We start from the raw sequence: 57,671 nt of genomic DNA, 5'->3' as shown, positions 1-57,671 counted from the left end.
CAAAAAGGGGTGGTAGGCAGGTTTTTATTTATTTTAAGTGCTTTTTATAGAACGCATAAAAAAGAGTTTAGTGCTGTGCTTGATATAAAAGGGCGCGACCGCGTTTACTTTGCAACCAGCAAAGAAGACTTAGTTAATAGCGGCAGTAGTATGAACCCTAAAAATATTACCGACAGTGAGTACTGGGTAATGACAAATTCAAACACGACACGTAAAAAAATGATGCTACACGAGGTTGCGCTGTGCTTAGGTTATTCAGCAGAGCAAGCAGAAGAAATTCGCGATTACTTGTAAGGAAATAAACATGGCTATTCATTCAGGTGCTGGGAAAACTGCGCCACATTCAACTTTAGTTAACGTACCAAAACTGGTATCGGCTTATTACTTAAATGAGCCAGACTTAGAGCAAAACCCAGAGCATTGTGTTGCTTTTGGTACGTCGGGTCACCGTGGTTGCTCTTACGATGTTAAGTTTAACGAATCTCATATTTTAGCCATTACACAAGCTATTTGTGACTACAGAAAGCAAAACGACATTTTTGGTCCGCTTTTTTTAGGTAAAGATACCCATGCATTAAGTGAAGCTGCTTTTAACTCTGCCATAGAAGTATTAGTGGCTAATGAGGTGCAAGTAATCACCCAGCAAAATCACGATTACACGCCAACCCCTGTCATTAGCCATGCTATTGTTTGCCATAACAAATTAAATCCTAACGAATTAGCCGATGGTATTGTGGTAACGCCTTCACATAACCCGCCAGAAGACGGTGGCTTTAAATACAATCCACCTAACGGCGGCCCAGCAGATACCGACGTAACTAAATGGATTGAAGACAGAGCAAATCAATTACTATTAGAAGATTTAGTAGAAGTTGAGCTGTTTCCATTTGCTAAAGCATCGCGTTCAGGGTTTATTAAATACGAAGACCTAATGACGCCATACATTAACGACTTAGAAAATATCGTTAATTTAAAAGCCGTTAGCGATGCGGGTATTAAAGTAGGTATTGACCCGCTTGGTGGCTCTGGTATTAACTTTTGGCCATTAATAGCGCAAAAATATAATTTAGATTTAACCGTAGTAAACGACAGTGTTGATCCGCGTTTTGCATTTATGCCACTTGATAAAGATGGCAAAATCCGTATGGATTGTTCATCACCTTACTCAATGGCTAATTTAATTAAATTAAAAGACGACTTTGATATTGCTATTGGCAACGACCCAGATTACGACCGCCACGGTATTGTTACCGCAGATGGATTAATGAATCCTAATCACTTTTTAGCGGTAGCGATTGATTATTTATTAAAACACCGCGACTGGGACAGCAGTGTAGAAATTGGCAAAACGCTGGTTTCTAGCTCAATGATTGACCGCGTAGTAGCTCGTAATGAGCGTAAAGTTAAAGAAGTGCCGGTTGGCTTTAAGTGGTTTGTCGATGGCTTAAACAAAGGTAAGCTTGCCTTTGGTGGCGAAGAAAGTGCGGGTGCTGCGTTTTTACGATTTGATGGCAGCGTATGGTGTACCGACAAAGACGGCTTTATTATGGGGTTACTTGCAGCTGAAATACTCGCAGTAACAGGTAAAACACCATCAGCGCTTTATAAAGAGCTAGAGCAAGAATTTGGCTCTCCACTATATAAGCGTTTAGATGCCCCTGCTAGCAGTGCGCAAAAGTCACGTTTAAAAGCACTTAGTGCAAGCGATGTTAAAGCCGATACATTAGCAGGTGAACCTATTTTACAAAAACTGACTCATGCCCCTGGCAATGATGCGGCCATTGGCGGCTTAAAAGTAGTGACAGAAAACGGCTGGTTTGCTGCGCGTCCTTCTGGTACTGAAGATATTTATAAAATTTATCTTGAGTCTTTCAAAGGTGAAGAGCATTTAGCACTACTAGAAAAAGAAGCGAAGCAATTAGTTGATTCTGTGATCAGCTAACACGGCTTACACTATTTAAAAACGGCTGATTTATTCAGCCGTTTTTGTTTGTATCTCTCACACTATAAAAGGGCTTATCATGTTAGCCAAACCAGATTATTTAAATGAACTAATAAATAGCGGCGATTTTTTAACACTCAGTCGCGACAATGAATGGCATTTAGAGGCAAGTGAATTTGCTTTAGAAAATGGCACGCACGTAACCGTTCACGATACAGGTGTTATTGAATTTCAACCACAGGGCACAACAACAAAAGATGTTGTGCTTTCAAGCGCTGTACACGGTAACGAAACCGCACCTATAGAAATATGTGACGAGCTAATAAAAACCATAATAAAAGGGGAGCTTGCATTAAATCAGCGTGTGCTCTTTATATTTGGTAATCCAAAATCAATAAATATTGGCCTGCGCTTTGTAGAAGAAAACCTAAACCGTTTGTTTAATGGCCACCACACTGTTGAGGGTGTGCCAATGAATGATGAGCGTAAACGCGCAGCAAAACTAGAAGAGTATGTAACTGACTTTTTTACACGGGGCGAGCAAGGCAGTACACGTTATCATTATGATTTACATACTGCTATACGTGGCTCAAAAAATGAAAAATTTGCTGTGTATCCTTATCTTCATGGTAAACCATGGAAAAAATCGCAGTTACAATTTTTACTTAGCTGCGGTGTAAATACCGTATTGATGATGAAATCACCGGCAACCACATTCAGTTACTATTCTTCGTTTGTTCATGGCGCTGATTCATTTACCGTTGAACTGGGTCAAGTTAAACCGTTTGGTGAAAACGACATGGCTCGCTTTGCAAAAACCAAGCAAACGCTAACTGCATTAATTAGCCAAAAAGAAGTGCAATACCCTCAATTTAATGCAAGTGACTTTGAGCTGTTTGCCGTGCATCGCACAATTAATAGAACGCAGCAGGACTTTAGCTTTCCGTTTTCTGATGATGCAGAAAATTTCACAGGGTTTGCTAAAGGTGAGTTGCTAGCAACAGACGGCGATACCCCTTATTATGCCGATGTGGAAGGGGAAGCTATTATTTTTCCAAATGCGCACGTTGCGCTTGGGCAAAGGGCACTGCTTACCGTTATTCCTATGCAAGTAGATAGTAATTTCGTCTAATAAAACTCATCAGACCACTCGCCTTAAATATTTAACTGTATGTTTTTATTGGTTTAATAAATGCGTACAGTTAACTTTCCATCTTTTTAATCGTATTTTACTTTTGTTTCGTCTTACACTTGTTGAATAACATCTTACGTTAACGTAAGGTGGTGGCAGCTTTAATTAAATACAGCGCAGATGCTGCAAAGTTTATTCGCAAGCCTCACCCATAATAAAAACTTAAAAGGGGCGCTGTATCACAGACAACAAGAGAAGGTAGGTTATGAGTAATCCAAATAACGTATCGCTGAATATTAACCACGACCTCGAGTTTATAGACGGTCATGCGCTAACTATTCCAACCCTTAGTATTTTAACTGAGGACGGCGACATTCATCCTAGTGCTACCGCACCGACTATTTCTAAACACACAGCGATTAAACTATACGAAACAATGCGTTTTATTCGCCTACTCGATGAGCGGATGCAAGGGGCGCAGCGCCAAGGCCGCGTAAGCTTTTATATGCAATGTTTAGGTGAAGAAGCCGCTGTTACTGCCTCTGCTGCCGCACTTGATCAAGATGACATGATTATGGCGCAATACCGCGAGCAAGCCGCTTTGCATTACCGCGGATTTACGCTTGACCAATTTATGAATCAAATGTTTTCTAATGAGTTAGATTTAGGAAAAGGCCGCCAAATGCCGATTCATTATGGTTCAAAAGAATTAAATTATATGACCATATCATCGCCCCTCGGTACGCAAATTCCTCAAGCTACAGGGTATGCCTACGGGCAAAAAGTAAAACACATTGACGCAAAAACCGGCGAACTTGCAAGCACCATAGATAATGTGACTATTTGTTACTTTGGTGAGGGCGCAGCATCTGAAGGTGACTTTCATGCGGGTTTAAATATGGCTGCGGTACACAAAGCCCCTGTTATATTTTTTGCACGTAATAACGGGTATGCAATATCAACACCTGCAGATGAGCAATTTAAAGGCGATGGTATAGCATCGCGAGGCGTAGGGTATGGCATTAAAACCATACGTGTTGATGGCTCAGATGCATTAGCCGTGTTTGCAGCAACACAAAAGGCCCGCGAACTTGCAGCAACGCAGGGCGAGCCGGTATTAATTGAGTCAATAGCGTACAGATTAGGTGCTCACTCAACCTCAGATGATCCAAGTGGTTACCGCTCAAAAGATGAAGAGGCCACGCATAAAGTTTGCCCAATTGATAAATTTAAAAAATGGTTGATCAAGCAAGAGTGGTTAAACGAAGAGGACGATGCTAAAGCGAAAGACACTATTCGTGAAGATATTTTAGCCGCCCTTAAACGTGCTGAAAAAGTGCAAAAGCCAGCGCTTGAAGAGCTAATATCAGATGTTTACGATACGCCAATTCCCTCACTTGAGCGCCAATATAACGATTTAAAAGCACATATAAAGCAGCACCCAGATGCGTACCCAATAACAGCAGGGAGAATTAAGTAATGGCTAAAATGAACATGCTACACGCAATTAATTCTGCGCTCGATATCACCATGAATGAGCACCCTCAGGCGTGTATTTTTGGTGAAGATGTTGGCTATTTTGGTGGTGTTTTTAGGGCGACCTCAGGTTTGCAAGAAAAGTACGGTAAACACCGCGTATTTAACACACCGCTTACAGAGCAAGGTATTTTAGGTTTTGCCAATGGCTTAGCCGCGTTTGGCGCGCCTGCACTTGCTGAAATACAATTTGCTGATTATATTTTCCCGGCATTTGACCAAATAGTTAATGAGTCTGCCAAGTTTAGATACCGCAGTGGTAATGAATTTAACGTGGGCAATTTAACGATTCGCACACCGTATGGTGGCGGTATTGCGGGGGGCTTATATCACTCACAATCGCCAGAGGCATACTTTGCCCATACGCCAGGGCTAAAAATAGTGGTACCGCGTAACCCGTACCAAGCAAAAGGGTTATTACGAGCAAGTATTAAAGACGATAACCCCGTTATTTTCTTCGAGCCTAAACGTTTATACCGCGCTTCTACCGGCGAAGTACCAGAGGATGATTACAGCATTGAGCTGGGTAAAGCAGAAGTAGTACAAGAAGGTACAGATATCACTGTACTTGCGTGGGGCGCGCAAATGGAAATTGTTGAAAACGCAGCAAAACAAGCCAATGAACAAGGCATTAGTTGTGAGGTGATTGACCTTAGAAGCATATTACCTTGGGATGTTGAGACAATTGCTAAGTCGGTCACTAAAACAGGACGTTTAGTGATAAGCCACGAAGCGCCTATTACCAATGGCTTTGGTGCCGAAATTGCGGCGACTATTCAGCAAGAGTGCTTTTTACACCTTGAGTCACCTATTATGCGAGTATGTGGGTTAGATACACCTTACCCATTAGCACTTGAAAAAGAATATGTGCCTGATGCGCTAAAAGTAATGGCCGCAATTAAACAATCAATGGATTTTTAGGGGATACCATGGCTAAAGATTTTATATTACCCGATATTGGTGAAGGCATTGTTGAATGCGAAGTGGTTGAATGGCTAATACAAGAGGGTGACACAGTAAAAGAAGATCAACCCATTTGTGACGTGATGACCGATAAAGCCCTAGTGCAAATACCGGCTGTGCATGATGGCGTAATCACTAAATTGTATTATCAAAAAGGGGAGATAGCGCAGGTTCATGCACCCTTGTTTGCTATGAATGTAGCCGATGAGCAAAGCCAAAGCGATGAAACACGCACAGAACAAGTGCAAAATACACAAAGCGACAACGCATCGTCAGAGCATTTAGAAGATTTTATTCTTCCGGATATTGGAGAGGGGATTGTTGAGTGTGAAATTGTTGATTGGCTAGTGGCCGAAGGCGATGAAATACAAGAAGATCAGGCTGTGTGTGATGTAATGACTGACAAAGCGCTGGTACAAATTCCGGCTAAATACACAGGTACAGTGCAAAAACTTTACTATCAAAAAGGTGAGATTGCCCAAGTACACAGCCCGTTATTTCAAATGAGCATAGCCGGCAGTACAGCAAAACCAAATGTAGATGTAAACGAAGCCGTTGTAAAAGCACAAAGTAAAGCGGCAGATAAATCTGTAGCAACGCAGCAGACAACAGCAAACAAAGTTGTTAATAAAAAAGCGGTTGCCTCACCAGCTGTAAGGCGCAAAGCCCGAGAGCTTGATGTTGATTTAACGTGCGTACCGGGCAGCGGTAAAAATGGCCGCATATATAAACAAGACATAGAAGAATTTATTAAAGGTGAGGTACCTAACACAATAGATACATCACCACTTAGCAGTGCTACTACTAAAAGCAGTGTCACTCAAAATAAAGAGCCACAATCGCCACAAACACAAAGCGGTGGTATGCGTGCAGAGCCAATTAAAGGCATTAAAGCGGCTATGGCAAAGCAAATGATGGCCTCGGTCTCTACAATCCCTCACTTTACCTTTAGTGACGAGATAGACTTAACGCAATTAATTGCCCTGCGAGCGAGTTTAAAAGAGCAGTATAAAGCGCAAGGTGTAAAGCTCACTATGATGCCATTTTTTATCAAAGCGTTATCGCTTGCGATGAAAGAGTACCCAGTGCTTAATTCTAAAGTAAATGATGATTGCACTGAGCTTACCTACTTTGACGATCATAATATTGGGGTAGCAGTGGATTCAAAAGTGGGTTTGCTAGTGCCTAATATTAAATCCTGCCAATCTAAGAGTATTGTTGAAGTTGCAAACAGTTTAACAAGCTTAACTGATGCAGCACGCGAGGGGCGCGTAGCACCAGATGACTTAAAAGGGGGCACCATTAGCATTTCAAATATTGGGGCAATTGGCGGCACTATTGCGACCCCGATTATTAATAAGCCAGAAGTTGCTATTGTAGCATTAGGGAAGTTACAACACTTACCGCGCTTTGATGAAAGCGGCCAAGTTGTGAGTAAAGCTATTATGCAAGTGAGTTGGTCAGGCGATCACCGTGTTATTGATGGCGGTACAATTGCTCGCTTTAATAACTTGTGGAAATCGTACCTAGAAAGTCCATCGGCAATGATGATGGCTATGATTTAAAAATTAAACTTATAAAAAAACCAGCAATTTGCTGGTTTTTTGTTTTAAAGCGCGGTGTTTTTAATTAAGATACAAATGTTACTAAAAGGTAATAAAATTAACCCGCTAGGGAATATAAAAACTAACACTAAGGAATTGTAATGGAACATTATATGAACGCGCTGCGTAGCTACGCAGATTTTTCAGGACGTAATCGCCGTAAAGCATTTTGGATGTTTTACTTAATAAATTTATTAATCAGCATAGTACTAGGTGTTGTTGATGAGCTAATGGGTGTAGCTGTAATTGGTACTATCTATAGCTTGGCACTGTTAATTCCTCAATTGAGCGCTGGCGCACGCCGTTTACACGATACTGGCCGTTCTGGCTGGTGGCAGCTACTTTGGTTAGTGCCAATCATTGGCTGGATTGTTATAATTGTATTCCTTGCGCAAGACTCACATGAAGGTGAGAACGATTATGGCCCAAATCCAAAAGAGTTAGCGGCTGAACCTGTTTCGGTATAAATAATACGCTAAAATTAAAAAAGCTCAGCAATTGCTGAGCTTTTTTGTACTTATGATTTTTTAAACTGTTAACTTAAAAAGTAAAGCCCGTAACCAACAACTAAAGCAGGTATAGAGGTATACAAGGTAGCAATTACAGCCGCTTTTGGCGCCATTGCAATGGCAGGAAACAACGCATCGCCATCATTTGAAATCGCATTAGCAGCTAATGCACTAAAAGGAATAATGCCCTGTATATAAAGCGTGGTTACAATTATTTGTGGCCCACAGCCAGGTAAAAAACCAATGACGACTGCAATTAACGGTGCTAAATAGGCGTAGTGCATAAACCAGGTTTTTAAATCAAGCCCTACCACACTGACTAATATTTCAAACAGCATGAACGAAGCCACCACCCATGCAGTAACAAAATGGGTATCTTGTAATACTTTTATAAGCTTTGTAGGCGGATTACATTCATCGTCTTCAGAGGTTACTTCTTTATAGGTTTCGCCTTTAGAAGAATACGCCCATATAGTTACAGTAAATAACGCCATTGCAGCACCAAAAATACTAATACTTGTACCTGTGTATTTTCCAAATTGATCAAAGTCGACATTAAAGGCAATTAAAAACGCAATGATTAAACTTGGAATAATGGCAAACATCCACACAGGTTTGCTTATTTTTATTATTTTAGTGGGCAAAACTTTTACTTGGTGTTTTTGCTCTTGTGCGCTGGGACGTAAAAAATCAGGTTTGTGAATTGCATTAACTATTAATCCACACAGTGTGCCTACCACTAAACCTATAGCCATTATTGTTAAACCTTCAGTGGGACGCGTAGCAAGCAGTAAAAAAGCAGCATCACCCATCGTGGCGGTAAGTACAGCAACAATAGCCCCAAAGCTTGCTTGGCCTTTAGTGTATTGAGTAACCACAATAATTGCACCACCACAGCCGGGTAAAGCGCCAAGAACGGATGCAAACAGCACTTCAAGTGACTTAGATTTAGCGCTTAAGTAGCTCATTTCTAATTGAGGGATATGTTCTATTGCGTAGTAGTAAATAAGTAACGTAGCCGCTACAAATACACTAACCTGAAAAAACGCATCACTGAGAGCAGTAATGGTTATTTCGAGAAGACTAGGAACAGCTAAACATACCAATAAAAAAAGTGGTAGGAGTAAGCGTTTATTTTGGCTAACAAACCGTTTGGAAGCTGGCGTAATAAATCCTATTTGAGAGAGTAAAATCATAAGTGTGCCCCAGTTTTATTTTAACTAGGACACACTGTATACATTTTGCAAATGATAATCAATATCATTTGAATCTATTTAAATCGATAGCTCAGTTTGAGTTTTTCGATGGTAAATAACCTACGTTTAGGCGAAATACATTATTTGCGTTGAAACTCTGAGTTTTCGTACCATGCAGGCCATTGTGCTTGCTCAGAAATATCAAAGCCTACTTTATAAAACAATTGTAAGTCTTGAACCGCACCCGATAAATCCCACTCATCGCGGTATCTGTCACAGGGTTGATGGTAGCAACCACGTAGCACTAAGCTCATACGTTTACGATAATTTGCTGTATCCTCATCAGCGGCAACAGTTCCGCCGCCTGCATACATAGCCGGAATGCCCATGTTTGCAAATGCAAAATGATCAGAGCGGTAATAACCACCTGATGATGGTTTAGGGTCGCCCGCTATTGTTCTACCTTGCGCTTTTGCTGCTTTGGCTAGTAGGTCGTCCATTTGCGACTTACCTAAACCTACTACGTTCATGTCTTTTACTTTACCTAATAAGTTTAGGCTATCCATGTTTATATTGGCGACTGTTTTATCAGCAGCAATAACCGGGTTAGCAGCGTAGTATTTAGATCCAAGTAAGCCTTGCTCTTCAGCCGTAACAGCTAAAAATGTCATTGAGCGAGTAGGGTGCTTTGGCAGCTTAGTAAATGCCTCTGCAACCTCAATTAGCCCCGCAGTGCCTGTGGCGTTATCGTGCGCACCATTATAAATTTGGTCGCCCTTACGGGTTGTATCTGTACCTAGGTGATCCCAATGCGCTGAATAAATAATATGTTCATCCGCTTTTTCGCTACCCGGCAACGTGGCAATAAAGTTATACGACACCGATTTTTTAATTGTATTTTTAACATTAACCGATGCAGTTAAATCGCCCATGTCAACGTTATACGCACCTTTAGCTGCATTGGTTTTTGCAGTCTCAAAATCCAGACCCGCTTTAGCAAATAACTCTTTTGCTACATCAGTGGTCACCCAGCCTTCAACCGCAACGCGGTCCATATTGTTGTTCTCTTTTTGAAAACCAAACTGCTCACCGCTCCATGAGTTTTCAACCACTGACCACGGGTATGATGCAGGGGCTGTTTCGTGAATGATGATAGCACCGGCTGCACCTTGACGACTCGCTTCTTCATATTTATAAGTCCAGCGGCCATAGTAGGTCATTGCATCGCCGGTAAATAACGCAGGATCTTTTGTAGCAAAACCCGGATCGTTAACAAGCATAACAACAGTTTTGCCTTTTACGTCTAGGCCTTCGTAATCGTTCCAGTTATATTCAGGGGCATTTACACCGTAACCTACGAAGACAAGCTCTGAATTTTCAATCCCTTCTTGTGCGCTAATGCGGCTACTGCCCATAACCATGTCTTTTTTGTATTGATAATCTTTGCCACCAATACTTAATACCATATTTGAATCAGCTTCTAATGAAACAAGCGGCACTTCTTGTAAAAAGCTATCACCATTACCGGGTTCAAACCCTAATGCTTTAAATTGAGTGGTCAGATAATCAAGCGTTAACTTTTCACCTTCAGATGAAGGCGCTCTACCGCCAAATTCATCAGAGGCAAGCACTTTAATGTGCGCTGCAAGTTCATCTGCTTTAATACTGTTGTATCCATTTGTTACATCGGTAGGTGTAATACTTGTTGTTGCACAGCCAGCTAATACAGCGCCAGCAATCAGTGTGAGAGAGAAATATCGTTTCATAGTAGCTCTATTCTTGTTCTAAGATGTGATTAGTATATTAACTTCTATTAATTAGAACCAGTTTTTGCGGTAAACTGCCCGCAAATTAACAGCATAAATTGTTAAAGGTATAAATGAAGCGCTTTACTCCGCCCGAGCAATGGCAAGTTAGTAGTTTGAAAAGCGGTGCGTTTGAGCACTTACGAACACTGTTTAATATTGATAAACAAACTGATTGGCCAAGCCCCGATTGGTTCACTGTGTATTTGAATGCCATTAATGCTAATAACCTGCCAATAACGTTTGAAGACGATGCAAACGTTGATTTTGGTGAGCGCTATTATGAGCAAGTCATTTTTGAAACTGGCGTAGTGCCTACACGCAGTAAAAATTGGCACGACTTATTTGGTGGCTTTATTTGGTGTTTGTTTCCAAAAACCAAGGCGCTTATTAATCAGCGCCACGTACAAGAAATAGCGCAACATGGCTTAAAGCAACGTACTAAACATCGTAATGCACTCACATTATTTGACGAGTGCGGCGTGGTGCTTGCCATTAGTGATACTAAGTGGCAAACGCTTTTAACAGACCACCAATGGAAAACTGCATTTATAACTCACCGAGAAGAGTGGGGCAAAACAATACAACCTTTTATGTTTGGCCACGCTAATTATGAAATGCTCACAAAACCCTATATTGGTTTAACGGGTAAAGCGTTATTTGTAAGTGTACCGGATGAAATATTTTGTAAAGATTTAGTTACTCAATATCAGTACCTAGACCAAGTACTTTATGAGAAGATAAAAATAGAGCATTGCTTAGCCGATAACAAACAGCTTTCTCCATTGCCATTATTAGGTGTACCAGGGTGGCATGACGCAAATGAGAATGAATCGTTCTATGATAATACCGACTACTTTAGAGCTAAACGAAGGATACGAAAATGATAGAAGTCGCAGGGCTTAAAAAAAAGTTTAAGTTAACCAAGGATCATAAAAAAAATAAAGTTGATGATATAGACCCGCGTGAAGATAAAGATTTTTTTCATTCAGTAAGAGATGTCAGCTTTCAATGTGCAAAAGGCGAAGTGTTAGGGTTACTTGGCCCTAATGGCGCAGGTAAAACTACTACATTGCGTATGCTCTCAACTGCACTTAAGCCCGATGAAGGCACAATAACTATCGCCGGCAACGACATAATTAAAAAGCCGTTAGTAGGGCGCAAGTCTATTGGTTTTTTATCCGGTTCAACTGGTTTGTATGGTCGTCTGACCGTTAAAGAAAATATTGAATACTTTGCAAAGCTTCATGGAATGAACAAAGAGCAAATAGCGGCTCGTTGTGAAGAGCTTTTTACTTTGCTCGACATGCATAAATTTATTGATAAACGTGCAGAAAACTTATCTACCGGCATGAAGCAAAAAGCCAATATTGCCCGTGCTGTGGTACATCACCCAGAAGTGGTGGTACTCGATGAGCCAACCACAGGCCTTGATATCATGACCACACAAACAGTGATCAACTTTATAAAAGGCTTAAAGGCGCAAGGCACGCCTGTTATTTTTTCAACGCACCATTTAGATGAAGTCGCCCTTTTATGTGACCGTGTTGCGGTAATTAATGAAGGCGTAAGCTGCTTTGATGGCACACTTGCTGAATTCAAACAGGCAGGTAATAGTGAAGAGCTAAACCAAGCGTTTATGAACATATTAACGGAGAAACACGATGTTTGAAGTTTTTAAAAAGGAATTAACAGAACTCCTACGCGATAAAAAAACATTGTTGTTTGTAGTCGCTCTACCCGTTGCGGTGTTTCCCTTATTATTTGCCGTTATGGCGTTTATTAGCTCTCAAGCGGCACTCGACGCTGAACAAAAGGTACATACCTACGCCATTATTAATGGCGACTACGCGCCAGAGTTTACCGAAAAAGTGTTTTATCATAAAAGCTTTGAACTTTATAAAGGTGCTAAAACCTTTAATAACATTGAAGAGCTAAAAGAAGGGGTAATCGCAGGTGATATAGACATGGGTATATATTTACCCACTAACGCTAAACAAGCCTTAAATGATGCCCAGCAAAGTAAGTGGGAAGTGGTATTTAATGATGCTAAATCTATCAACTTTTTATTTCAGCGTGTAAAAGAGCTCGCCAAAGAATATAGCGATGCATTACAAACAGAAAAATTAATCAGTTTTGGTATTGAAAAAGAAGCCCATTTAGCACTTTTAACCCCTATTGAAGTAGTAAAGGTTGATACCGCCGATAAACGTGAAAACTTAGGTGAAAAACTAGGTGGCTTTTTGCCCTACCTACTTATTCCTATAGTTCTTATGGGCGCTACGTACCCAGCAATAGATTTAGGTGCAGGTGAAAAAGAGCGCGGTACATTAGAAACCTTATTGCTTACACCTATTACGCGTACAGAGCTGGTACTAGGCAAATTTATAACCTTACTGACAACCTCAATTGCATCAACAACTATAACTGTACTCAGTATGGGCGGGTGGATAGCGGTAGCCCTTGCATTTGCAGACCTAGAAGTAATTAAAACAGCATTTAGCTCATTAGCGGTAAGCGATTTATTAATGATTTTTGTATTGTTACTACCTATTGCCGCGATATTCTCAGCATTGGCGTTAGCAATATCTATTTATGCTCGTACATTTAAAGAGGCCCAAAATTACATGGCACCTTTGAGTATGGGGGTGTTTTTTCCCATCATTGTATCCATTATGCCTAATGTAGAGCTAACAGCTAAAACTGCTTTTATTCCTGTTACTAATGTAGCGCTCGCAATTAAAGAAATTGTTAAAGGCACGGTAGATTACACCTTGGTTGGCTTAATATTTTTGGCTACGGCACTTATTGCCGGCGCGTTACTTGCCTTTTGTGTTAAGTGGTTTAACCGCGAAGACGTATTATTTAGATAGTTTAAGGTTTTATAAACGGGCAGGGTATTGTCTTGCTCGTTTACCTTTTCTACCCATTAATTGTTATCGCTTATAATTTTTTATTTGCCGTCTATATTAATTTGTATGTTTTTTAGAGTGGTATTCATCTTAAATTAACACTGCTTTTTAATAGTAATACTAAGTGATTGGTTTAGAGTATTTGTTCAAACTTTAATTACACTTTTTTAAGTAACTAATTATTTTTACTTCTATTTTTTATCAAATAATCCTCTATAATCTAACCTAGAAAATAGTGAGGAGTGAGGGTTCAATGCTAAAAAGGAATGTATTTATAACAGCAGCAAAAGGTAATAAATTATTACTGGTTGCCATTATTGTTTTTTTAGTTATTGCATTGCCTTCGGTGTATGTGTTTGAAAAAAAAGTGCGCGCAGAGATATATAACGATGCTCGTAGTGAACTCAATCGTGAGCTTGAAACAAAAGCCGCGTCTTTAAAAAATCATTTAAACGACAGTATTACCGCTATTCGCTTTTTAAACGCCACTCCACCTATTCAAGGTATATCTAGAGCGACCGATAACCAATTAATCGACCCACTATTACAAACCCCAATTGCTGTATGGCAAGACCGCCTTGCTGATATTTTTAGCGGGTTTATGCAAACCGACGATTCTATTTTGCAAGCACGTTACATTATGCTTGCTGAAAATGGCCAAGAGATAGTACGTGTAGACCGCTTTTTAGGTGACATAATTAGGCTACAGGGCGCACAACTGCAAAAAAAAGGCGGGCGAGACTACGTACTTAAAGCCAGCATGCTTGATGAAAAAAGTGTGTATATATCGCCTATTAACTTCAACCGCGAAAACGGTGAAATACAAAAACCCTTTGTTAGTACATACCGCGTAGCTAAGCCGGTTTTCGATCATTTAAAGCAAGTGTTTGCAATTTTAGTGACAAACTACTCCGCAGATAAGTTATTTGAAAGTTTAACGTTTGAACTTCCACCTGGGATTAATATTTATTTGCTTAATAATGAAAGCGAATTTTTATACCACCCAAACCCTGATTTACGGTTTGGTTTTGAATTTAACCAAGCCAAAACCTGGAGTGATGAATTTAGCCCCACACAAAACATGAATTCTCACGAAACCTTGTTAATAGGTGATGCACCAAAACAGTACTTTTTAAATAAACGGGTAAGTTTTGAAGGCGATATTGCCATGCTGCCGTTAGAGATGGCCGTTTCTATTGATTCTGAAACCTTATTGGAACGCGTTGCAAAAAGGCGCGAAAGTTTTATCGCCATCACCGCCACATTTTTTACCATATTTATAATTATTACGCTGTTATATCAGCGTTATATTAATCGCAAGCTGCTTATACATTCTTTAACAGAGCAAAATAATAAAGTGATTGAAAATTCACTCGACGCTATTTTTACCATAGACAGTGATGAAACTATTATTCACTGTAATCAAACGGCTAAAAAAGTTTTTGCAAGTAGGCTAGGTAATGACAACACCCGCTTTAGTAACTTATTTACCCTTGCAGATGAAGATAAAAACTGCATTAGTGAAACCATAGAGCATGGCTCTAAAATGCCATTTGAAGCGGTTTATACTGGTAATGATGGCAATAAAGAATACTATTCAATCACGCTGACCAGCGTATTTGATGTATTTAGCAATCGTTATCAGGTTGCTGCTGTTTTACGTAATATTAGCTCGTTAAAGCAAACTCAATCACAGTTACAGGGTTTAAATAGCACGTTAGAGTTAAAGGTATCTCAGCGTACTGTTGAACTTGAGCGAGCGATTGACCAAGCCCTTGCCGCAAGCCAAGCAAAAAGTGACTTTGTAGCCAATATTTCCCACGAAATACGCACACCCATGAACGGTGTTTTAGGCATGCTTGAAATGCTTAAAGAAGACAGCCTCACAGAGCAACAGCAACATTATTTAAAATTAGCTAATAGCAGTGCGCACTCGTTAATGAATTTAATTAACGATATTTTAGATTTTTCTAAAATTGAAGCGGGCAAGCTAGATATTGATAATCACTCGTTTGATGTTATCTCTGTCTGTAGCGATATGATTAATTCAATTGCGCTGCAGGGCCAACGTAAAGGGCTAGAGGTCTTTTTAAATACCCAAAACGTGGTTGATAGAATGGTTATTGGTGATAGTCATCGCCTTAAGCAAATTTTAATTAATTTAATAAATAATGCGTTTAAGTTCACGCATAAAGGCGAAGTAAGTTTAACCTTAAACTCTAAATACATTACCGACAGTAAAATTTTAATGAGCTTTATAATTAAAGACACCGGTATTGGTATTGCCCCTGAAAATATCGATAAACTGTTCGATGTGTTTACCCAAGAAGATCCAAGCACAACGCGCCATTTTGGTGGCACCGGTTTAGGGTTATCTATATGTAAAAAACTGGCGCAATTAATGGGCGGTAATATTACCGTTAGCAGTGAAAAGGGCGTAGGCAGCACCTTTGTTGCCACGGTAGAGCTACATGTGGCGCAACAGCAAAAACTTAATACCGGCATTGAGCTTTCAAAAGAGGTCAGTGTGGCGGCGCTTATTGCCCGCGATAATGTATTTAAAAATGTACGCGGATTATTAACTCAAACCTGTAAAATTCAGACAAGCCATATTACAAGGCTCGACTACTTTAGTGAACACAGCGAATTTGATGCCGATTTACTGATTATTGATGACGAACACCCGCAAGTTAATGCGCTAATAAGCTACTGCGAAAAGGCAGATAAAAAATACGTGCTTATATTGCGAGACATGGTAGTTAATAAGCAATCTAAAAAGGTGTTTCCTGAGCATAGCCACATTTTGCACAAACCACTTACGCAAGATCAATTTACCTATAAGCTAGGCAGTATTTTTGGTGCTAATAATGAGTTTGTTTTAACCGCGCCTAAACAAGCAAACGACATAGAGCCAGAGCCTGAGTTGTCTAAGTATCATGTATTATTGGTAGACGACAACATGATTAACATTGAGGTAGCGAAAGCTATTTTAAAACGCACAGGGATAAAAATTACCTGTGCAAGTGATGGCATAGAAGCACTCTCTGCCCTTAAATTTAATCAAGAGCAACCGTTTGACTTAATTTTAATGGATTGCCAAATGCCTAACCTAGATGGCTACGATACCACCAGCGAGATAAGAAATGCTAAAGCTGGGGTTGAGTATATTAGCATTCCAATTATTGCCATGACCGCAAGTGCAATGGAAGGCGATAGAGAGCGTTGCATTACCGCCGGCATGAATGATTATATTACCAAGCCAATAAAGCCTAAAACGCTTAAAAATAGGCTACTAACTTGGTTAAACTAAATGAGCAAAGTCAGCAGTTACGCTGCTGACTTACTTGGTTTGGTATCAGTTTGAATAGGTTTAACTAAGCTGGTTACATCGGCTGTATCAAGTACTTTTTGCGTATCAGACCAATGCAACAGCTCTATTTTACCGTTTGGTTGCTCAACTAATGCGGTACAGCTTTCAATCCAATCACCATCATTACAATACACTATGCCATCTACTACTTTAATTTTAGGGTGATGGATGTGTCCGCAAATAATGCCATCGACCTTTTGCTTTTTTGCCTCATGAATAGCGGCATCTTCAAAAGCCGCAATGGCTTCACGGGCTTTATGTACGCGTGCTTTTATCCATGCAGCAAGCGAATAGTAGTTACCGCCAAACACTTTACGAACTCGGTTAGTCCAACGATTTAAAAATAGCAGTAAGTCGTAACCTGCATCGCCTGCAATACTTATGAGCTTGTTGTAGCGGGTTGCCGAGTCAAAGTCATCACCGTGGAGCAGTAAAAAGCGTTTATTGGCTTTTGTGGTATGAATAAACTGCTGGTGGACTTCTACACCAAATAAAGTTTGATTTATGTAGTGACGAAAGGTTTCGTCGTGGTTACCAGGTATGTATATTACACGGGTGCCATCAAGGGCTTTTTGTTGTATACAACTAAGCACTTGGTAATGAGATGGGTGCCAATAAAAACTGCGCTTCATCGACCACAAATCAACTATATCGCCCACTAAATAAAGCGTATCGCATTCAATTGAGTTTAAAAAATCTAATAAGTAGTCAGCTCTACAGTCTTTATACCCTAAGTGCACATCCGAAATCCAAACGGCTGGATAATGTTGTTTTTTACGCTGTTGATTGTTTGTCATGCCCGTCATCCATAGTGTAATAATTAAACACTGTAGATAAATCTAATGACACTTATGAGACACTTTAGCGAAGCCTCCATTACAATTTATATCAAGCCAGCTAATTAAAAGTTTATGGTTATGGAAAGGAGATTAGGTGAGCGGTTTTTACATACATTACTATTAAACGCGCATAAAAAAGGCCGCATGTTTAAATGCGGCCTTATAGTTTGTTTTAAGCGAAGGTGTTATTAACCTTTAACAGCCGCTTTAATAGTCTCTATTGCGGTGTCTAAATCAACCATTAACTTTTCACCGGTACGGCGATTTTTAAGCTCAACCTTGTTTTCATCAAGGTTACGCTCACCAATCACTAAAGTATAAGGTACACCCATTAATTCCATGTCGTTAAACATAACGCCAGGGCGCTCTTTACGGTCATCAAATAAAACATCTAGGCCTGCATCTTTTAAACCTTGATATAGATTATTAGCAATATCAGGAATACGATGCGACTTATGCATGTTCATTGGCACAATAGCTAAATCAAATGGGGCAATAGATTGCGGCCAAATAATACCGTAATCATCATTATTTTGCTCAATAGCCGCTGCCACAATGCGCGAAACACCAATACCGTAACAACCCATAGTCATTACTTGGTTTTTACCCGACTCGCTCAGTACGCCTGCTTTCATGGCTTCTGAGTACTTAGTACCAAGTTGGAAAATATGACCAACTTCAATACCGCGTTTAATTTGTAAAGTACCTTGTCCACACGGGCTTGGATCGCCTTCAACAATGTTACGAATATCAGCAACTTGATATTCTTTAACATCGCGATCCCAGTTAATTCCGCTAAAGTGCTCGTCATCTTTATTAGCACCGGCAACAAAATCTGCCATTACATTAGCGGTTCTGTCTACAATAATTGGCATTGTTAAACCCACAGGGCCAAGTGAACCTGGCTTTGCACCAATAGCCGCAACTATGTCAGCCTCAGTGGCCATTTCAAGTGGAGAGTCTACAAGTGGGTGCTTTTCAGCCTTTAATTCGTTTAACTCGTGATCGCCACGTAGTACAAGTGCAACTAAACCACGTTGTTCATTTTCATCTGGCGTACCGTACACAATTAATGTTTTAACGCCGCGGTGTGGTTTAACGCCGTAGTGCTTTTTAAGCTCGCTAATTGTTTTAGCATCCGGTGTAGGAAACGCTTTAAGCTCTTTAGATGGCTCAGGGCGGCTCTGTGTTGGAGCTAACGCTTCTGCTTTTTCGATGTTAGCTGCATAATCGCTTGCATCACTAAAGGCAATCGCGTCTTCACCTGATTCAGCAAGTACATGAAACTCATGTGATAAGCTACCACCAATAGAGCCTGTGTCAGCAAGCACAGGGCGGTATTCAAGGTTTAAACGTTCAAAAATATTACAATATGCTTTGTGCATTGCTTGATAAGTAGCATCTAAACACGCTTCACTTAAGTGGAATGAATACGCATCTTTCATCGTAAATTCACGTGCGCGCATTACGCCAAAGCGAGGGCGTCTTTCATCGCGCACTTTAGTTTGCACTTGGTACAAAGTAATAGGTAATTGTTTATAGCTGCTAATTTCTTTACGAACAAAATCCGTAATCACTTCTTCATGGGTAGGGCCAAGCGCAAACTCACGATTATGACGGTCGTTAAAGCGAACAAGTTCAGGACCAAATTGCTCCCAACGACCAGACTCTTGCCATAAATCAGCAGGTTGAATAACTGGCATCAACATTTCTATTGCGCCTGCTTTGTCCATTTCTTCACGAACAATATTTTCTACTTTACGAAGCACGCGTAAACCAGAGGGTAACCATGTATATAAACCCGAAGCGACGCGACGGATCATACCGGCTCTAAGCATTAATTGATGCGAAACAATTTCAGCATCTGATGGCGTTTCTTTAAGTGTTGCGAGTATATATTGACTGGTACGCATGATTTTTCCGAAATAAAGTAATATGTTCTTTTTAATAGGGCGCTAAGTTTACCAGCGCTTGCTTTTACACTAAAGCGCTAACTGCACTTTTTAGCTATTTTCTATACTTGTTACTAAGTTATGCTCGCCGTTAACCTGCCAGCGTATATTATAATTATACAGTGTCATACCATAACTTTGCTCGCCTTGTTTTTGTTTTTTATAGGCAGGGCGTGGGTCTTGTTTTAGTACATTAGCAATAAAATCTTCAAGCTCTGGGTAGTGTGTTTGCTTGGCAATAAAGTCAATTGCCTCGGGTGAAAACGCGACGCTCATTTGTGTTTTTGGGCGCGTATCGGCAAAGCCTGCACTGGCGTCATGCATTGCATCTGAATAAGGTAAGTAAGGTTTTATATCGACAATAGGTGTGCCATCGAGCAAATCAATGCCAGCAAGCAGTAAACTAAGTTGGCTGTTTTTATACTCAACGCCTTCAAGTTTTACTGCGCTCATCCCAATGGCGTTGGGTCTAAATGTGGCACGCGTTGCAAAAACGCCTTTGCGCTCATTGCCGCCTAAACGTGGTGGGCGCACCATAGCTGAATAGCCTTTATCGGCGGTTTCATGAAACCTAAACAATAGCCAAATATGGCTAAATTCTTCAATGCCTCGAACAAATTCTTCACGATTAAACTCAGCAGTAAAAATAAGTTTGGCTTTAGCTTGCGGCACTAAACGTGGTTGCCTAGGTATTGCAAACTTTTGTTTATAAGGGGATTGAATGTGGCCAACAGCCGAAATGCTATAATCGCTCATAATGCTCAGTTAACTAAAAAATAGGGCGCTATTCTACCTCTATTTAGTATTTATAGCAGTACAGTTAATGCGTTATATTTTAGACTGGCTGGTTTAATCGAGTATTAGACTAATCGATTTTAAATATAGTAATTAGTGTTTATACCAATTTGTTTTATTAAGTGGAGCTATTTTGAGGCTTAAGCGACACGTTTAGCCCCGCAATATAATTAGCCATTATTACGGATGGATATTATTTATAAGCAACAAAAAGGTGAGCACATGGCTCACCCTTAAGTGGTTTAAATGCTAATTAAAACATGTATTGAATTGATACTGATGCAACATCCATTTCTGGGTCAATTTCATCATCTAGTTCGTAGCGTTCGTACTCTAAGCGCATTTGAACATTGCTAGAAAACGCGTATTGAATACCCGCGCCGTAAAACACGTCGCCGCCGTCTTGTGATGCTGAAATGCTACCAACAGGAAGCTCTTGCTCTACATCTGCATCCCATTCAAACCAACCACCTTTAGCATATACTGAAAAGCTTTCAGAAAGCGGAGCCGCTAAAATAGCTGCTAATGACACACCATCAACTTCTGCTTTGCTGTCGATGTCGCTCACTTCATCAAAGTTTTGATAAGCTAACTCAACGCTAAAGTGTTCGTTAAATTGTGTACCAATGTAACCTTTTAGCATTTGTGCATCGTCATCAAATTCAGTGTCGTTTTCGCTGTCTTCAAATTCAAATGAGTATTGGCCATAACCAACACCTGTATAAATGCGAGGAGAATCAAAATCCGTAATGTCAGCGTGTGCTGCAGAGTTAAAACCCAGTGTTGCTAAAGCAATTGCAGAAAGAGAAAGTGTTTTAATCATTGTATAGCTCCTTTAAAAAAATAATAAATGTTTGATTTAACTTATCAAACGACAATTAGTTATTTGCAGTGAGCATGCCAATAATAGGATGTGGTTACAAAATAGCCGTAAAAACGGCTTATACGGCATTTTTACGGCTATTTTGTATTTTTTATAAGCAGAGTGAACTTTTTTAGTTTTTTGTTTTCTAATTAAAGGTTGTACCTTTTACACGGTCTATGTGAATTTTACATTGTACTTTTATACTTTATGAAGCAAGTTTTCTGTCTCAATTGCAATTTGTTTCATTTTAATTGCATAGTTTTCCAATTTAATATCTTCTTCTGTTTGTGCTTTAAAAGCAGGAACCTCTACCGGATAACCTGTTTCGTCCATTGCTACAAAGCTAATAACACAGTGGTTTGTTTCTACCATGTTTTGAGTTTTAGGATCGCCACATCGTACCTGAATAAATATTTGCATACTTGTTGAGCCTGTGTGCGCAATTTTTGCTTCAACTTCGACAATTTGCCCAACCAAAATAGGGCGTCTAAATTTAACCCCAGCAACAGAAACAGTCACACAATAATGACCACTCCATCCGGCAGCACAGGCATAGCCCGCTTGGTCAATCCACTTCATGACCACACCACCATGAACCTTCCCACCAAAATTTACATCGGTAGGCTCTGCTAAAAAACGAAATACAACATTTGACGACGGCATATTAAATACTCACTTTATTAAACTTACCTATGAGCATACCGTAAAAAAGGGGCCGAAGCCCCTGCAATTTAGGATAGGTTTATAATTTATATGTAAAAGATAGGTTTTTAATGCACCTTTGTGCATAAAATAGTTACATATTAGGGTAGTTTGGCCCGCCAGCACCTTCGGGGGTTACCCACGTAATGTTTTGGCTTGGGTCTTTTATGTCGCAAGTTTTACAATGCACACAATTTTGAGCATTAATCACAAACTGATCTTCACCCTCAACTTGTTGCACTTCGTATACCCCTGCAGGGCAATAGCGCTGTGCGGGTTCGTCAAACTTTACTAAATTAACCGCAATAGGAATGGCGGGATCTTTAAGCTTTAAATGGCAAGGCTGCGACTCTTCATGGTTAGTATTAGATAAAAACACGCTAGAGAGCTTATCAAAGCTAAGTAGGCCATCAGGCTTAGGGTAGTCAATGTGAGGGCTGTTAGCTGCATCTTTTAGCATGTCGTAATCGGGCGTGTTGTCTTTAAAGGTAAAAGGCAGTGCACCATTGAAGATGTTTTGATCAAGGGTATTATACGCACCCCCAGCAAACTTACCTAAAGTGTGCATGGCAGGGCCAAAGTTACGCGATTGGTAAAGCTCTTTATAAGCCCAAGAATTTTCAAACGCGTTTTTATAATCAGCTAAATCAGTATTAGCTTGGCCACTTTGGAGCGCTTTAAAAATAACGTCTGCCGCCACCATGCCCGATTTCATTGCGGTATGGTTACCTTTAATTTTGGCAAAATTGAGCGTACCGGCATCGCAACCTATTAATAAGCCACCAGCAAAATGCATTTTAGGCAACGAGTGAAGGCCGCCTTTTGCAATTGCACGGGCACCATAGGCAATGCGTTCACCCCCTTCAAGGGTTTGCTTAAAAACAGGGTGGTGTTTCATTCGTTGAAACTCATCAAACGGGCTTAAATGCGGGTTAGAATAATTTAAATCAACAATTAACCCTACAACCACTTGATTGTTATCGCAGTGATACATAAAAGAGCCGCCATTGGTATCGCCACTTAGCGGCCAGCCCGTACCATGCACTACTTTACCTTGCTGGTGCTTACTGGCATCTATTTGCCAAATCTCTTTAAAGCCTAAGCCATAGTGCTGTGGTGACACATCTTTATCAAGCGCAAACTCGTTGATAAGCTGTTTACCTAAATGCCCGCGACACCCCTCAGCAAATACAGTGTATTTAGCGCGAAGTTCCATACCTGGCATATAACCATCTTTTTCATTGCCGTCTTTATCAACGCCCATATCTCCTGTAATAATGCCTTTAACGGTGTCTTGCTCAATAATTAAAGAGTGAGCGCTAAAGCCTGGGAATATTTCAACGCCTAAATTTTCAGCTTGCTCGGCAAGCCATCGGCACACATTGCCCATAGAAACAATGTAATTACCTTCATTATGAAATGTTTTAGGGGTAGCAAAGCGAGGAAGAGTAGTGGCTTTTTCGCTGTTATTAAACCAATAAATTTCATCCTGTGTCACTTGTGTAGTGACGGGAGCGCCTAGCTCTTGCCAGTTAGGCAAAAGCTCATCTAAGGCTTTGGTTTCAAATACCGCACCTGAAAGAATATGCGCGCCTACCTCGGAGCCTTTTTCTACTACACAGATAGTTTGTTCTTGTTGTTTTTCTTGCGCTAGCTGTGCGAGCTTAATAGCACTTGTAAGGCCTGCTGGGCCCGCACCTACAATAACTACATCAAATTCCATGGTTTCACGTTCGACCATAATAACCTCTTAATCAATGACGGGCTTAGCTAAATTAGATAAGCAATGCAGCCTTTTTAATACTTGCACATTAAATGTTACAGGCTGTGAATACTTTAAGGTTATTTTAGGTTGACGTTTACGTCAACAGGAAGTAGTCTGAATTCATAAAATAAATAGGTTGACGTACACGTTAGCTTGTAGGTTTAAATATAGATGGAGTTCCTATGAAAGTTCTCGTTCCAATAAAAAGAGTGATCGATTACAACGTTAAAGCACGCGTAAAGGCTGACAACAGCGACGTTGACTTAGCAAATGTAAAAATGGCAATGAACCCATTTTGTGAAATTGCGATAGAAGAAGCCATTCGATTAAAAGAAGCGGGCACAGCAACAGAGGTTATAGCGGTAACAATTGGTGCAAAAGCAGCGCAAGAGCAGCTACGCACCGCACTTGCATTAGGTGCAGATAAAGCCATTCACATCGAAACCGATGAAAAACTAGAATCGCTGCACATTGCTAAATTATTAGCAAAATTAGTTGAGCAAGAAGCCCCAGAACTGGTTATTTTAGGCAAACAATCTATTGACTCAGACAACAACCAAACAGGCCAAATGCTGGCGGCTTTAACTAAGCGCGGCCAAGGTACGTTTGCCTCTAAGGTGGATGTAAACGGTAACACAGTGAATGTAACCCGTGAGGTAGATGGTGGCTTGCAAACTGTTGCACTAAAACTGCCCGCTATTGTAACTACCGATTTACGCTTAAATGAGCCTCGCTATGCATCACTGCCAAATATAATGAAAGCAAAGCGTAAACCACTTGATGTAATAGCAGCAGATTCGTTAGGTGTTGTTTTAACACCCCGCGTACAGTTAATAAAAGTAGAAGAGCCGGCTAAGCGCAGTGGCGGTATTATTGTTGAAGATGTAGCCCAGCTGGTAGAGAAACTTAAAACAGAGGCAAAGGTGATTTAAATGAAAACACTTGTAATTGCAGAGCACGATAACGGTGCACTAAAACCAGAAACCTCAAAAACAATTAATGCGGCAAGTAAATTAGGCTTTGATATAGATGTACTTATTGCGGGTTTAAATGTAGGCGCAATGAGCGAACAGGTTGCCAGTATTGAAGGTGTAACAACTGTACTCACCGCCGATAATGCACTTTATCAGCATCAGTTAGCTGAAAATATGGCTGAGCTTGTTTTAACTATTGCAGATAATTATACACATATTGTTGCCAGTGCAACCACCACAGGTAAAAACTTTATGCCTCGCGTTGCAGCGCTTTTAGATGTAGCGCAAGTGTCAGAAATAATAGAAGTAATAGATAGTGATACATTTAGACGCCCCATTTACGCCGGTAACGCAATTGCCACAGTTAAATCGCTTGATAGTAAAAAAGTGATCACCGTACGAGCGAGTAGTTTTGACTTACAAAGCCAACAATCACCTGCCAGCATAAATGCATTAGATACACTAAGTGATACTCAATTAAGTGACTTTGTAAGTGTTAAACAAACCGAGTCAGAGCGTCCTGAGCTAACTGCAGCAGAGGTAGTTATATCGGGTGGTCGTGGCATGCAAAATGGTGAAAACTTTGCTTTATTAAACGGTATTGCTGACAAGTTAGGCGCTGCAATTGGTGCGTCTCGTGCTGCCGTTGATGCAGGTTTTGTACCTAACGATATGCAAGTAGGGCAAACGGGTAAAATAGTGGCGCCTAATCTGTATATTGCCGTGGGCATAAGTGGTGCTATTCAACATTTAGCAGGTATGAAAGACTCAAAAGTTATTGTGGCGATTAATAAAGACCCTGACGCACCTATATTTCAGGTGGCAGATTACGGCCTGGTTGCTGATTTATTTGAGGTATTACCGCAGCTTGAAAACGCGCTATAAACATATTCTGGTTGTAAAGCCGCGGTGAACTTAGGTTCCTGCGGCTTTTTTTATTCCACCTCAAGCATAGAATAGTGATGGGCTGACAAAGTATCTAAAACACGCTTATCTTTTAATAAATTGAGCAGCAGCTCTGCTTGTTCTACAGAGCGGCTAGATTGGCTATTTACCAATAAAATTAGGGGGCGAACAAACGTATATTCACCATTTTTAATAGTTTCATCTGAAACGTTAACGCCATTGATACCGAGTAAATTTATTTTATTTATTTTTTTAGAGCCCTGCAGCTGCGAGACTGCGCCGTAAGAGTCAAAAGCAATGGCATTGGGCATGCGTTGTACTATGCCAAGGGCTTGGTTAAATTCGTCATACATCTGCACTTCCATTTTAGGAAATAACCCGTGGTTACCTGCCTGCTTTAGTTTAATTGTATTACCATTTGGAACCCGCATAAAAGATAGGTTTAAAAACTCTAATAAAATATCAAATGTGCCATGGTTATAGGCCTTACTAAACAGGAGAATTTTATTATCTCTTTGTGTCTCTGGTTTATAATTTGGGTTAACTTCTTGCCACGTTTTATATTTGCCCGCATAAATGTCGCTGAGCTGCTCTACGCTTAGCGAATCAATGTTATTTTTTTTGTTAGTAAAAAATACCAGCGCATCTTGCGCAATAACAATTTGACGTACATGAGGGTATTGCTCTTGCTCTTCATTGGTTAAATAGCGCGATGAAGCACCAATATCAATAATGTTTTGTGCTATGGCTTTAATGCCTTTAGTACTGCCCATAGAGCGGACTTGCATGGCCGTATTAGTTTGCTCTTCATAGTTGGGCTTTAATAAATGCAATAGGTGCGAGACCGAAGAAGAGCCGCCAATAAGTAAAGGCTTGTGATCGGGGGCAATATCAGAAACTGATGTTGCAATGTTAGAGGAAGAAAGCAGTACGGTGGCTGCTAAAATAAGGTTTTTTATCATGCTATTAGCCAAATAACGAATACGTTATAAAACTATAGTTCAAAATTTATAAATCTCTAATTTATAAACAGTATTTAACAAAGCCATAATTAAAAACAACAGGCATTAAAAAGCCAGCAAAAAAGCTGGCTTTTAAAATCAATTAATTTGATTAGTACGTTGCGCTGCCTTTAGTACGAGGGAAGGCAATTACATCACGTACGTTGCCCATACCAGTAACATAAGCAACTAGGCGTTCAAAACCTAGACCAAAGCCAGAGTGTGGCACGCTACCGTATTTACGTAAATCGCGGTACCAGCTGTAATCTTCTTTGTTTAAGCCCATTTCATCTAAACGCGCATCAAGCACATCAAGGCGCTCTTCACGTTGTGAACCACCAATAATTTCACCAATGCCTGGTGCTACAACGTCCATAGCAGCAACGGTTTTACCGTCTTCGTTTTGGCGCATGTAAAACGCTTTAATATCGCGCGGGTAGTTTTTAATAACAACCGGTGCTTTAAAGTGCTCTTCAGCTAAGTAGCGCTCGTGCTCAGATTGTAAATCTACACCCCATTCAACGGCGTACTCAAACTTTTTACCACATGATTTAAGTATTTCTACGGCGTCAGTGTAATCAACTTGGGCAAAGTCTTTTTCTACAAACTCTTCTAAACGGCTAATCGCTGTTTTTTCGATACGTTGTGCAAAAAATTCCATATCGTCACGGCGCTCTTCAAGTACCGCTTTAAATACGTACTTAAGCATGTTTTCAGCAAGTTTTGCAATATCTTCTAAATCAGCAAATGCTACTTCAGGTTCAACCATCCAAAACTCAGCCAAGTGACGAGACGTGTTTGAGTTTTCTGCACGGAATGTTGGGCCAAAGGTGTAAATTTTTGACATAGCCGATGCGTATGTTTCACCATTTAACTGGCCAGATACCGTTAAAAAGGCTTCTTTACCAAAAAAGTCTTCGCTGTAATCAACGTCGCCTTTATCAGTGCGTGGCAAGTTTTGCATATCAAGTGTTGATACGCGGAACATTTCACCTGCGCCTTCACAGTCACTGGCTGTGATGATTGGGGTGCTGATCCAGTAAAAGCCTTGCTCGTGGTAAAAACGGTGAATTGCTTGTGCTAAACAGTTACGCACACGTGTTACTGCACCTATCATGTTTGTACGTGGGCGAAGGTGAGCGTGCTCACGTAAATACTCAATGCTGTGGCGCTTAGCGGCCATAGGGTATGAATCTGGGTTTTCTACCCAACCTAAAACTGTTACAGAATTAGCTTGAATTTCAAATGACTGACCTTTACCTGCAGATTGCACTAACACACCAGTAACCGACACAGAACAACCGGCTGTTAAGCTAGTAACTTCATCATAATTATTTAGTGAATTAGGAACTACCGCTTGAATAGGATCAAAACACGAACCGTCATGAACGGCTAAAAATGATATTCCTGCTTTTGAATCGCGGCGTGTACGGATCCAGCCTTTTACTGTTACTTGGCTGTCTACCGCAACATTGCCTTTTAATAGCTCTGAAATCGCTAAATGGCTCATCTTCACTCCAATGATATAAGTTGCCTAACTGTATAATATTAACTACTCAACGCAGCGGTTAAATTTAGTGCGTTGAACTTGAACCGTGTATCTTACCTAGTTAAATAAAATAAAAAAACTATTGTGAGCAACTCTTTAAAAGTTTTTATGCAAGTGGGTTACTTTTAAAGCGTTTTTTGCTTTAAATTACCACTATTGTTATTTGGTGCTCTGAAATTTAGTGATTTTGTGGCATTATTACTGCGTGTTGTCTCTACGGATTGAAATTAGCCAACCTTGCGGCTATTTAATTACCGAGCAAAATGTGTAAGCTAGTGGGCGCGCTAACTGCTTCAGCGTTATTCTAATGGCTTACAATGATGAAATAATAAGTAACAATTAAGCCGGTAAATCAGCACATCATAATTTTAACTATTTAATATTTACCATTACCCAGAAATGGATGCTATGAAACAAGTTTTTATTTTAAGAGGGCTACCAGGAAGTGGTAAGTCTTACTATGCACAAACCCTAGCCGATGAGCTTGGTGGAGTAGATACAAGCCAGTATTTAATTTGTTCAACCGATGACTACTTTGTCAATGAACAGGGCGAGTATCACTTTGATAAATTTAAACTACCGCAATATCATAATTTAAATTTAGCGCGCTTTATAAATGCTTTAGCGCAAAATATTCCGCTTGTAATTGTTGATAACACCAATATAAAAAAATGGGAGTTTATTGCGTACTCTCAAGCAGCACATGCACTTGGTTATCAAGTTAAAGAAGTTATTGTTGGTGAAGTAAAAGACAAGTCTATGCAGCATTTATACGCTAAGCGCAACACGCATAACGTACCTTTAAAAACCATTAGTAAAATGGCGTACATGTTTGAGTGGTAGGTGAGTGTTACTTATGGGTTATTTAAGCTTTATTAAAGCGCTTAAATCACATTGAGTAATGGCATCTAGATGAGCAGTGATTTTTTCATTGCTCCAATCCCACCAAGCTATATCTAATAACGTACTTATTGTGTTGCTATCAAACCTGGGCTTAATTACTTTTGCCGGATTACCACCTACCACGCTATAAGGGGGTACATCGCAGGTAACCACCGATTTACTTGCAATGATAGAGCCACTGCCAATATTTACCCCTGGCATTATGGTTGCGTCATAACCAATCCATACATCGTGACCGATAACCGTATTGCCTTTAAAGGGTAACTCGCCAGCCTGCGGGGCCGATTTTTCCCAGCCGTTGCCAAATATAAAAAATGGATAGGTAGAAAACCCCGCGGTTTGATGATTAGCGCCGTTCATTATAAAGGTCACATTTTTAGCTATGGCGCAAAACTTTCCAATAATGAGACGATCTTTAATAAAATCGAAATGGTAAAGGACATTTTTTTCGAAGTTTTCAGGGCCGTCAGGATCGTCGTAATAGGTATAATCACCCACAACTATATTAGGCGAGGTAATAAAGTTTTTTAAAAAGCCAACCTGAGGAAAACCCTCAACAGGGGCAGGGTTATTTGGATTAGGGCCCTGTTTAGACATAGCTACCTCATAGTTTAATTATTGTTTTTTATACACAGCCAGCGGGTGAGTAGTAACAATAGATACATGAACGCTGTCACCCGGATTAACCACAACCTCGTGGCTTACACGGCTAGTAACGAGCGTATTACAGCTTAATTTAACCGCACATAAACGGCTGCCACCTTCAAAGCGTACCCAAACAACTTCACCGTTAGGTTGATTTAAGTTTTGAATAAGCTGTACATCGTCAGGGCGAAGCAACACATCTACATCGCCACTGTCGCAGTCTATACCTTGGCCTGGTGCTACGCCAATGCTAGTGGTTGCTTGGCCATTTTCAAACTGCCCAGCAATAAAGCTTGCCTCACCTAAAAAGCGTGCTACAAAGCGGTTGTTTGGCATGCTAAAGCATTGTTCAGGGCTATCGAGTTGCTGTATTTTACCGTTTTGTAATACACCTACACGGTCACCTACCGAAAGCGCTTCTTCTTGGTCGTGAGTAACCCACACGGCAGGCACTCCCGCTTCTTTTAGGGCGTTTCTTATATCCCAGCGCAGCATATCTTTTAATGCGGCATCAAGGTTAGAAAGTGGTTCATCAAGTAACACAAAATCTGGCTGGTGAGCAAGTGTACGCGCAAGTGCTACGCGCTGTTTCTGACCGCCAGAGAGGGTGGCTGGCTTTTTTGCTCTAAAATCATTTAGACCAAGTAGTTTAATCCAATGATCGGCAATGGCGGTGTCTTTTAATCTAAAACAAATGTTTTGCTCAACCGTTAAATGTGGAAACAATGCAAAGTCTTGAAACACCATACCAACACTGCGTTTTTCAGGGGGCACATTACGTTTTGGTGTTGCGCGCCATTTGCCTACGTTTATTTCACCCTCACTAATGGGGATAAGCCCTGCAAGTGCTTGCAATATTGTACTTTTACCGCAGCCCGTAGGGCCTACTAGCATGAGAATTTCATTTTCACCTAACGATATATTTAAATCGCTTACTACACGGTTACTGCCGTAATCTATAGACAACTGGCTTACAGATAGCATTTGTTTTTAAATCCTCAATGTTCGAGTTGGTTACGTTTTTCGCCAGACATCATAATAGCTAAGCCACAGGCAGAAATCACCACTAACAATAATCCGGGAATGGCAGCACGGCCAAAATAACCGGCTTCGTACACACGCCATAAATAGGTTGAAAGGGTTTCAAACCCGGTTGGGCCTAGCAATAGCGTTGCTTCAAGCTCGCGCATTGATTCTAAAAATACCAATGCAGCACCGGCAATAATACCACGCATTGTTAGCGGCAGGGTAATGCGAGTAAAGGCTTCACGCGGGCTTGCGCCTAATACGCGCGCCGACTTTATTAAGCTTTGATCTAAATGCTCTGTACTGGTGCGAATAGAGCCAACGGCAAGCGGTAAAAATCGTAGCATGTAAGCAATAATCAGAAGCGCTAATGTTTGATATAAAAACGGGAGTTGCAAGCCGCCATATACCAGCGCGGTGCCCATGACAATGCCAGGAATACCAAAACCAAAATAGGTAACACGCTCCATTATTCTGCCGGCTTTTCCGCTTAATGCGGCATGAGCAACAGGAATAGCCACAATAACCGCCACTATGGCAGCAATGGCTGAGGCATACGCTGAGTTCCACGCTATGCTAAAGTCAAAATTGCTGTAACCATCGCGTGCTAGCCAAACAAAAAATATCGCCAGCGGTAAACCAATAGCTAACAATAAAATAGGGCCAAACGCAGCAATCATTGCGGTTATTTGCCATTTAGTTGGAAATAAAACCAGTGGACGACCGTGTCGTTCAGAGGCGGTTTTTATTTGTGATTCTATTAAAAGTAAAAAGCCAACAATAACCATTAATTGCAGCGACAACATCGCGGCGCGCCCTAATGCAAACGCATTGTATTCTACATAAATTACCCGGGTAAAGGTATCTAGGCGCATCATTGCGGGTGTACCAAAGTCTGAAAGTGTATACAGCGCCACTAATAATGAGCCCGCTGCAATACCGTTAACTACACGGGGTAAAATTACTTTAAACACACTTTGTGTCATCGACATACCCAAAGTGCGCGCTGCGTTTACCATGCTGGCATCTAAACTAAGCAGGGACGAGCGTGTCGTCATCATTACAAAAGGGAAGGTGTATAAGGTCATTACAATGGCTGCACCACTTAACCCGTACATGGGTGGGGTTTCAAAGCCAAGTAGGTTATTTATTTCACCCCCTGGGCCAAACGCAGCGTACAAAGTAAACGCGCCAATATAACTTGGAATAGCCAAGGGCGCGGCAAAAATCACCAGCCATATTTTTTTAAAAGGCAAATGCACATAAGCACTTATAAAAGCCAGTGGTACCCCAATCAGAATCGAGCCTAATACGGTTAAGCCCATTAGCGATAACGTATTGCCCAGTATTTTTAAATTATGACTGTCAAAAAGGGTACTGGTGTCGCTAGCAAGGGTAATTAAAATATAAACAGGGGTAATCGTAATGAGCGCTGCAAGCAGCGCCATTGGGTAAGAAGCAGGTATTCGCATTTATAAAACGCCGTTGTTGCGCATCAAGTTGATGGTGGGGCGTAAATCCGCAAGTTGAGTTAAATCAACCTTTGGTGGAGATATGTCACTCAGCGACGGTAAGCCTGGCGGTTGAGTAATGTCATTAACAAGCGGTATTTCATACGCTTCTCGGGCTAAATAACCTTGTACTTCTTCGCTTAATAAGTAACGCATAAAGTTAGTAGCAAGTGGGTCATCGTTTAGCGTTAAAATACCCGAGGCATTGACTAAACAACCTGCATCTTGCTCGGTAAAGGCTAAGTCTAATTTAGCATCGGGTTTACCCGATTTAAGACGCAGCGTGTAGTAGTGATTAGCAAAACCAATATCTACTTCACCACGTTCTACTGCCATTACAACACCGAGTTCACCGGCGTATGTTTTAGCGCGCTTTTTAACTTTTTTAAGCCATTTAGCGGTTTTATCATCGCCTTCTAAAATACGCATAGCGGTAACAAACGATTGAAACGATGCATAAGCAGGTGCCCAACCAATTGATAAATCGCTATCTGCAATGTCCATTATGCTTGTTGGAATTTGATCTTTAGTTAAACGCGATGTGTTATACGGTAAGGTTCTGATCCGACCGGTAACCGGCGCCCATTGATCGTATCTAAATTGTGGTTGTAACTGTGCAGATAAATCACTCGGTAGGGGCTTTGCAAGGCCTGCATCGGTAACTAGGCCAATAGCGCCTGAGTCAACCGCCCAAAATAAATCGGCACGGCGTACACCTGCCTTTGCCTCTGCCACTATAGTATTGGCAAGTGCAGCAGTCGGACCGCGGCGAATTGCTAAGTTAAAGTCAGGATTTTTTTTCTGAATCGCTTGTAATACATTTTCATACAAACCACCTTCACCACGGCCTAGGTATAAGGTTAAATCACCTTTAAGCTTTGGTAAATTATCAACAGAAACTGGGTTTGCTATATCGGCAGCTAGTGCGCGAGAAAGGGGCAGTGGCAAAGCGCCAACAACCCCTAACGCAGCTAGGCCTTGTATAAAGGTCCTACGCTTCACTTAAAAAACATCCTTACGCGACTTCTCCGCTTTTTCTATTAGCGTTTTAGCGCGGTCTAATTTAGTGTGCATATCACTTACCACGTCACGTACTTCATCAACGCTTTTAGCGCTTTTAATTGTTTGCGGTAGTGTTACGTTAAAATCTTTTTCCAGCACTTCTACTAGTTTTGCATCTTGTTCGATAAGCGTACCTTCTACGCCTTCAAAAAGGTGTAAATACGTATCGTGAACAATTTCAGTGGCTTCTTCGTTTAAGCGCTCTGCAAATTTAGCAACAACACGGTCAAGCTTGTGCTTGATTTCGTCAATGGTGGCACTTTGGGTCATGCCTTCTGTAGCAGTGGCTTTAACTGTATCAAGTAAGCCTTTTTGCTGGAATTTTGCCGCAAGCTTAACAGCACCAAGACCTTGCCACAAGGCTATGTTCATGGCTTTTTGCTGATTGCGCACTTCTTGGGCAGGCTTGTTGTTATCAATGGCCATTTTTACACCATAAATACCTTGCCAAATTGAGGCATATACAGGCACAAAGTTAGTTTCAATAGCGCTGTGAAACTTAACCGACTCCCAATATTCAATTAAATCGTCGCTGTTTACAGTCTTTGCACCGCTTTTGCTGTAGTCAGTTACCATGGTGTCTACTTTACCAACCATCCATTCAACTTCTTCTGAATAGTCTTTAATGTTTTCTTGTAAATGGTTTACGTGCTCACCAATTGGGCCGTTAGCTAGCGCCGGTTGCGTTACAAAAGCAGAAGCTAACAATAAGCTTGCACCTAATGTTTTTACAGATTTAGAAAGGTGTTTCATAGTAAAGAGTCCGAAAAGGTAATTGTAAATGATAGACATTATCATATCCGTAATATTTACTAAAATCAATATAACAAATACGTCAATGCAAAGCTCAAAACCTGAGCAAAATTAATACCTAACAGGCAAATAATGACTATGCCTCTTAGGTATAATTTAACACTTAGCAGTAATGCTTACCTGCAATTGCAGTGTAAATGGCATCACATAAGGTGTTTATACTGGCTGAGTCACTTATATACGGGGGCATTAGGTAAATAAGTTTACCAAAGGGTCTAATCCATACGCCTTGCTCTACAAAAAAGGCTTGAATTTTAGCAACATCTACATTGTCAGCGGCATCAGTTAGCTCTACAACACCTATTGCGCCTAAGGTACGCACATTGGCTACCGCATCTAAATCATTACACTTTTTAAGCTGTTGTAGTTGAGTGTTTATATCGCTAATGCGTTGTTGCCAATCCTGCGCTAAAAGTAAATCTATACTGGCGCACGCAACCGCACAGGCAAGCGGGTTGCCCATAAATGTAGGTCCGTGCATCAAAACGCCAGCTTCGCCTTCACTAATGCCTGTGGCTATTTTATCACTGGTTAGTGTGGCCGAAAGCGTCATTGAGCCACCGGTAAGGGCTTTACCAATACATAAAATATCTGGCTCTATATTAGCGTGCTCTACAGCAAATAATTTACCTGTGCGGCCAAACCCTGTGGCTATTTCATCGCAAATCAGTAATACATTATATTGCGTGCATAATTTACGAACGCAGGCTAAATACGCGGGGTGATAAAAGTTCATGCCGCCGGCGTTTTGTACTATGGGCTCAATAATAAAGGCGGCTACCTCGTGGTGGTGCGTTTTAAAGTATTGTTCAAGTGTTTGGGCTTCTGCTTGGTTAAACTCGCCATCAAATTTACTTACAGGGGCGGGTACAAACACATGCTCTGGTAAAAAACCTTTATACAAACTGTGCATAGAATTAACCGGATCGCACACGCTCATAGCGGCAAATGTATCACCATGATAACCCTTATACGGCGTCATTAATTTTTGCTTAGTTGTAAACCCTTGGCTTAACCAATATTGCAGCGCCATTTTAATCGCTACTTCTACACTTACCGAGCCGCTATCGGCTAAAAACACCTTAGTTAAACTTTTTGGGGTAATTGTAATAAGCCTTTTACACAGCTCTACCGCGCTATTATGGGTAATGCCGCCAAACATTACATGGCTCATACTATTAATTTGTTCAATCATGGCGTTATTTAATACCGGATGATTATAGCCATGAATTGCGCTCCACCATGAGGCCATGCCATCAATGAGTTGCTCGCCGGTTTCTAGGTAAATTAAATTATGATTTGCATGAGTAACAGGGTAAACCGGGATAGGCTGTGTCATTGATGTATAAGGGTGCCAAATATGGTCACGATCAAAATCAAGGTCAATCGTTTGTTTTTTATTCATATGTAAACTTTAACGTGGTGGGTTTCGTTGACAATGGTACTTCAAGACGTAGACTAATCCAACATCACCACTGAGAAAAATAAGAGACTACTATGGAACTTGCACCTGTTCGCCACGATTGGACCCACGCCCAAGTAAAGGCATTATTTGAAATGCCATTTAACGATTTATTATTTAAGGCGGCATCGGTTCATCGCGCTAACTTTAATCCTAACGAAGTACAAATATCTACTTTATTATCTATTAAAACAGGGGCTTGCCCTGAGGATTGTAAATACTGTCCGCAATCGGGGCATTATAAAACCGACTTAGAGCGCGAGCGCCTACTAGAAGTAGAAAAAGTGGTAGAGCAAGCACGCCTAGCTAAACAAAAAGGCGCAACCCGTTTTTGTATGGGCGCAGCATGGTCAGATCCAAAAGACAGAGACATGCCGTATATTTCTAAAATGGTAAAAGAAGTAAAAGAACTTGGCCTAGAAACCTGTATGACGCTTGGTAAACTTACTAACGAAAAAGCACATGAGCTGAGTAGCGCAGGGCTAGATTACTACAATCATAACCTCGACACTTCGCCTGAATATTACGAGCAAATTATATCTACGCGCACCTTTGAAGACAGATTAAACACCATAGATCACGTACGCGATGCCGGCATGAAAGTATGCTCAGGCGGTATTGTCGGTATGGGCGAGCGAGCAAGCGACCGTTACGGTTTATTAATGCAGCTGGCAAATTTACCACAACAACCAGAAAGCGTACCTATTAATATGCTGGTAAAAGTAAAAGGCACACCGCTTGAAAACGTAGACGATTTAGATCATTTTGAATTTATACGTACCATAGCTACCGCCCGTATTATGATGCCACACAGCTATGTGCGTTTATCAGCAGGTCGCAGCGCCATGAACGAGCAAATGCAATCAATGTGCTTTTTTGCAGGCGCTAACTCAATATTTTATGGTGATAAGCTACTCACAACCGAAAACCCAGAGGCCGATGCCGACATGAAGCTAATTAAAAAATTAGGCATGAACCCAGAAAAACACCAAGACTACTCAGACGAAGCCGTTGCCGCATCGCTGTCATCGCAAGTGGCCGATAAAGCAACGTCAGCCTTATTTTACGAAGCCTAAGCTTACCTTTTATGCCATTTGAATTTTTAAATACGCATTTGCAGCAACAACAGCAACATGCGTTATTGCGTAAACGCCATGTGGTGCAGCGCGCCACAGCACGTACCATTACGGTAAATAACGCAACGTACCTTAATTTTGCCAGTAATGATTACCTAGGCTTTGGTGATTGCAGTATTAACCTTGAGCAAAACAACGTACTCGGTAGCCACAGCTCACCCTTAGTTACTGGGTATCAGGCGCAGCAACAACAGCTAGAGCAATACTTATGTAGTGCACTTGGCTACGAAGCTGGCATGTTGTTTAACTCGGGGTTTAGTGCAAATAGCAGTGTAATTAAAGCGTTGTTTAACGATAAAAGCGCTGCGCAAAACAGTGCTATTTTTCAAGATAAACTCAACCACGCCAGTTTGATTGACGGCGCAATGCACTCAAACGCCGCATTGATCCGCTTTAACCATAATGATTTAAAGCATTTACGTTCGCGGCTCGAAAAATCAAAAGCACACAATAAGCTAATTATTAGCGAAGGGGTGTTTTCGATGGATGGCGACACCGCCCCCATAAAAGAGCTGCTTGCTTTAGCTAAAGAGCACAATGCCTGGCTTATGATTGACGATGCACATGGTTTTGGCGCACTAGGTAAAACCGGTTTAGGTAGCTGTGAGGCATTATTAGATGAAGGCTTAGCACTTCCCGATATACTGGTTATTACCTTTGGAAAAGCAGTAGCAAGCAGCGGGGCCTGTGTATTAGCAAATAACCAATTTATTAATTACATGCTGCAGTTTAACCGCGACTACACGTATTCAACCGCTATGTCGCCGCTTATGGCAGCACTTACGCTTACGCGCTTGCAAGCCATTAAAAGTGCAGATGTTAAACGCGAGCAGCTTAGTAGTAACATTGCTTTTTTTAAGCAGCTTTGTAAACAACACGCCATTGCGGTAATGGAGTCAAACACCGCTATTCAGCCCATTGTACTTGGCTGCGCCGAGCAAACGTTACACGCAGCACAAAGGCTTAAACAGCAGGGTATTTGGCTAACCGCTATTCGCCCACCTACGGTTGCGCATAATACCGCGCGGTTACGTGTAACCTTAACAGCGGCGCATACCCATGCAGATATAACAGCGCTTGTTGAGCACTTAAAAGGCGCCATAGCATGATTGCGCAGGCTTTAGCTCATACCCACAACAAGCAAGCTTTAAATAAAAAGCCCGCGCTTTTACCTATAAATGGGGCTTCACAAAAGCGTGCGCTTATACAAAGTGCTGAGCAAGTACGCCCTCATACAGCGCTTAAAAAGGGGGCGAGTGATAAGTTTTCTAAAGCAGCTGAGCAATACAACAGCCATGCCAATGTACAAAAACAGGCAGCAAGCGATTTATTTAAATTAATAAACTCCCAGCCTTACAACCAAAATAAGCGCTGTGTAGATTTAGGAGCTGGCCCACTGGTTAATACCTCGCAGCTGAGCAAACTATACGGCCAAGTAATTGCGATAGATTTAAGCTTAAACATGCTTAAAAGCACTGCATTAACTAACCCAAAAGTTTGCGCCGATATGGATAACCTGCCGCTACAAGCAAGCAGTATTGACGCCATATTTAGTAATTTTGCAGTGCAGTGGTCGGCTAATTTTGAAAAATTAATGCAGGCGCTTTATAAAAGCTTAAAGCCTGGTGGACAGGCTTATATAAGTACCGTAGTGGCGGGCTCGCTTAACGAAATTAAAACAGCGTTTGCAGCGCTTGATAACCGTAGCCATATAAATACCTTTAATACACACGCTTATATAAACCAGTCGGTCCAAAATGCGGGGTTTAGTATTAATAGCTCACAAAAAGTAATTTATACCGATTGTTATTCAAGCCCGTTAAAAGCCATTAAATCTATTAAAGCCATTGGTGCTACAACGCAAAATCATGCTAATTCACGCCAAGGGTTATTAACTAAGTCGGCGCTACAACGGGTATGCAATGCGTATCCGCTTTTAAACAATCAAGCGTGTGTATCTTACCATGTGGTATTGTTATCATTACAAAAAAGCCATGAGTAGCTAATATTAAAATTAATCAAGGCAGTAAAATGAAAGAATTTTTTATTACCGGTACCGACACCGACGCCGGAAAAACCCACGTGACTAGTTTGCTATTAAAGCTACTTGCCCAACATAAAAAAAACGCAATTGGCTTTAAGCCACTTGCCGCAGGCTGCGAAATGGCGTTTGATCAGCTAGTAAACGCCGATGCACTAATGCTAATGGAAAGTGCCACGGTCAGTGCCAAATACGATGTAATAAACCCCTTTGCCTTTGCGCCGCCTATTGCGCCACACATAGCCGCAGAGCAAGTAGGGGTAAACATTACGCTCGATAAACTAAGTACAGCGTACTCAACACTTAAACAACAAGGTGCCGAATACCACCTAACCGAAGGCGCTGGTGGCTGGGCACTGCCAATTAATAACATCGATTATTTATATAACTGGGTAAAGGCCGAGCAACTACCCGTAATTTTAGTAGTAGGCATGAAACTAGGCTGTTTAAACCATGCTTTGCTCACCGCTGCCCATATGCAAAGTTTAGGTATTAACTGCGTAGGCTGGATTGCCAACCAAGTTGACCCAAATATGGACGAATACCAAGCTAACCTTGATTCGTTAAAGGCACGCTTACCATTTCCTATTTTGGCTATAAGCCCATACAGCGAGCAAACCCCTAAACTGCAAATATACAAAACCTTGCTTAATACCCTCAATATACAGAGCTAATTGTGGCTGCTCTGCGTTTTTAAATGCAAAGCAGTTTTCATATTAAATACATGAGCTTATTAATTGTATTTACGCCTTGAAATTACCCCCTTTAGTACACATATTACAAGTTAAAGCTATTGTTACTAAGGAAATAAACCGCTACATGACGCACCCATATATTAAACGCTTCGCTCAAAACACACAGGTAACGGGGGAACCCGAGGTAAAGCCAATTGCTCAGCCTAAAATCCGTGTGGGCATTTTAGGTGGCGGCACAGCAGGGGCAACAATAGCTATTCGATTGGCAGCGCTAGGGATTCATACCACTATTTTTGAGAAAAAAAAGTCACTTATAGATGGCCCACCTATGTGCCATTTACATGCCGGTGGTAATTTATACCGTGAGATACCAGACGAAGATTGCATAAATTTACTCAAACAATGTATTGATATTTTACGGCTATACCCCTACACCATAGATGTACGCCCAACCGTGTTTGCAGTGCCAACGCGCGATGACGACTCACCCGATGATTTACTACCACGATTAAATAAAATCACCAACGCGTATAAAGAGTTAGTTGAGCAAGACCCTAACAACAAAGTACTTGGTGAGCCCGACAATTACTACCAGCTGTATAGTCATGAGCAAATGATAGCGCTGAGTAAAAAAGAGCAGGTTGCAGAGCCTAAAACGCTAGATGAGTGGATGATCCCCGTTGCTAAGCACCTTAACTTAAACAAGGTAAAATACCCGCTAATTGTTGCTCAAGAATACGGGTGGAATATTTTTAGGTTATCGGCCAGCGCCCAACTTGCGCTTGCCCAGTACGAACACGCTAATGTACTTACCAGCACAGAGGTAAAGCAAGTTAGCCAAGCTGAGCAAACCAGTGCCAATAACCAATCGCCAATCTGGAAAATTGAATACCAAATTAACCAAAGTGACACTACGCAAACACTAGAGGTAGACTACCTTATTAATGCCTGTGGCTTTCAAACCGGTATTGTAGATGACATGGTAGGTGTAGAGGCCAAACGTATGGTCGAATTTAAAGCCTCTTACATTACGCATTGGCAAGGTGCTGGCGGGCAAATTCCAGAAATTATTATTTATGGTAACCGTGGCACGCCAGAGGGCATGGCACAGCTAACGCCGTATCCTAATGGCTATTATCAAATTCATGGTATGACCAACTCAATTACCTTGTTTAACGATGGCCTAGCCGATACCAACGAGCAAAGTGCACAGCCGCAATTGCCAGCTAAATACTTAAATTACATAAACAATGGCTGGGATCAGCAGGTACTAAAAGCACGTAGCCAAAAAGCGATTGATTATGTTGCCGAGTTTGTTCCTGCATTTAAAAACGCCAACACGCAAAACAATGCCTTGTTTGGTGGCCAGCAAATCCCAGGAGAAGACGACACCTTGCGCGTTGCAGATGTTAGCTTATATTCGCATATTAGCTACGCACGTGCCGAAAACGTAAAAGCGTCATCTACCTTAATCGCTGCCGATGAAATAGTGGCTGAATTTACTAAACTTGGCCTAATAAGCGACGATGCGCACATAAATGAGCATCGTACTCATCACCAGTGGACGTATCTTCAACAACACAACCATGCAAATATAACCAAGGTGGCACAATTACTCGCAAAAGAGCGCGGTTTCCCTACAGATATGGCAACAATTAATAATTGCATTACAAGTAGCGGAATAACCAGCAACTAATTGTTTTTATTGGCGTAACGAGGTTTAATAACTGCGTTACGCCACACTTTACTTCCTTTTTAAACTCCTCAAAAAATTTATTAATAAACCTGCAAATAACCCTTGCGTTATGACATAGTTTGTCACAGAATAGCCTCAACGCCATGACATAGTGTGTCATGACGTAATGATTGCTTTAACCTAATTTTATTTTATGTTCGGTGATCAAACCTATTTTTGTGAGGACAATATGAAACGTATATTTTTGTTTTTATTAACTAACCTAGCGGTTATGTTGGTATTAGGTGTAGTGCTTTCAATAATAATGAGCGCGCTGGGTTTAAGCCATCGTAGCCTTGGCGGAATATTACTTATAGCCTCTGTATTTGGCTTTGGTGGCTCGTTTATTTCGTTATTTATGTCTAAGTGGATTGCTAAAAAATCAACGGGCGCACAGGTAATTACTCAACCGCGCAACGAAACCGAGCACTGGCTTGTACAAACTGTATCAGCACAAGCGCAAAAAGCAGGTATTAAAATGCCTGAAGTAGCAATTTACGACAGCCCAGAAATGAACGCCTTTGCAACTGGCCCAAGTAAAAACAACTCGCTGGTGGCGGTTAGCACAGGTTTATTACATAACATGAATCAAGACCAAGCCGAAGCCGTACTTGCCCACGAAGTATCGCACGTTGCTAATGGCGACATGGTTACACTTACGCTAATACAAGGCGTGGTAAATACCTTTGTAATATTTGCCGCAAAAGTACTGGCAGGCATAGTTGATAACTTTTTAAATGGCGATGAAGAAGAGGGCGGTAGTAGCTGGTCTTACTTTTTATTCGACATGTTATTCCAAGTTGTATTTGGTGTGCTTGCAAGCATAGTGGTAGCAAGTTACAGCCGTAAGCGTGAATTTGCAGCCGACAGCGGCGCAGCTAAATTAGTAGGTGCAGACAAAATGCGCTCAGCGCTTGAGCGATTAAAGCAAAACCACCCGTCGCAATTACAAGGCTCAATGATGGCCTTTGGTATAGCAAGTGGTAAAGGGATGGCTGAACTGTTTTCATCTCACCCACCGCTAGATGCGCGAATAGACGCACTGCGTAAATAAGCTAACCCTTATTTAAAAACACAAAAGCCAGCTAATTAGCTGGCTTTTTAGTATGTGGTAACGGGTTTATCAAGCGTTAAAGTTATTTACCAAAAATAATATCGGTAATGCCCTCAGGTGAGAGTATTTCTATCCAGTAGCCGTCAGGGTCTTTTATAAATGCTAGGCCCTTCATTGAGCCATCATCTGGCTTTTTAACAAATTCTACATCGTACTTTGCAAAGCGCTCACTCGCGGCGTATACATCGGGTACGCTAATACCAATATGGCCAAAGCCTTTAGGCTCTTGGTTACCGCTGTGGTAGCCCTCAAAGCTATCGTCGTCTTCTGTGCCCCAGTTATGGGTTAGCTCAATTAGCGCAGGGCGACCAAATACCCATTTAGCTTTGGTTTTATCATCACCTTGCGGCTGCTCTGGCTCGTAGCCTAAAAAGTACAGCGTAAACTTCATTTCAGGAAAGTCATACTTACCTAACAGCTTCATACCTAATACATTTTGATAAAATTCGAGCGACGGTTTGGGATCTTTAATACGCAACATAGTTTGCTGCATCACATAACCTTTAGTGGCCTGTTCAATTTGCTCTGGCGATTCGTTATAGCTAGACATGGTAATCCTTTGTATAAATTAAGAAGCGAAAACTTAGATATAATGCTTAAGTTATCATAATCAACCATCGTCTAAATTTAAACTGCTTTAAATTACTATTGCCTATCTTATTCATACAGTTTTAATTTGTAAGCATGTACGGTTTAACTAAAGGCTATACGTAATTTTAACTACAGGGAGTAACTATGTTTTTTGATGATATGCAGGGCTTAATACGCGTACTAATTATTGGCGTGCTGGGTTACGTAGCGCTGGTGTTTTGGCTGCGTATATCGGGTAAGCGTACGCTTTCTAAATGGAACGTGTTTGATTTTATTGTCACTATTGCGCTGGGATCTATTTTAGCCTCGGTGATCATTACAAAAAGCGTTGCGCTGCTAGAGGGCATGCTCGCGTTTGTTGTATTAATAGGGCTGCAATATTTTATTACGTGGCTAAGTGTGCGCTCATCTAAATTTGCTTCGCTTATAAAAGCAGAGCCTACGCTATTGCTGAGTAATGGTGAATATTGTACGGCGGCACTTAAATCGCAGCGGGTAACTAAATCAGAAATTCGCGCTGCCATTCGTGGGGCGGGTATATTAGCCATAGAAGATGTAGCCGCTGTAGTGCTAGAAACCGACGGCAGTTTTAGCGTACTAAAACAAAATAACAGTGGTTTAAAAACGGCGCTGAGTGATGTTAGCGAGCAATAAAGTAAGGCGCTATTACTTATACTTATACTTATATTAATTAAGGCAGGTTTAATACCTGCCTTAAATTGTATTAAAGCCTAATTTATTTAGCGTGCTGCTCTAACAAACTAAAGGTAGGTAATCGCCACTTAAAGCGAATTGACGCCATACGTATTAAGTATCCCGCAACAAGGCTTACAATAATGCTGATGTTGTCATCAATATTGTAATGGTGCAGTGCCAAGAATAAGCAGGCAACCAGTAACGATACACTCGCGTATAGCTCGTTATGGAGTACTAAAGGCGCTTGGCGACATATTAAATCGCGCAGTAAGCCACCAAATACACCGGTTACAACTGCGGCCACTACACAAATACCGTAATGCAGGCCCATATTTAGCCCCACTTGGCAGCCAATAATGCTAAACGCCGCAAGCCCTAGCGCATCTAAGCGCATAAAAATGCCTTTAAATTTAACCACCCACTTAGCAAGCCACGTAGTAACAATGCCCGCTATACAAGTAATTAAAAGGTATTCAGGGTGCTGAACCCAAGTAAGTGGGTAATTGCCAAGTAAAATATCTCGCACGCTCCCACCACCAATTGCTGTTGCACTGGCAACCAGTACAACGCCAAACCAATCCATTTTCATTCGCCCAGCGCTAAGTGCGCCGGTCATGGCTTCTGCAGTAATACCAATAATATAAACAACGGTTAATAGCATGAGATAATCACTTGAAAATTGCACGTAAAAATAAGGTGTGGATTGTATAGATAAATTAAGTAAATAACGAATGAAAAATCACACTAAAAACGCTTAATTCAGATAGAAATAACTAATAACAAAACCTAGTGTAAACAAGCTGTTAAGCTAATCGCTTTGCAAAAGTCAGCAGTAGTAGAATAAAGGACAAATGGCCGTAATTTATAAAATAAAACAGGCTATTTTATTGCTGCATTTAAACCTCAAAGCTCGGTATTTTCCCTATACGGTTAAGTGTTTTGGCAAGTAATAAGTGTGCTTAAATTAACCTAATATGAATATTTGGTTGCGTGGTTGCAATTTAGGAACGTATACTAACAACTCTTAACTTAAATGGAATTTGCGTAATCGCAGCTTAATCAGCACAGGTAAATACATGAACAAAGGATTGTTAAAAGCGTGGAATGACGAAAAGGGCTTTGGTTTTATTAAATCAGACACCCTAGCTCACGACACCTTTATACACATTTCAGCGCTCAAACACATGAGCCGCAAGCCAAAAGTGGGCGACACCATTTATTTTGAAGTCGCTACACAGCCCGATGGTAAAACCAAAGCCGTTAATTGCCGAATAGAAGGCGTAGCTGCAATTAAAGTCACGCCTAAAAAATCAAACCATCATCGTGTTGCTAAATCTAATTTTACCAACAGCTTTCTAGGCAAAGTCGCCTCAATTAGCATTATCGCCGTACTTGGTTTTGTTGCAGTAAATAAATACAACCATTATCAAAGTAGTGAGCAGTTTAATAACCACACTCCCGTTATTACCAACGGCGATTTAGCCACCTTTGATGAGCAATACCCAAAAATCGTGATTCCAAAAAGCACGCAAAATTTTACCTGTGACGGCAGGCAGCACTGTAGCCAAATGACTTCCCGAGCAGAGGCGGTATTTTTTATAAATAACTGCCCGAATACAAAAATGGATGGCGATAGAGATGGTGACCCATGCGAGAACGATACAAGGTTTTAAAGGGTAGGGCTATAAAGCTTTCAGCTTTAAAAAAATAGAATCAATTAATCGCTGTGTATAAATACAGTGATTTGAGTTTTGTCCCATAACATTATTAAAAGTCGTTTTGGGGTTAAATAACAAAGGCTACTGAGTAGCAATTGTTATTGTCTGATCATAAACGAGTTGTGTGGCGTAATTATCGAAAAAGTAATACGCTTTTTGGGCACTTATTACTCCCCAAAGTCATATCATTTAATATCTATGAAAGGAATTACCTAAATGAAAATAAAACTTCTATCAATATTAGTTACTTGTACATTGCTACCATCTTTAAATGTGTATGCCGATGACAACTATACCGTTTCTCTGCAACTCCTTGATTCAGAGAAAAAAGAAATTCTTAGTTCATCATCATTAATGTTAGATACTGGATATGATAGTCAAACAAGTAGTAAGTCATACGCAATAACTGAATGTTTAGAAACGCTACAAAAGAAAACTAGATCCTTTAAAAGTAAAGAATTCATAGTTGGGTATAGCTATTCAGTAGAGCCTCAAAAAGGGCTTGTCGAGTTTACTGAGTACGGAATCGACGCCTCAAAATATAATGACTATGATAAAAGCGAATGTTTTAGAGGTGAAGTAAAACAGATTAAACATACCAAAACGCTAAAAGTTGTTGCTGGGAATAAGAACTTCCAAGAGTTTATATTACCTAGTGGTAATTTTATTAACGTTGCAATCTACAAGTAAAAAGTTGATTAAAACTAGTTGTTAAAACGGGACAAAATACAGCTTGCTGTGTTTAGTTCCTCAACATTTTAACCAACTATATTATTACCCTTTAATTGGGTATATGGGGCTTAAACTCAGTACTACATTATAATAAGGTGGCTAGGTGAGATTACATGAAATCAAGATCGATAATTTTCGCAAATTAAAAGGTTGTACGATTGGCTTTAGAGACTCGACTTTTCTAATTGGTGCAAATAATGCTGGTAAATCTAGTGTTTTTTCAGCAATTCAACTTCTACATAGCGCTAAAAATGCACTGAGAGAAGATTATTCGAAAACATACAATGAAGATGAAGATTTGTATGAATATTCCGAAGAAATTGAAATAGTTGCGGAATACCACAATTTACCAGAAGAAGCTAAAGAGTGGGTCGGTTTTAAAGGAAGAATTATTAGGGCTGAAGCCCCTTTACCAGATGAAACCGAGAACAGCATAGTTTACAAAAAGGTTTGGTCTATCAAACTGTCAAAACCAAAAGTTTACATGCTTGAATATCCCAAAGTACCTAAAGACCAGTTTGTTGCTGCAACGCAAGTATCTGAGTTGGTAGGCGATAGCTTCACTGAAGAGTTTTTGAAAGAATACTTCGAGGAGGCTAACTTTACAAAAAAACTAACTATTAAAGCAGTAAAAGAAAAACTTGAAGATTTAACTGAATACTGGGAAGTGCAGGAAGATCAAGAACCAGGTTGGGTTGAAAATCCAGGTGGTATTCCTGGTAACGTGCTTTCTAAATTACCTCGTATAGTTGTTGTACCAGCTGAATCATGCGTATCTGAATTAACATCAAGCAACGGAGCATTGCATTCTCTTTTAGGTGATTTATTTGAACAGGTGCGGTCTCAGTCGGAAAACTATGAACAAGCACAGCGTTTTTTAAATGAATTAGCGTCAGAATTAAATCCAAGTGATACTGAAACTGACTTTGGTAAGTTAATCCAAGAACTAAATGGTATGGTTCACAACTTGTTCCCAGATTCATCTGTCCATGTATCTGCTGCATTAGATAAACCAGAGAAAACTATTAAACCTCAGTTTTCTGTCGAACTAGAAAGCAATGTAAAAACAGAAGTCTCATACCAAGGTCACGGCATGATCAGAGCAACAGCGTTCCAATTACTGAGGTTTGTACAGGAATTTGTGAATAAAAATGCAGAAAACCCTAGAAGTACAATTTTCTGCTTTGAAGAGCCTGAAATTTATTTGCATCCTTCGGCTTCAAATCAACTCAGGGATTCGTTGTACGAACTAGCTGGACCTAGTTGTCAAATTGTAGCGACTACTCATTCTCCATATATGGTAAACCTTGGTACAGATAAGAGCATTAGCTTAACTAAGTTTTCATATGTCGATGGTGGGTTTACTGGAACTACATCATTCAATCTTGAAAATGCGTTCTCTGATCTTCAACGGGATGAAAAGCAAAATTTGAAGATGCTTTTAAAAGTTGATGACTATATCTCAAGAATGTTCTTTACAAAAAAATGTATATTTGTGGAAGGAGACACAGAAGAAGTTGTCGTCAGAGAAACAATTAAACGTTTAAGCTCTGAAGATAAAGCTAGGGTTATAGGAAATTGTGAATTCCTGAGAGCTCGTGGTAAAGCAGTGCTGATTTCTATAGCTAAATACCTAAATGCATTAGATGTTAATTATATCTTTATGCACGATCGAGATGCTGGGACTGAGAGGGCTGAAGCAATGAATGCGCCTATTCTTGCTCAAACAGGCGCAGAACGCAGAATCATGATCGAAGAGTGTATCGAAGATTTGTTAGGTTATGATGCACCATCAGGTGAAAAACCATATAAGGCATATGAGCACATTTCTCAAAACTGGGGTGAAGAGTTTAACGTATTACCAGAACGCTGGAAAAGTGTGTTTTTAAATCTTTGTTCTCCGCACTTAGATCATCTAAAACTAGCCCCATAACAAAGTATTTGTGGGTGATTACTAACGATTGGCATTTTTATTCCATCGTTGGGTTACGTGTTTATGATTGTATGGTTAGGTCTTGTGGTAGCGTTGCTCACATCTTAATGTAGCGTTAGGTAAAAATTTAGAGAGTCATAATGGATCGTTATCGTGAAAGGCTAATAGCGCATTTAGAAGAAGAAATTAGCTTATTAAAAGAAGCAGATTTTCCTATTGAAAAGTTGTATAGAAGGAGGGATTTCTGCTTTGGTAGAGACTACTACAGGATGAGGGAGCTGCAGGAACAGGTACATCAACTTTCAAAACAAGTTGGCGAGCTTGCTAATAGGCGAACAAAATGTGCATTATCTTATAAAAGCAAAAACTATGAAGGAGTAATGGAACTTCTGACTGGGCTTCCAAACCGGATAAAACAAGAAAGAAAATATTTAGACCGTCAGCTTCATGGTGCTGAAAGCCTAACAATTGCTGATCCATACTTTTTCTCATGGAGTGGCCCCAATAAAATATTCGATAAGGAAAGCAAATACACGGACTTTATTCTACAGTTAATTCCTTTATCTGTTAAATACTTAGAAGTATTTCATTTGCCTGGGCCAAATAGCAGAATTTTTAGTAAATTTAATAAAATGATCAGTTCTAGAAAAATCAAAGTACGCTTTGTGGAAACAAATGAGATACACGATAGGGTATTTATAAAAAATGATTGTGATGCAGTTTTACTTGGTACTTCATTAGGAGGGTATGGAAATAAACTGGCCTTTATATTACCAATTCCTGAAGAGGATTTAACTGTATTCTCTAACGAACTTAAAAGGATAAAAAATGCTTAACACAGTCATCAAATACGCTCCCAGCGGCCGGCGGACACTCTACCTTGCGCCGTTAGTGGGAGGAGTTAGGCACTATAATCTTGCATATATTAAGGGGTATTAATGGCTAAAAGTAATTGGGCTCAAATCTAGTCTTCATACATCAAAACATAAATCGGTTAAAAGGTTTTGATATTAGCTATTTCTACCCTCTAAAAGCGAAGCGCCTCAGAGCCTCTTTGTGAACTAACTATAAATATTTAAGGTGGCTGGCACTTTAAATATAAACACTTAAACGCAAAACATCGGCGAATTAGCATTCTAATACACGCCGATGTTTATAACCTATTTAAGTAACTGCCTTACTAAAAAGGCACTAAGCCTTAGTCTTGTTTGCGGTTAAGGCTAAATAAGCAGATTGCTAAAAGTAACGTTGCAATCATACCCGATGCACCAGCAACACCTGATGGTAATAACCCATCACGCCCAGCAATAATTAATATAGCATTGGCAAGCATTGCAACTGCGCCTGCTAGGGCTGTAAGGCCGCCAATGGCTTTGCCACCTTTAGCAATAAAAGATAGGCCAAATACAAGGGCTGCTAAGCCTAATAATAATTTAGCTGCGTAGTAAATCATGAATGATAAAGACACCACGCCACCAATTAAAGGTTGTGCGCCTTCTACTGCGCCCGCTACTTTGCCAAATGTTGAAAACAACGTTAGGCCAATGCTTACCTGTACTATGTTTAATATTGCGCTAAATGTGATAGCCGACCAACCTAGTTGAGCGTTTTTAGCTTGCACCATAGTGGTACTTGCAAAGGCCACAAGCACAGTAAACAGCACGGCTTCTAGTCCCCATGCATACTGTCTTGAAAAGCTAATTTCAGCACTGTAAAGGGCAGTAAAAATAGCCTGGGTTATTGCCAACGCCAACAATAACGATGCTGTAATTAGGGTGGTGCGCTTATGTGTAAATTCCATTATGTACCTCTTATAATTTTATATTTGACGCTTTAAAAGTTGCAGTCTCTTTGCATACATCAAACAGATGAAAGTATTGCTGCTATAAGACAGGTAAAGCGGAGTAATTATTTCACTAAAACCAATAAAAATAATAAGTAATATCAAATAGGCTAAAACTTGCGCTTTTAATGAAACTTAAATTGGCAAAGCCGCATTGAGTTAAGCTGTTGAGCCTTTAAAAGAGATGCGCCTCTTATCCTTTTTGTGAATTAACTTTTAAATTAAATGTTGGGGTGATTTCGACTAACTAAGCTGGCTTTTTATTAGAAAGCAAATTAAAACAATCGCTTAAATAAGCATTTATACCCATAAACAATGTTTATGGGTATTTTTATAAATGTTATTTATTAAGATAAAAGCCTAAAATGAGACCAATCACTTAATGCGATAATAGTTTGCTCTGTAGGCGGGGCTACATAGATTAAACCTGCAATGGCAATTATTGATGCCAAGGTAATTAATTTATTGTCGAAGTCGGCTATTTTTAACGCGGTGCCAAAGGAGCGTTTAATGGTGACATTGCTTAAATCTACACTGTAAATTTCATCGAGTAATAAATGAATTAACCCGCCGATTAAAATAAACCCTCCTGTTAACCAGGCAAAGGTGGCTGCTTGTGTGGTTGTTTGCTCGTTTAGTTGCCACGTTACTTGCGTTGTTAACAGCGCGCATAGCGCTAAAAATAATAATGAGTGGCAGCTGCCTCTGTGCACAGTGATCCATTCAAAAATAGGCCTAATAATGTATTTCATAAACCCGTACACTAATAACGGCACTACGATTAGCTCAATAAAGCTAATTTCGATTATTAGCTCGGTGGTTATGTAATGCAGCACAAGTAATACAGCGCTTAGTGCGAATAAGTTAAAAATAGTATTGAGCGAGGTTGAGTTATCTGAGTCTATGTCGGGTAATAAGCCGCCAATTGAGCCTAAAAACCATAACCAAAGTGCGCCGTTTAAATCAATATGGCCTGCAGTTAATAAAGTGGCCGAGCCTAAACCTGTGATGATGACTGCAGTATTAAGATGAGTATTGAAATTTGCCATTGTATCTCTTGATAGAAAAATAGGTTGGCATTCTAGCAATTGAAAACTTAATAGTTCAATTTACTTTAAAGGTAAGGCGTAAATAACTTAAGTACTTAATATTAAACGCTGCGTTTGAAATGATTTTAGCCTAAATGGCTATGTGTTTTGTAATAGGCAAAACCCGTTGAATAAATCAACGTAGGTAACACTATTAAAACTCCTGCATCATTTGTTAATTATTGATATGTTATAGTGTTGCAATATGTATTTGATATAGTATAACATTCAACGCATTCTAATTTCCCTTAATAGAGTTTGAATGTGAGTACACCTACAGCTGTTAATCAAACATCACTGAAAGAATCTCCACGTGTGGAACAAACACGTAATGAAGCCCTAAATACAACACAAGCCGCTGCTCAAACAGTTAAAAGCGAAGCCATTATTGAAGTGGACTCGTTAAGTTTTAGCATTAAAAACAACGCCATTTTAAAAAACTTAAACTTTAGCGTAGGCTCGGGCGAAATTTACGCGTTACTTGGCGGAAACGGGGCGGGTAAATCAACCACGTTAAAAACTTTGCTCGGGTTTAATAAACCCACTCAAGGCTCTGTAAAAGTAGCGGGCAAAGAGGTAACACACGCACTTGATTTTGTACGCGGTAAAACGGCGTATTTGCCAGAGTCGGCAACGTTATATCCGCATTTAACTGCCCGCGAAAACGTGGCGTATTTTTTATCGCTTGCTGATATTAAAAAAACCGATGAACAAATTAATGCTGCGTTTAACCGTGTAGCGCTGCAACAAGCTGCATGGGAGCGTCCTATGCAAACGTATTCTAAAGGCATGAGGCAAAAAACCGCGATTGCACTGGCTATTTTACGCCAAGCCCCGATATTTTTACTCGATGAGCCTACATCGGGCCTTGACCCTGTTGCTATTGATGAGTTTAACCAGTTAGTGCGTGAGCTTGCATTAACCGGCGCTACTATTTTAATGGTAACGCACGATGTATACGGCGCATGCCAAGTTGCAAACCGAATTGGTTTATTAAGAGCGGGCGAGCTGGTGGGCGAATTTGACGCGCCAGAAAACGGCCGTATTGATACCGAGCAAGTTCATGCCGCGTTTGCACAAAGAGGCGCGTAATGAGCAAAAATAATTTTTCAAAGGTGGTGATAGTTGCCAAAGATGAGTGGCGCTATTGGCTTCGCTCTAAACTGGCGATGACTGTTTTAGCCATAGGTTTATTACTTACGCTTTCATCGGTGGTGGTTACTGCCATTACAATGCACGAACTTAGCCACACTCGTAATGAATTACAAAGCAATGCAGAGCAAAGCTTTGCTGAGCAACCCGATCGCCACCCACACAGAATGGTGCATTACGGGCATTACGCTTTTAGAACACCAACCCCACTGAGTACCCTAGATCCGGGGATTGATGCTTACACAGGTAACTCAATATTTTTAGAAGGGCATAGGCAAAATAGTGCAATGTTTGCCGAGCAGCGCCAAGGCACAGCTTTAACAAAACTTGGTAGCTTAACGCCAGCTTTTATAGTGCAAACATTAGCGCCGTTACTGCTTATTTTAATTGGTTACAGCTCTATTAGCCGTGAGCGCGAATCGCAAACCCTTTCGTATTTATTGGCGCAAGGCACCAAAGGCAGCACGCTGATTGCGGGTAAAGGGCTGGCCCTTTTGTGTGTTGTTGGGTTAATTATTGCGCCATTAGCGGTGTCGGCGTTATTTACGCTTAGCGCGGGTGAGAGCCTTTTAGCAGTTGTTAGTTTTATTGTGGGCTATGCATTGTATTTAAGCGTGTGGGTGTTAGTTGTTTTATTAGCATCGAGCGTGTTTAGTAAAAATAGTGGCAGCTTTACAGCGCTTGCGTTTGTGTGGATTTTACTGTGCATTGTTATGCCGCGCGTAGCAAGTACCAGTGCCTCTACGGCTGTGCCATCGGCCGGAAAAATAGAAACCGACTTTGCAGTAAAAGCTGAGCTTAGAAAACTAGGTGATGGCCATAACACCAACGATCCCGCCTTTAAGCAATTTAAACAATCTCTGCTTAAAAAATACAACGTAAGCAGCATTGATGAGCTACCAGTAAACTTTAGAGGGTTAGTGGCCAGTGAATCAGAGGCCAAACAAACTAAGGTATTAAACCAGTTTGCCGAGCAGCGCATGCAAAGTGAGCTTAAACAAACGCAGGTATCGCGTTACTTTGGTTGGGTATCGCCTATGGTGGCTATTCGCTCGCTGTCGATGATTGTAGTCGGCACAAGCATAGAAACCCATCATCGCTTTTTACGCGAAACCGAACAGCTGCGCTTTGATTTTGTGCAAGGGCTTAACAAAGTACACATTGAAAAGCTTGATTACCAAGTTGATATGAACCGTAACGCCAATACCGAGGCTACTAAAAAAGCGCGCGTAGGATCAGAGAACTGGCAAATACTGCAAAACTTTACCTTTGATGTAGATAGCGCTGATGTTCGCGCGCAAAGAAGTGTACCTGCTTTTTTACAGTTAATACTGTGGATTGTAGTACTTGTAGGCGGTATTAAATTGGTAGGAAAACGTTTGATATGAGTTATTTAATTACACAACTTACACGAGAATGGGGCTTTTTACTGCGTCAAAAGTACCTTGTGGTATTGCTGTTATGTAGCTTTGTTTTATCGGGCTTTGCAATATACAGCGGGCTCAGCGAAGTAAGTGCGCAGCAGCAAACAATAGAGCGTTTAAAAGAGGCAGATCAAAGCGATCGCGCTAAAGTGCAGAAAAAGCAAGACGATCCGGGCATGCTGGCTTATTACAGTTTTCATTTAACGTATTCTCAGCCATCTAACCTTGCTTTTGCAGCATTAGGGGAACGCGATATATTCCCGTGGAAACACCGTATTAATTTATTGGCCATAGAGGGGCAAATTTACGAAAGCGATGCGCAAAATGCCGAGCTGGCACAGGCCGGTAAAATTGATTTTGTATTTGTAATTAGCGCCTTAGCACCACTGGTTATTATTTTGCTGTTTCATGACTTATTTGCAAATGAGCGCACTAGCGGCAGGCACGACTTACTGGTTACTACGGCTAAATCGTACTTTGCTTTGTGGGGCGCACGTATAACGGTAAGGTTTTTAGCAGCAATAGTGTGTTTAATGCTGCCATTTTTTATAGGTGCATTTATAGCTGGGGCAAGCGCGTTTGAAATTACGTATGTATCACTGCTTTGTATTGCATACCTTGCATTTTGGACTGCGCTGAGTGTGTGGTGGGGAAAAAACGCAACTAGTGCCCCGCGCGTTGCCTCTGGCCTAATTGGCTTATGGGTATTATTTGCTTTTATTATTCCTATTTTAGGCGACCTTGCTATAAACAAGTCGGTGCATTCGCCTAAGGGTGGCGACATTATGCTTACTCAGCGTGAGGCGGTAAATGATGCCTGGGATTTACCTAAATCTGCCACTATGCAGCCTTTTATTAAAGAGTACCCAGCACTTGCGCCATACATTGCTATGAGCAGTGAGTTTGAGTGGAAATGGTATTACGCATTTCAGCAAATGGGCGATTTAAAAGCAGCGCCGCTTTCAAAAGCATACCGAGACGCAGCCGCTAAAAAATATGACTTAGCAGGCGTTGTGTCGTGGTTTTCGCCACCGCTGTTATTGCAGCGCAGTTTAACACGAGCCGCCCAAACCGACTCAGTCGCAGCGTATGCATACGAGCAGCAAATTCGTGATTATCATCAGCAATTACGTGAGTTTTATTACCCTTGGTTATTTTATAAGGGTAACCCGCCTAAATCAGTTCTCAATAACATGCCACGCTTTGAGGCTATAGCAAAGTAATCCTTACTAGGTGCGCTAACCGCCGCTGTTTGGCGCTCCTAGTAACAACACCATAATTATAAAATACTTATATTACTAACAAGGTTCCTAATGAAAACCAACACAACAGGGCTTAAGCTCACCTATTTAAGTGCGTGCCTAGTAAGCTTATTTAGCAGCCACGCTTTGGCTGCTGAGCTAAACCAGCAAACACACAGTGCTAACACAAATATTGAAAGGCTGTCTGTGGTTGCTACGCGCCAAGCTTACCAAGGTAACTTTAGCCAACTAGAAACTCCACAATCAGAGCTTAAAATTGATTTAGAAGCCCTTGAAAATGCAGGTGCAGTAAGCCTTGACCAAGCGCTTGATTTATCGGCCTCTGTTGCACGGCAAAATAACTTTGGCGGGCTTTGGAATAGTTTTTCGTTACGTGGCTTTGTTGGTGATGAAAATCTACCGAGTAACTACTTAGTAAATGGTTTTAATGCTGGGCGCGGTTTTGGTGGCTCGCGTGATTTGTCGGGTATTGAGTCGGTTGAGGTTTTAAAAGGCCCGCGTGCGGCTTTATTTGGCCGTGGTGAGCCAGGTGGTACAGTCAACCTAGTTACTAAACGCCCAACGTTTGATACGCAAGGTGAAATTAAGCTCTCGGTAGGGAGTTTTGATACTTACCGCGCCGATGTAGATTACACCACGGCGCTTAACGATGACGTTGCAATTAGACTGGTTGGTTTTTACGAAGACGCCGAGAGCTTTAGAGACACCATAGAAACCACTAAACACGGTTTTAGCCCGTCAATAGTGTGGAATATTAACGACAGCAGCCAACTTGTTTACGAGCTTGAATACAGCGATCAAGAAGTGCCGTTTGATAGAGGCGTATTAGCCATAGATGGCGAACTTGGGCTTATTCCACAAAGCCGTTTTTTAGGTGAGCCGGGCGATGGCCCAATTGAAGCCGATGTACTAGGGCATCAGTTAGAGTACATTCATGACTTTGATGATAACTGGAGCATTTTATTTGGTGCAAACTACCGTGATACCTCTATGGAAGGCTTTGCAACCGAAACCGGTTTTGGCGGCGTAGACAATGGCGAAGTAAATCGCTTTAGGCGCTACCGCGATTTTGATGCTCAATACCATGTATTGCGTGCAGAGCTAAGCGGCAGCCTTGAGCTGGGCGGTTTTGAGCACCGTTTAATTATGGGTGTTGACGCTGATAAATTTGAAAACGATCAATTTATTTTACGTGTACGGGGCGATCAATACATTAATGTATTTAACCCTGTATACGGCGCGTATGAATTACCAACGCCTACATCTAATACCGACCGCGTAGAGATTCAAGAGTCGGTAGGGGTATTTATTCAAGACCAAATAAGCGTAACCGATAAGTTAGATATTCGTATTGGTGCCCGTTTTGATGATTACGAGCAGCGTTTAAATAACCGTTTAGCAGGCACTAATACTAAACAAACGCAGTCACGCGTGAGCCCGCAGTTTGGTGTGGTGTATGAAGCCGGTGATTATGTATCTGTTTATGCAGCCTATGGCGAAAACTTTCGCCCGCTGTCGGGCACTGATACCAATGGCGATGGTTTTGAGCCAAACCAATCTACCTCTGCTGAGCTAGGTGTTAAATTTACCCTTAACGATGGCGCGTTATTTGGTACCGTTGCTGTATTTAAAGTAGATCAAGACAACATGCTAGTAGTAGACGACCCAACAGCGTTTACTTATGCCGCCATTGGTGAAGCGCAAAGTAAGGGAATAGAAATAGACCTAACAGGTGAGCTTAGCGATAGTTTAGAAATTTGGGCGTCGTATGCGTATGTAGATGCCCAAATAGAAAACTCATTTTTTGATGCTAACTTTGGCTACACAGTAGAGGCCGGCGAGTCACTTTTAAATGTACCAGAGCATCAACTTAGCTTGCAGCTTGTTAAATCGGGCGAGTTATATGGCAATGCAATTAAATTTGGTGGCGGGCTATTATTTGTAGACGAACGCAATGGCTATTTTGGTACCGACTTTAAACTACCCAGTTATACAACCGCGCGTGTATTTGTAAATTACGATGTAACAGACGCGATTGGTGTTACGGCTGAGGTAAATAACCTGTTTGATGAAACGTATTACACAAACTCGTTTGCCGATGCATGGGTACAACCTGGTACACCGCGTAACGTTAAATTTTCTGCCTCTTATAAGTTTTAATTGGTATTTTGCGCTGTAAACGTAAAAAGGTCGCTTAGTTAAAGCGACCTTTTTTATTTGGCGTGTTTGTATTTTTCAAAAATTTTGTTGTACTGACCTGAATTTTTAAGTTTTTGTAGCTGAATATTAAAGTCATCACGGAGTCTTTTTGATTTAAATAAATAGCCATTTGGGCTTTTGCCAAACAGCGCAAAGCGATCTACAGATTGTGTTGTATCAATACCTTTAAGGGTTGAGCGATAGTAATCAAAACTTTGTTTATCCATTTGAATTACATCTACCTTGTTTGAAAAAAGCATTTTAACTTGAAGAGATTGGTCGTGAACTTCGTAATATTGCGTATTGGCTTTTGCCATTTTTGCATATTCTTCGCCTAAGTGTATGGCGGCGCTGGGCCACGAAATTAAGCTGTAATGTGTTAAATCTGCAATTTTAGTAAAGTTAAACTGTTTGCTTTTTAGGGTTATCGCTACGTTTTCGTATACATAGGCCTCATCAGAAATATACCCTTTGAGTTGGTTTCCGTTAGCGGTGTTTAAGTTTATGTCGGCTAAAATATCTATTCTGCCTTTTGCATACCCTTTAGCGCGGCGCGTATAGGGGTAATAGCGT

50 protein-coding genes (2 of these 50 only partly in view) are annotated in these 57,671 nt (G+C 40.8%); 29 read left to right on the top strand and 21 right to left on the bottom strand.

Translation table 11 applies throughout. The features are described 5' to 3' along the window. From seqA to EJ103_RS08650, 7 genes are all read left to right on the top strand, one after another. On the top strand, positions 1-294 hold the 3' portion of the coding sequence (seqA, locus tag EJ103_RS08680) for a replication initiation negative regulator SeqA (RefSeq protein ID WP_126007159.1). Its footprint begins 282 nt before the window's first position; the window shows 294 of its 576 coding nt (coding positions 283-576); its start codon lies off the left edge, out of view; it ends in the stop codon at positions 292-294. Positions 295-304: 10 nt separating this feature from the next. Next, on the top strand, positions 305-1,942 hold the full coding sequence (gene pgm, locus EJ103_RS08675) for a phosphoglucomutase (alpha-D-glucose-1,6-bisphosphate-dependent) (RefSeq protein WP_126007157.1): 1,638 nt from the start codon (positions 305-307) through the stop codon (positions 1,940-1,942). Positions 1,943-2,021: 79 nt separating this feature from the next. Further along, positions 2,022-3,074 (top strand): succinylglutamate desuccinylase, encoded by a 1,053-nt coding sequence (gene astE / locus EJ103_RS08670; protein WP_126007155.1) that lies wholly within the window; start codon positions 2,022-2,024, stop codon positions 3,072-3,074. 265 nt (positions 3,075-3,339) lie between these two features. Beyond that, on the top strand, positions 3,340-4,554 hold the full coding sequence (locus tag EJ103_RS08665) for a thiamine pyrophosphate-dependent dehydrogenase E1 component subunit alpha (RefSeq protein WP_126007153.1): 1,215 nt from the start codon (positions 3,340-3,342) through the stop codon (positions 4,552-4,554). Next, positions 4,554-5,531: an alpha-ketoacid dehydrogenase subunit beta gene (locus tag EJ103_RS08660; RefSeq protein ID WP_024033553.1), complete on the top strand. Its 978-nt coding sequence runs from the start codon at positions 4,554-4,556 to the stop codon at positions 5,529-5,531. Before EJ103_RS08665 ends, EJ103_RS08660 begins: the two co-directional genes overlap by 1 nt. A gap of 8 nt (positions 5,532-5,539) precedes the next feature. After that, complete coding sequence (locus tag EJ103_RS08655; RefSeq protein WP_126007151.1) at positions 5,540-7,138, top strand: dihydrolipoyllysine-residue acetyltransferase; 1,599 nt, start codon at positions 5,540-5,542, stop codon at positions 7,136-7,138. Positions 7,139-7,278: 140 nt separating this feature from the next. Continuing rightward, positions 7,279-7,644, top strand: coding sequence for a DUF805 domain-containing protein (locus tag EJ103_RS08650; protein WP_054982556.1), 366 nt, complete (start codon positions 7,279-7,281; stop codon positions 7,642-7,644). Between the two features lie 68 nt (positions 7,645-7,712). Here EJ103_RS08650 and EJ103_RS08645 read toward each other — a convergent pair whose 3' ends face one another. Next, the gene (locus EJ103_RS08645) at positions 7,713-8,882 is read right to left on the bottom strand and encodes a putative manganese transporter (RefSeq protein WP_126007149.1); all 1,170 of its coding nucleotides are present in this window, start codon (positions 8,880-8,882) and stop codon (positions 7,713-7,715) included. A gap of 140 nt (positions 8,883-9,022) precedes the next feature. Beyond that, positions 9,023-10,648: a M28 family metallopeptidase gene (locus tag EJ103_RS08640; RefSeq protein ID WP_126007147.1), complete on the bottom strand. Its 1,626-nt coding sequence runs from the start codon at positions 10,646-10,648 to the stop codon at positions 9,023-9,025. A 113-nt stretch (positions 10,649-10,761) separates the two neighbouring features. Between EJ103_RS08640 and EJ103_RS08635 the strand changes: the two genes are divergently transcribed. From EJ103_RS08635 to EJ103_RS08620, 4 genes are all read left to right on the top strand, one after another. Further along, the gene (locus EJ103_RS08635; protein WP_004586661.1) at positions 10,762-11,574 is read left to right on the top strand and encodes a DUF3025 domain-containing protein; all 813 of its coding nucleotides are present in this window, start codon (positions 10,762-10,764) and stop codon (positions 11,572-11,574) included. After that, positions 11,571-12,359, top strand: a complete 789-nt coding sequence (locus tag EJ103_RS08630) for an ATP-binding cassette domain-containing protein (RefSeq protein WP_024033559.1) — start codon at positions 11,571-11,573, stop codon at positions 12,357-12,359. Before EJ103_RS08635 ends, EJ103_RS08630 begins: the two co-directional genes overlap by 4 nt. Further along, a complete protein-coding gene (locus EJ103_RS08625) occupies positions 12,352-13,560 on the top strand; it encodes an ABC transporter permease (RefSeq protein WP_126007145.1) in 1,209 nt (402 codons plus the stop codon). Before EJ103_RS08630 ends, EJ103_RS08625 begins: the two co-directional genes overlap by 8 nt. A 292-nt stretch (positions 13,561-13,852) precedes the next feature. Further along, the gene (locus tag EJ103_RS08620; RefSeq protein WP_126007143.1) at positions 13,853-16,909 is read left to right on the top strand and encodes an ATP-binding protein; all 3,057 of its coding nucleotides are present in this window, start codon (positions 13,853-13,855) and stop codon (positions 16,907-16,909) included. 17 nt (positions 16,910-16,926) lie between these two features. Here EJ103_RS08620 and EJ103_RS08615 read toward each other — a convergent pair whose 3' ends face one another. The 6 genes from EJ103_RS08615 to EJ103_RS08590 form a co-directional block, all read right to left on the bottom strand. Then, positions 16,927-17,766, bottom strand: a complete 840-nt coding sequence (locus EJ103_RS08615) for a UDP-2,3-diacylglucosamine diphosphatase (RefSeq protein ID WP_024033562.1) — start codon at positions 17,764-17,766, stop codon at positions 16,927-16,929. A 230-nt stretch (positions 17,767-17,996) separates the two neighbouring features. Beyond that, the gene (locus tag EJ103_RS08610) at positions 17,997-19,721 is read right to left on the bottom strand and encodes a proline--tRNA ligase (protein WP_126007141.1); all 1,725 of its coding nucleotides are present in this window, start codon (positions 19,719-19,721) and stop codon (positions 17,997-17,999) included. A gap of 90 nt (positions 19,722-19,811) precedes the next feature. Beyond that, positions 19,812-20,516, bottom strand: a complete 705-nt coding sequence (gene tsaA, locus EJ103_RS08605; protein ID WP_126007139.1) for a tRNA (N6-threonylcarbamoyladenosine(37)-N6)-methyltransferase TrmO — start codon at positions 20,514-20,516, stop codon at positions 19,812-19,814. A gap of 292 nt (positions 20,517-20,808) precedes the next feature. Further along, positions 20,809-21,378 (bottom strand): outer membrane beta-barrel protein, encoded by a 570-nt coding sequence (locus tag EJ103_RS08600; RefSeq protein ID WP_024033565.1) that lies wholly within the window; start codon positions 21,376-21,378, stop codon positions 20,809-20,811. 240 nt (positions 21,379-21,618) lie between these two features. Next, positions 21,619-22,083: an acyl-CoA thioesterase gene (locus EJ103_RS08595; protein ID WP_004586653.1), complete on the bottom strand. Its 465-nt coding sequence runs from the start codon at positions 22,081-22,083 to the stop codon at positions 21,619-21,621. Between the two features lie 133 nt (positions 22,084-22,216). Then, on the bottom strand, positions 22,217-23,863 hold the full coding sequence (locus EJ103_RS08590) for an electron transfer flavoprotein-ubiquinone oxidoreductase (RefSeq protein WP_126007137.1): 1,647 nt from the start codon (positions 23,861-23,863) through the stop codon (positions 22,217-22,219). Between the two features lie 206 nt (positions 23,864-24,069). Here EJ103_RS08590 and EJ103_RS08585 point away from each other — a divergent pair, with 206 nt between their 5' ends. Both EJ103_RS08585 and EJ103_RS08580 read left to right on the top strand, forming a co-directional pair. After that, positions 24,070-24,819 carry an electron transfer flavoprotein subunit beta/FixA family protein gene (locus tag EJ103_RS08585; protein ID WP_126007134.1) on the top strand — a complete coding sequence of 250 codons (750 nt, stop codon included), beginning with the start codon at positions 24,070-24,072 and terminating at the stop codon, positions 24,817-24,819. Continuing rightward, positions 24,820-25,746: an FAD-binding protein gene (locus tag EJ103_RS08580; protein ID WP_126007132.1), complete on the top strand. Its 927-nt coding sequence runs from the start codon at positions 24,820-24,822 to the stop codon at positions 25,744-25,746. 50 nt (positions 25,747-25,796) lie between these two features. On the opposite strand, the gene EJ103_RS08575 is transcribed toward EJ103_RS08580, so the two are convergent. Together EJ103_RS08575 and asnS are read right to left on the bottom strand one after the other, a co-directional pair. Beyond that, positions 25,797-26,729, bottom strand: coding sequence for a substrate-binding domain-containing protein (locus EJ103_RS08575; protein WP_029773616.1), 933 nt, complete (start codon positions 26,727-26,729; stop codon positions 25,797-25,799). 151 nt (positions 26,730-26,880) lie between these two features. Further along, entirely contained in the window at positions 26,881-28,278 is a 1,398-nt protein-coding gene (asnS, locus tag EJ103_RS08570) for an asparagine--tRNA ligase (protein ID WP_024033570.1), read from the bottom strand. A 447-nt stretch (positions 28,279-28,725) separates the two neighbouring features. On the opposite strand from asnS, the gene EJ103_RS08565 reads away from it, so the two are divergent. Continuing rightward, positions 28,726-29,160, top strand: coding sequence for an ATP-binding protein (locus EJ103_RS08565; RefSeq protein ID WP_004586647.1), 435 nt, complete (start codon positions 28,726-28,728; stop codon positions 29,158-29,160). Between the two features lie 18 nt (positions 29,161-29,178). Here EJ103_RS08565 and EJ103_RS08560 read toward each other — a convergent pair whose 3' ends face one another. From EJ103_RS08560 to bioA, 6 genes are all read right to left on the bottom strand, one after another. Continuing rightward, positions 29,179-29,817 (bottom strand): Vat family streptogramin A O-acetyltransferase, encoded by a 639-nt coding sequence (locus tag EJ103_RS08560; protein ID WP_126007130.1) that lies wholly within the window; start codon positions 29,815-29,817, stop codon positions 29,179-29,181. Between the two features lie 18 nt (positions 29,818-29,835). Next, positions 29,836-30,849 (bottom strand): ABC transporter ATP-binding protein, encoded by a 1,014-nt coding sequence (locus EJ103_RS08555; protein ID WP_004586644.1) that lies wholly within the window; start codon positions 30,847-30,849, stop codon positions 29,836-29,838. A gap of 14 nt (positions 30,850-30,863) precedes the next feature. Then, positions 30,864-32,363: an iron ABC transporter permease gene (locus tag EJ103_RS08550; RefSeq protein ID WP_126007128.1), complete on the bottom strand. Its 1,500-nt coding sequence runs from the start codon at positions 32,361-32,363 to the stop codon at positions 30,864-30,866. Beyond that, positions 32,364-33,404 carry an extracellular solute-binding protein gene (locus EJ103_RS08545; protein WP_126007126.1) on the bottom strand — a complete coding sequence of 347 codons (1,041 nt, stop codon included), beginning with the start codon at positions 33,402-33,404 and terminating at the stop codon, positions 32,364-32,366. Then, entirely contained in the window at positions 33,405-34,217 is an 813-nt protein-coding gene (locus EJ103_RS08540) for a hypothetical protein (RefSeq protein WP_126007124.1), read from the bottom strand. It lies immediately after the preceding gene. A 163-nt stretch (positions 34,218-34,380) separates the two neighbouring features. Next, a complete protein-coding gene (gene bioA / locus EJ103_RS08535; protein ID WP_126007122.1) occupies positions 34,381-35,682 on the bottom strand; it encodes an adenosylmethionine--8-amino-7-oxononanoate transaminase in 1,302 nt (433 codons plus the stop codon). Between the two features lie 92 nt (positions 35,683-35,774). On the opposite strand from bioA, the gene bioB reads away from it, so the two are divergent. From bioB to htpX, 6 genes are all read left to right on the top strand, one after another. After that, the gene (gene bioB / locus EJ103_RS08530) at positions 35,775-36,815 is read left to right on the top strand and encodes a biotin synthase BioB (protein WP_126007120.1); all 1,041 of its coding nucleotides are present in this window, start codon (positions 35,775-35,777) and stop codon (positions 36,813-36,815) included. An 11-nt stretch (positions 36,816-36,826) separates the two neighbouring features. Continuing rightward, positions 36,827-37,984 carry an 8-amino-7-oxononanoate synthase gene (locus EJ103_RS08525; RefSeq protein WP_126007118.1) on the top strand — a complete coding sequence of 386 codons (1,158 nt, stop codon included), beginning with the start codon at positions 36,827-36,829 and terminating at the stop codon, positions 37,982-37,984. Then, complete coding sequence (locus EJ103_RS08520; protein WP_126007116.1) at positions 37,981-38,877, top strand: methyltransferase domain-containing protein; 897 nt, start codon at positions 37,981-37,983, stop codon at positions 38,875-38,877. The genes EJ103_RS08525 and EJ103_RS08520 overlap by 4 nt, the downstream gene beginning before the upstream one ends. 29 nt (positions 38,878-38,906) lie before the next feature. Then, positions 38,907-39,590, top strand: a complete 684-nt coding sequence (gene bioD / locus EJ103_RS08515) for a dethiobiotin synthase (RefSeq protein ID WP_126007114.1) — start codon at positions 38,907-38,909, stop codon at positions 39,588-39,590. 145 nt (positions 39,591-39,735) lie between these two features. Then, a complete protein-coding gene (locus tag EJ103_RS08510; protein WP_126007112.1) occupies positions 39,736-41,307 on the top strand; it encodes an FAD-dependent oxidoreductase in 1,572 nt (523 codons plus the stop codon). 229 nt (positions 41,308-41,536) lie between these two features. Next, the gene (gene htpX, locus EJ103_RS08505) at positions 41,537-42,400 is read left to right on the top strand and encodes a protease HtpX (RefSeq protein ID WP_024033579.1); all 864 of its coding nucleotides are present in this window, start codon (positions 41,537-41,539) and stop codon (positions 42,398-42,400) included. Between the two features lie 82 nt (positions 42,401-42,482). Here htpX and gloA read toward each other — a convergent pair whose 3' ends face one another. Continuing rightward, complete coding sequence (gene gloA, locus EJ103_RS08500) at positions 42,483-43,010, bottom strand: lactoylglutathione lyase (protein WP_024033580.1); 528 nt, start codon at positions 43,008-43,010, stop codon at positions 42,483-42,485. Positions 43,011-43,195: 185 nt separating this feature from the next. Here gloA and EJ103_RS08495 point away from each other — a divergent pair, with 185 nt between their 5' ends. Then, a complete protein-coding gene (locus tag EJ103_RS08495) occupies positions 43,196-43,705 on the top strand; it encodes a YetF domain-containing protein (RefSeq protein WP_096041721.1) in 510 nt (169 codons plus the stop codon). Positions 43,706-43,787: 82 nt separating this feature from the next. Here EJ103_RS08495 and EJ103_RS08490 read toward each other — a convergent pair whose 3' ends face one another. Next, positions 43,788-44,408 carry a trimeric intracellular cation channel family protein gene (locus tag EJ103_RS08490; protein WP_058550084.1) on the bottom strand — a complete coding sequence of 207 codons (621 nt, stop codon included), beginning with the start codon at positions 44,406-44,408 and terminating at the stop codon, positions 43,788-43,790. A gap of 415 nt (positions 44,409-44,823) precedes the next feature. Here EJ103_RS08490 and EJ103_RS08485 point away from each other — a divergent pair, with 415 nt between their 5' ends. From EJ103_RS08485 to EJ103_RS08470, 4 genes are all read left to right on the top strand, one after another. Next, positions 44,824-45,420 (top strand): cold shock domain-containing protein, encoded by a 597-nt coding sequence (locus tag EJ103_RS08485; protein WP_126007110.1) that lies wholly within the window; start codon positions 44,824-44,826, stop codon positions 45,418-45,420. Positions 45,421-45,681: 261 nt separating this feature from the next. Next, positions 45,682-46,155 carry a hypothetical protein gene (locus EJ103_RS08480; protein ID WP_126007108.1) on the top strand — a complete coding sequence of 158 codons (474 nt, stop codon included), beginning with the start codon at positions 45,682-45,684 and terminating at the stop codon, positions 46,153-46,155. A 145-nt stretch (positions 46,156-46,300) separates the two neighbouring features. Beyond that, positions 46,301-48,130: an AAA family ATPase gene (locus tag EJ103_RS08475; RefSeq protein ID WP_126007106.1), complete on the top strand. Its 1,830-nt coding sequence runs from the start codon at positions 46,301-46,303 to the stop codon at positions 48,128-48,130. 140 nt (positions 48,131-48,270) lie between these two features. Continuing rightward, positions 48,271-48,966, top strand: coding sequence for a hypothetical protein (locus tag EJ103_RS08470; RefSeq protein WP_126007104.1), 696 nt, complete (start codon positions 48,271-48,273; stop codon positions 48,964-48,966). Between the two features lie 362 nt (positions 48,967-49,328). On the opposite strand, the gene EJ103_RS08465 is transcribed toward EJ103_RS08470, so the two are convergent. Both EJ103_RS08465 and EJ103_RS08460 read right to left on the bottom strand, forming a co-directional pair. Beyond that, positions 49,329-49,931 (bottom strand): thiamine biosynthesis protein ThiC, encoded by a 603-nt coding sequence (locus tag EJ103_RS08465; RefSeq protein ID WP_126007102.1) that lies wholly within the window; start codon positions 49,929-49,931, stop codon positions 49,329-49,331. Positions 49,932-50,320: 389 nt separating this feature from the next. Then, positions 50,321-51,022 (bottom strand): metal-dependent hydrolase, encoded by a 702-nt coding sequence (locus tag EJ103_RS08460; RefSeq protein ID WP_126007100.1) that lies wholly within the window; start codon positions 51,020-51,022, stop codon positions 50,321-50,323. Positions 51,023-51,325: 303 nt separating this feature from the next. On the opposite strand from EJ103_RS08460, the gene EJ103_RS08455 reads away from it, so the two are divergent. The 4 genes from EJ103_RS08455 to EJ103_RS08440 all read left to right on the top strand — a co-directional run bounded on the left by EJ103_RS08455 (position 51,326) and on the right by EJ103_RS08440 (position 57,059). Continuing rightward, positions 51,326-52,153, top strand: a complete 828-nt coding sequence (locus EJ103_RS08455; RefSeq protein ID WP_206435480.1) for an ATP-binding cassette domain-containing protein — start codon at positions 51,326-51,328, stop codon at positions 52,151-52,153. Continuing rightward, complete coding sequence (locus EJ103_RS08450; RefSeq protein WP_126007098.1) at positions 52,153-53,601, top strand: DUF3526 domain-containing protein; 1,449 nt, start codon at positions 52,153-52,155, stop codon at positions 53,599-53,601. Before EJ103_RS08455 ends, EJ103_RS08450 begins: the two co-directional genes overlap by 1 nt. Further along, the gene (locus EJ103_RS08445; RefSeq protein WP_126007096.1) at positions 53,598-54,860 is read left to right on the top strand and encodes a DUF3526 domain-containing protein; all 1,263 of its coding nucleotides are present in this window, start codon (positions 53,598-53,600) and stop codon (positions 54,858-54,860) included. The genes EJ103_RS08450 and EJ103_RS08445 overlap by 4 nt, the downstream gene beginning before the upstream one ends. Positions 54,861-54,950: 90 nt before the next feature. Then, the gene (locus tag EJ103_RS08440; protein WP_126007094.1) at positions 54,951-57,059 is read left to right on the top strand and encodes a TonB-dependent siderophore receptor; all 2,109 of its coding nucleotides are present in this window, start codon (positions 54,951-54,953) and stop codon (positions 57,057-57,059) included. Between the two features lie 53 nt (positions 57,060-57,112). Here EJ103_RS08440 and EJ103_RS08435 read toward each other — a convergent pair whose 3' ends face one another. After that, on the bottom strand, positions 57,113-57,671 hold the 3' portion of the coding sequence (locus EJ103_RS08435; protein WP_241232262.1) for a transporter substrate-binding domain-containing protein. 191 nt of this gene lie beyond the right edge of the window; 559 of the gene's 750 nt are visible here — the last part of the coding sequence; its start codon lies beyond the right edge, outside the window; it ends in the stop codon at positions 57,113-57,115.

Origin of the sequence: Pseudoalteromonas sp. Xi13 (genome assembly GCF_003952205.1) — a bacterium.
Classification (GTDB): domain Bacteria; phylum Pseudomonadota; class Gammaproteobacteria; order Enterobacterales; family Alteromonadaceae; genus Pseudoalteromonas; species Pseudoalteromonas atlantica.
The sequence above is the reverse complement of the archived record's forward strand: the minus strand, read 5'-3'. Positions and strand labels throughout refer to the sequence as shown.

Coding starts and splice junctions, on each gene's coding strand:
- pgm (WP_126007157.1), top strand. CDS start 305: ATGGCTATTCATTCAGGTGCTGGGAAAACTGCGCCACATTCAACTTTA.
- EJ103_RS08555 (WP_004586644.1), bottom strand. CDS start 30,849: ATGCTATCTGTAAGCCAGTTGTCTATAGATTACGGCAGTAACCGTGTA.
- EJ103_RS08450 (WP_126007098.1), top strand. CDS start 52,153: ATGAGCAAAAATAATTTTTCAAAGGTGGTGATAGTTGCCAAAGATGAG.
- EJ103_RS08550 (WP_126007128.1), bottom strand. CDS start 32,363: ATGCGAATACCTGCTTCTTACCCAATGGCGCTGCTTGCAGCGCTCATT.
- EJ103_RS08585 (WP_126007134.1), top strand. CDS start 24,070: ATGAAAGTTCTCGTTCCAATAAAAAGAGTGATCGATTACAACGTTAAA.
- EJ103_RS08560 (WP_126007130.1), bottom strand. CDS start 29,817: ATGTCTAAACAGGGCCCTAATCCAAATAACCCTGCCCCTGTTGAGGGT.
- EJ103_RS08625 (WP_126007145.1), top strand. CDS start 12,352: ATGTTTGAAGTTTTTAAAAAGGAATTAACAGAACTCCTACGCGATAAA.
- EJ103_RS08565 (WP_004586647.1), top strand. CDS start 28,726: ATGAAACAAGTTTTTATTTTAAGAGGGCTACCAGGAAGTGGTAAGTCT.
- EJ103_RS08595 (WP_004586653.1), bottom strand. CDS start 22,083: ATGCCGTCGTCAAATGTTGTATTTCGTTTTTTAGCAGAGCCTACCGAT.
- EJ103_RS08645 (WP_126007149.1), bottom strand. CDS start 8,882: ATGATTTTACTCTCTCAAATAGGATTTATTACGCCAGCTTCCAAACGG.
- EJ103_RS08445 (WP_126007096.1), top strand. CDS start 53,598: ATGAGTTATTTAATTACACAACTTACACGAGAATGGGGCTTTTTACTG.
- tsaA (WP_126007139.1), bottom strand. CDS start 20,516: ATGAGCGATTATAGCATTTCGGCTGTTGGCCACATTCAATCCCCTTAT.
- EJ103_RS08660 (WP_024033553.1), top strand. CDS start 4,554: ATGGCTAAAATGAACATGCTACACGCAATTAATTCTGCGCTCGATATC.
- EJ103_RS08630 (WP_024033559.1), top strand. CDS start 11,571: ATGATAGAAGTCGCAGGGCTTAAAAAAAAGTTTAAGTTAACCAAGGAT.
- EJ103_RS08655 (WP_126007151.1), top strand. CDS start 5,540: ATGGCTAAAGATTTTATATTACCCGATATTGGTGAAGGCATTGTTGAA.
- EJ103_RS08600 (WP_024033565.1), bottom strand. CDS start 21,378: ATGATTAAAACACTTTCTCTTTCTGCAATTGCTTTAGCAACACTGGGT.
- EJ103_RS08490 (WP_058550084.1), bottom strand. CDS start 44,408: ATGCTATTAACCGTTGTTTATATTATTGGTATTACTGCAGAAGCCATG.
- EJ103_RS08495 (WP_096041721.1), top strand. CDS start 43,196: ATGTTTTTTGATGATATGCAGGGCTTAATACGCGTACTAATTATTGGC.
- EJ103_RS08575 (WP_029773616.1), bottom strand. CDS start 26,729: ATGATAAAAAACCTTATTTTAGCAGCCACCGTACTGCTTTCTTCCTCT.
- EJ103_RS08590 (WP_126007137.1), bottom strand. CDS start 23,863: ATGGTCGAACGTGAAACCATGGAATTTGATGTAGTTATTGTAGGTGCG.
- EJ103_RS08540 (WP_126007124.1), bottom strand. CDS start 34,217: ATGAAACACCTTTCTAAATCTGTAAAAACATTAGGTGCAAGCTTATTG.
- bioA (WP_126007122.1), bottom strand. CDS start 35,682: ATGAATAAAAAACAAACGATTGACCTTGATTTTGATCGTGACCATATT.
- EJ103_RS08465 (WP_126007102.1), bottom strand. CDS start 49,931: ATGGAATTTACACATAAGCGCACCACCCTAATTACAGCATCGTTATTG.
- EJ103_RS08470 (WP_126007104.1), top strand. CDS start 48,271: ATGGATCGTTATCGTGAAAGGCTAATAGCGCATTTAGAAGAAGAAATT.
- EJ103_RS08440 (WP_126007094.1), top strand. CDS start 54,951: ATGAAAACCAACACAACAGGGCTTAAGCTCACCTATTTAAGTGCGTGC.
- EJ103_RS08480 (WP_126007108.1), top strand. CDS start 45,682: ATGAAAATAAAACTTCTATCAATATTAGTTACTTGTACATTGCTACCA.
- EJ103_RS08620 (WP_126007143.1), top strand. CDS start 13,853: ATGCTAAAAAGGAATGTATTTATAACAGCAGCAAAAGGTAATAAATTA.
- bioD (WP_126007114.1), top strand. CDS start 38,907: ATGAAAGAATTTTTTATTACCGGTACCGACACCGACGCCGGAAAAACC.
- gloA (WP_024033580.1), bottom strand. CDS start 43,010: ATGTCTAGCTATAACGAATCGCCAGAGCAAATTGAACAGGCCACTAAA.
- EJ103_RS08640 (WP_126007147.1), bottom strand. CDS start 10,648: ATGAAACGATATTTCTCTCTCACACTGATTGCTGGCGCTGTATTAGCT.
- htpX (WP_024033579.1), top strand. CDS start 41,537: ATGAAACGTATATTTTTGTTTTTATTAACTAACCTAGCGGTTATGTTG.
- EJ103_RS08665 (WP_126007153.1), top strand. CDS start 3,340: ATGAGTAATCCAAATAACGTATCGCTGAATATTAACCACGACCTCGAG.
- EJ103_RS08610 (WP_126007141.1), bottom strand. CDS start 19,721: ATGCGTACCAGTCAATATATACTCGCAACACTTAAAGAAACGCCATCA.
- EJ103_RS08510 (WP_126007112.1), top strand. CDS start 39,736: ATGACGCACCCATATATTAAACGCTTCGCTCAAAACACACAGGTAACG.
- EJ103_RS08460 (WP_126007100.1), bottom strand. CDS start 51,022: ATGGCAAATTTCAATACTCATCTTAATACTGCAGTCATCATCACAGGT.
- EJ103_RS08485 (WP_126007110.1), top strand. CDS start 44,824: ATGAACAAAGGATTGTTAAAAGCGTGGAATGACGAAAAGGGCTTTGGT.
- bioB (WP_126007120.1), top strand. CDS start 35,775: ATGGAACTTGCACCTGTTCGCCACGATTGGACCCACGCCCAAGTAAAG.
- asnS (WP_024033570.1), bottom strand. CDS start 28,278: ATGAGCCATTTAGCGATTTCAGAGCTATTAAAAGGCAATGTTGCGGTA.
- astE (WP_126007155.1), top strand. CDS start 2,022: ATGTTAGCCAAACCAGATTATTTAAATGAACTAATAAATAGCGGCGAT.
- EJ103_RS08525 (WP_126007118.1), top strand. CDS start 36,827: ATGCCATTTGAATTTTTAAATACGCATTTGCAGCAACAACAGCAACAT.
- EJ103_RS08615 (WP_024033562.1), bottom strand. CDS start 17,766: ATGACAAACAATCAACAGCGTAAAAAACAACATTATCCAGCCGTTTGG.
- EJ103_RS08635 (WP_004586661.1), top strand. CDS start 10,762: ATGAAGCGCTTTACTCCGCCCGAGCAATGGCAAGTTAGTAGTTTGAAA.
- EJ103_RS08520 (WP_126007116.1), top strand. CDS start 37,981: ATGATTGCGCAGGCTTTAGCTCATACCCACAACAAGCAAGCTTTAAAT.
- EJ103_RS08650 (WP_054982556.1), top strand. CDS start 7,279: ATGGAACATTATATGAACGCGCTGCGTAGCTACGCAGATTTTTCAGGA.
- EJ103_RS08580 (WP_126007132.1), top strand. CDS start 24,820: ATGAAAACACTTGTAATTGCAGAGCACGATAACGGTGCACTAAAACCA.